Source organism: Dyadobacter sp. CY312 (assembly GCF_021390535.1).
In the GTDB taxonomy this organism is placed as follows: domain Bacteria; phylum Bacteroidota; class Bacteroidia; order Cytophagales; family Spirosomataceae; genus Dyadobacter.
The window spans coordinates 1-57,671 of the sequence record NZ_JAJUXG010000027.1 but is presented as its reverse complement, the minus strand read 5'-3'; the positions used below and the strand labels follow the sequence as shown (position 1 = coordinate 57,671).

The following is a 57,671-nucleotide window of genomic DNA, read 5'->3' as shown; positions in this document are numbered from 1 at the left end:
AGTGGGATCCAAAATGGGGGGACACTTTGACCGAATTCCACAACCAACCTTTACGAGAAAATCAAAAATACCCCACCAAACAGAATTTATTCCCTCCTGGTATTACCTAGCATGCCCTACTTTTGACTATGTATATTTTTATTATAATTTATAGTAAAATAGTTACAAAATATTGGCCGATGAGGTTGCGCCGGATGCTTAAAAAAATGTGTAATAGTCAAAACCCAATGCTTCGAGGATGGATGGAAGTATTTACTACACAACTGTATCATCATGGCTTTTGTAGACAACAATTTACATACATGAAGTGCTTACGCTAAAAAAACACTAAACCATTAAACAACATGATGAAAAAAATTTATTTATTTATAGCATGTATTTTCATGCTGTCACATGTCAATGCTCAGCTTGTCAGGAATTCAAGCTTCGAAGATAAACCAAATGGAAATGCATGGGATATATCCCCCTGGACTAAATGGACACCGGATGGTGCATGGATAGATGTGGTGGACCACGATGCTAAATCGGGCACCTATGCCATTCAATTGACCGGTAATGAATGTAGTATTGAACAACAAATTGCCGGTTTAAAACCAAATACGGCATACGTACTGGAAGGATGGGTTAAGCTCAAGGATTTTGGTCAATCGGTCAGGTTGGGACTAGATCTTAGTGGTGGCTCAGGAGGTGGCTTCGTCTTATCATCCTCAACTACCTACACCAAGCTCAGTTTTAAATTTACGACGGGTACCGGTACAACGGCAAAAGTTTATTTTTATAAGCCCAATATAGGCAGTTGGGCATATGGAGATGATTTTAGCATAAGGGAAGCCAATGCACCGGCTCCCAACAATTCGACCTTATCATTTAGTCCGGACCAGGTTTCTCTTATACGAAATCCAGGAATGGGCTGGACATTATACGACGATGCCGCTGACGATGTAGCTAATGCTACCACTTATTGGGCAAGACAAGGCGCAAACGCAGATAAGTATGCGTCTACCTTTTACATCCGCTGGAGGTGGGCGGAAATGGAGCCGGAGGAAGGCAAATACGCGTGGTTGTTTAATGATAATTTCAAGGCATTAGTTAAAGGGGCAAGGGATCGTAAGTTGAAGCTGGCATTTAGAATTTACACGGATTCGCAGGATAACTGGCACCAAAGCACACCGAAATATGTATTTGACGCTGGCGCCAAATCCTATAAAACCAGTGATGGTAGAAATAATGACAATCCTTACCTAGACGATCCTGTTTTTCAGGAGAAATTCACCAAGTTTATACAGGCCTTTGCAAAAGAATTTGACGATCCGGCTGTGGTAGACTATGTGGATGGATACAATTTTGGATGGTGGGGTGAAGGTCACAGTGAACGTTACCTGAATGATGCATGGGAGTCGAAAACGCAGGTATGGAGATGGGTATATGATTTATACGGATCTAGTTTTAAAAGGGTCATTCCTGTAGTTACCTCTAATATTCTTCATTCCACCAATTACGATATACTCCGGGATAATGCATTTATTAAAAATAACTACGTTCCCCGTCGCGACGGACTTGGAAGCAAGTACATTACCTGGGAAGAAGAACAATTGCATAACCGACTCTTTCCGGCTGCTATGTTTGTGGGGGAACAGTGCTACTGGGGAGGAAGTCAGGAAGCTAGCCCGACCTGGAAACCCTGGGAGGACCAAGGTGATCATACCTATCCTGCCGGTTCTACATGGAAAACAACCTATCAACACACTTACAATGATGCTATCAAATTTCATGCTAACTACCTGGATCTGCGCGAAGTTGCTGAAACAGAAGGTTGGGTAAAGGACGCACCCGAATTGGTTCAGAGCTTTATGGTGAAAGGCGGTTACAGACTTTATCCATCGAGTGTATCGTTGCCGACTACTATTAAATCGGGTCAACCATTCAGGATTGGACACATATGGAAGAATATCGCCATCGGTGTATGTCCTAATAACAATAAACATTGGAATAACAAGTATAAAGTGGCATTCGCCCTCCTTGAACCCGGTACCGGAGTTGTTAAAAAATTGATTATCGATCCCGCTGCGAACCCTGCCAATTGGATTGAAGGCAGTAGGAACGAATACGATCTGGATGTAACGGTTAGCGATATTTCCAGCGGACAATATGTTTTCGGTGCGGCGATCATTAATTCAGAAGATAACAACAATCCTGAAATTAAACTGGCACTACAAAATCCGACGTTGCTTAGCGGGTGGGCTAAAATAGCTGACGTAACAGTGACTGAACCTAGTGAAAAATTGAATGAATACCGCAGTACCGGAGATGTAGACCTTGGGAGCAATGTCAACTGGGAGGTATACAACGGAACAGCATGGGTACAGTCTGATGCTTCCAATCCACCAAGTAATAAGGCAACAAAAATTACGATCCTTCCAGGACACAGATGGTCAAACAATGTTGCGGCCACAGTTATACCAAAGGACGTTCAGTTGATCAATCAATCATCCTTATTCGGGACATTTGATCCTGCTCATCCCCTGACTAATAACGGTAGCGTTATATTTGCTGCTGCAGATAAACAAATCATACCTGGGGCATCCGCTCTTAACAATGGAACCTGGGGTAACTTAATCATCGATAACCCGGCAGGAGTCAAATCAATCCAAAGTGGGATAATTTGGTGCATGCTGGAAAACTGGATCTAAAAGTGGGAACGTTCACCATTGAGTCAGAGGGCAATGCTTCCCTTTATTTGGACGATTTGGTTTCGGCAGAAACTGGAAATCTGAATGTTACCGTTGCTCCTGACCAACTGGCTCAGGTACACCTGAACGGAACAACAGGTCAGACACTGCCAGTTGGGCTATTTGTAAACAACACGGTACCAGCTCTGACTGTAAACAACGATATGGGAATTACGATTCAGGGTCCATTGACGGTGACTAAGGATCTCACTTTTGCAAAAGGAAAATTGAAACTGAGTAGCGATAACCTGGTCGTAGGTGGAACCGTTATTGGTGCCGACGCTTCCAAATATGTCGTGACGGACGGTAGTGGCGGTCTAACAATTAATAATGTTGGGAACACCAACATTGTCTTTCCGGTAGGATCCTCTTCTTCATCTTATACCCCGCTCACCCTGTCAAACTCAGGAGATGTGGATCACTTTACGGTGAAAACTCAGAGTTCTTTGGATGGCATTACTATTGCTGATCCTTCAAGAGTAGTGCCTGTCTTTTGGGAGGTGTCAGAAGCGGTACCTGGTGGAAGCAAGGTATTGCTGACTCTGCAGTGGAACGCAGTCGATGCAGCAAAGTTCAGATGGCCAATTTGCCACGGAATCGAGTGATCAAAGGTTGGTTGTTCGCCACTTTTGGTAAAAGGTTTTAATGGATACGGAACAAGTTATAACTGAAAATCACAACTAATTTTTATAATTTCAATGGAATGAGTATCAAATGAAAGAAGTTTCGCAATTGTTTTAAGTCTCAGGAAACAAATACTCTAAAAAGGCGAATATAAATTTGCGTCGATCTGGTCAGCCCTAAAATGGTTAAAATTTCTCTTCAAGTTTCACCAAAATTGAAGAGTAACTCAAAGGTTCCGAAATTTCCAATTGGCGCGCAAGAAAAATATTCGTGATAATTCGTAAGATTTAGTTTTAGATAGTTCAACCGTGCAGTAAAAATCAAGTTTTGGCTAATTCAATTTAACCGTCAGACTAGTTTTACGAGCCGTATTTTCCAAACCTACCAGTAAAATCCTTTTTTTATAATGTTAAAGTGTCCACCCATGTAGAATTTGATCAGGTACAGAAAATCTCACCTTACTTTTCTATATTGGTTTTCAAAGTCAGCGAAACAGACTTTGTCTGGGTTTAATTGTGTGCAACGAAAACGAAGAGAGAGAGAGATGAACCTTAATTCAAATTTACAGTACCCATTCCTTAAATACTTGTCTGAAGAATTTGCAGGTGTTTTTTACCAGAATGAGTTGACCTGTCTAAACAGGATGCTGATCCTTTATCACAACCGGCACAGTTTCTCGGTTGACAATAACACCAGGACTTATCTGGATGATTATGAAAAATTTCTGCAAAAACCTGTCAACTATTGGTATCTGAATAGCTCCAAAAGACAGCGCATCAATTTGATCCGTAGAAGGATGTGGTACCTTCTTAAAAATAACCGCTTGGTTTTTCAGCAGCTTTTGGCAAGAGAAGATTACGGTTCTTTTAAAGCGGCAGAACAGACCGTTCAAAAAATCTACCAGTGGCTTACAACATTGCCTCAGGAAATAGAACTGAAACCTGAGATTGATCTGAATCACTGGTTGCTGGATCTTAAATTAGAATTCCACCATCTTCTTGAAGAGTCTGAGCAGCCAGAAACGGAAAAAGTTTCGAAGAAACAAGCGCATTTACATTTTCACCAGATTCTGACCGGAAGGGACGATTCAGAAAAACGAGCGAAGTTTCACAAACTCATTGATGTTCTACTCAAAGAGCAGTGGATTGCTGGTACTGAGAATGGGGATGTTTACCTTTTTAAGAACAATAACACTGGCAGTAGACTTCGGATTGCGGCATTGTATTATGCGTTGGACAAGCTTGGGCATATTGAAACGCGGTTGAATGCACCTCAAATTGCCAGGCTATTTAACAGCTGGCTTTCTCATAATATCACTCCGGATTCATTTGTAAAAGCCTTCCAAAGCGAACAACTTGATAGCTTTAACTGCGGGCCGAACCATAACCGCTACAAACATGTACAGGATTGCAAACTGCTAATCCGGGATCTTTAAGGCTGATCCTTGCCTGAAATTTCATTTAAATGTTCTTTTCGTACCTGTTAGGAATAGCAGGTACGTTTTTGGCTTAATCCGAGATCAATTTTGCAGCATGTTTAATTAAAACAGGATGCAAATGATCAATTCACAAATTAAAGTTTCAGAACAGACGGTAGCTGATCTGCGGAACATCTCACTTCGTGTCAAAACGCCGGACTGCATTTATGGCTACGAATCACTTCCGGACATCCGACAGGCCAGCGCTTTTCCTTTCGGAATGTCCCAGTTAGCAATCTGCCATCCGCGTACCCACTGCAAAATTCCGTATATCATACAGTGTACCCGCCATGTGGAAAGGATCTTCTCACTTCAAACCCAGCCGCAATGAAAGTAAGCAAAGATCAGCTTATCCGGCTTTTTGAAAGCAAGGATGTGAGAAGACGCAGGAAACTATACGAGTACTACGAGCACTATTTTGACCAGCAACACTCGGCCAGGTTTACCATCGAGCTAATGAATGCAGATTTAGGCAGTGCTCTGGTAAGCCGTCAGGATGTCAAATACATCCGTGCACATTGTCATCTGTGGAAACCAGCTCAACCCGAGGTCATTGAAGCCACGCAGCAGCCAGTGGAAAAGAAAAGTACAAAAAAGCAAATCTGGACAAACCAAGAAGAATTAAAAAATCCATCCTTCACAGGATCTAAACTTGATTCATTATGAAAAAGCTACATTTTATTGCCCAGTCCAAAGGAGGCGTTGGTAAATCCCTTCTGATGTATCTGATGGCCCTTAAAAATCATCACAAAGAAAATTGCCTTTTTGTAGACATGGATGCCTCTACGTTTACGAGCAGACGTCAGCTAAGTTTTGTCGATGAGGACAAGCTTGATACGGTGAGTCTTTTGAACGAGAGAGCTGCCATTCAACGTGACAATTTGTTTCTTTATCTGGACAAGCTGTCCCGGAGTCCTTACCAGGAAATCTACATTGACCTGGGTGCACCAGAAAGCGAGCAGCTCCCCGCATTGATAGAGTTTGATGAGGTGCAATTACCGCTAAGGGAATTTGCTGATGATATGGACATCGAATTTCACATTGTCATCGGAGGCGCAGGTGCGTACAATGCTTCGGTTGAATACATGCTAAAAATGGTAAAGGTCGCAAGAGAGGACTTTAAGATAACGGTATGGGCAAGTGTAACCGGATTTCGTAAGTTCCCTGAGCTGGCGACGGAACTCGCGGAAAACTGTGCAAGTATGGGTCTCACTTTCCGGAAATTCGGTGACTTTGAACCAGAGACATATGTTGGTGCTGAAATACTATCGGGCGTGAGTAAGGGATTTGCATTGGAGGATTATGAACGCGGTCCGGGAAAAAGGCTTACAAGAGAACTCAATATCAACTTCCGTTATGACTGATCAGGCTCCAATACAAGAAAAGCAGCTGCTGCTTATTAAGGCAGATTACCTGGCTCGTTACGGGATGGAAATGGATGACTGGACGGCAATTACGATGTTGGATAACAAAACTGAGTTCGAAAAAATGAACATCCAGCTGCTTGCCAATCAGAGAGAAAGCAAACGGCTTAGTGAAACTTTCAAAGGGTCAATCAAACAGATACACTTCACCTCAAAACCGGAAGCTTTTCGCTACGGTTTGGGGCGAAGCCTTCCGTACGCTATCTGCACTTTGATCCTGGGTATTCTCTGTTACGTTTACATGAGTACGTACAAAGACTACGAAAATTTGAAAGAGACTGTCCGGCGCTACCGCAATGTCTCCAGCTATGAGAATCTGATTAGTCAGGGGACATTAATAGAGGATGAGGGAGTTGTTTATCTGATCTTAAAGCCGGTCAAAAAGGGTAAACACATCTTCGGGCAGACCTACCAGTTTGACGAGAGGCGAAAAGTGGTCAAAGTGCCCCTTAAACGGCTGGAATGATCCAAAATCTTTCCATTAAATCCCAAATAGTCCAAAAATTAGGCAGAAGTCAGTCCGAGAAGGCAATAATATGCCAAAGTCAGCCCGAAAGGGTAATCATGAAAGCCAATTTAGAAACAAACCGGCCACAATAGAGCATAGGCGTTGGCTTCTCCAAATCAAGCTATCGCCGGTACGCCGTAAAAACGTCGACCGGCGGGAGCTTGCAAGGGGCTGTGCCCCCTTGACCCCCAAGCTATTCGCCTTTGGGCTCATAGCTCATTGTTTTAGATCACTTTAAATTTTTCAAGATTATGGAAAAGAAACCAAAAGGCAGGCCATCTAAAAATGAAAAGATTGTAAGAAGATCCCATTTTTCGATATGGGCCACCAAAGAAGAAAAGGAGTTGTTAAACCGGGATATTGAAAGAAGCGGGCTTTCCGCGAGCCAGTACTTTTTGACGCTTGCGCTGAACAGTCCTATTAAAAGACCACAGAAAAAAACGCTTCCGGCAAGAACGGCAGAAACGATTCTGATCCTTGAAAAGCTTGCCGGAATTCTTTCATTGGCAGTACTCAAAGCCAGGGATGCAGATATGCTTTCTCAGCGCTGGCAGGAGAGTAGTAAAAATGTGAGAATGCTTTCCGATCTGATTACCAAATGGGTCTTTGAAGATTTTGAGATCTGGACGATCAGAAAGAACTTGTCTAACGTTCGGGATTGGATGCAGCAGCTCGAAATGTATTTGCAAGCAGTACTTCCGGAAAATGAAAATAAGGCGAGCATAATCGAAAAGACCGCCAGCATTTTAAAAGTAAGTAAAAACCTTCTGGAAAAGTATGAAGGCTATTACCTGACGGAAGAAACGATACGGACTTTGAAAGCCTGGAAACATAATCGGCTCGATAATCCGAATATGGTGCATGATGCGGTGAATGACTCGGTGAAGGAGCTGTTAAAAAACAGAAAACCATGATCGGAAACGTAGAACTGGGTAATTACCCAAAAGAACTTCTTAATTACTGCTACTATGACAAACTTCTGACGCCGGAGCAGCGAAAGCATCTCGGACCGAAAGATGTACGTGGCGAAATCCTTTATATCCAGAACTTGTCACTAGAAAAACTTCCTGATGGGCGTTTCGATATGGATAGCCTTACAAGGCAGTTTCTTGGTAACCGGGATAAAAACAGAAAGCTCAACAAGTTCGTCTGGCACCAGTCATTCAGTTTTTCGCCTGGCGAAAAGCCAACTGTTGAACAGATCAGGGAAATCGCTACTGCATTTGCCAAAGACTTTGGTTTTGAGAACAACCAGCTCATCGTATTCCGGCATCTGGATAAGGCGCACGAGCACATCCATGTCGCCGCAAACAGGATCAATTACAATGGAAAAAACACGGCTGACCATTTTAACAATTACGCCAGGACGGGAAAGTTTTGTCGGAAGATGGAGCTGACTCTGGGCCTTGAACTCACCCCGGAAATGTATTTGACTGATCCCGAAAGACAAAAGCAGCACCAGACTAATCAAGCGATCCTGAACCTCAAAGCGCTGATCGACCAGCATTTGCCTGTGGTCCCTTCCTTACAGGAGCTGCAAGAGAGGCTTAAAGGGCATGGCTACAAAACCTATTTGGGACGCGGTATTGCGTTTGTCAATACTAACAACGGAACGAAGATCAAGGGCTCTGAGATTGGAAGGGAGTATTCTATGGCTAATCTGGAAAAACGGTTGGGTGCAGCCCCGCAGCTTGAACAATTAGAAAGAAAAGAAAAGAGTTTGCGGAAAAGGAAAAGACTCAATATAAGTTAATAATTAAAATGGGGGTTTGCTTCTAAATGATAGAAACCACTCATAACCAGATGCTCCAACATTCAATACAAAGCAATTAATGGAAAGAATCTTTAATGCGCTATTTTCGTAGAAGTAATCACTAAGAATAAATCAATCGTTATGAAAATCAAACCAATAAAATTCTTCTCTCCGCAGGATAATACTTCCGGTCAGAAAGCCGAAAAGTCAAAAAAGTTACCTACCGGATATGTGTCTGCAACTGGTAAACTCGTGTTTCCAAAAGCCACACTAGAAGAATTGGGAATCGAAGCCACGTTACCCTATTTTAAAATCGGAACGCTGGAAGGCAAAAGGAAAATCAAATCTTTGTACCTGATTCCATCGGATGACGAGCAGGGAAGTTTTTCTCTTGAAAAAAGTGGAAGAGGTGGTGTGATTCCGTTAAGTTTTATCTTGAAAAAAGGCGGTATTGATTTTGAAAGTGCCAAGTATACTTTCACTGTTAGCCTTTTTAATTATCAGGAAGGCGTTGTTGGTTTTGAATTGGGGCTTATTAGTTCAGAGCCCACCATATACCGGTAAGCCCCGTGGTCGCAAACGCAGAGAAGAAATCGCAGAGTAAATAATTTTAGCCCAGGAGTGCTTTCTAATTCAGTGCTCCTGGTTAAGCTAGCTTAACCACAATGCGTATTACTAATACACCCAAGCCAATACCTGGGTTATCTTTTATAAAAATGGGATAGTCTGAAAGGCTTTTTCGTTGAAATGTACCTGGTCACAAACTCATCTTCCTGACTAATAGATTTTTCTGTTTCAGAAATCTTGGTTTTAAGCTCAGCAAGATGTCGTATTGCATCAGGCTCCTGTGTCTTGATGGTTTCCAGTAGCGCTGCACACGCCCGAACATTGGTCTTTAATAAATCCATCGTGCTGCTTAGCTGCGGATCAGACCACTGTGGTTTTCTAAACTGTATGTTTTTTGCAGTGATGTAAATGTTATACTGAAAGATTACCGAGCTGAGCGAACCGTTAACTAATTTCAGGTTTTCAGATAGGGTGTTGTAGGATAATCTCGCTCTAAGATTTTGGCGTACTGCTCAATCAGCTTGTTTGTAATCCCAACACTTTGTATACGTGCAAGTCTTGCTGTTAGGGCCAGCTTCTCAGGTTTTGAGATGTCGGCCGTAATTGAATCCTGAAAATTGTAGTTATTGGACTTCACAAAGTCAAAGTGGTTGGCTTTGATCCGGTGATTGGAAAGTGGCGGGTTCAACAGCTGCCAGATAGGATCAAAAGGTATATGGGACAGAATAAACTCCTGCGGTGGAACTTGATACCATGTGTCGTTAAGATGCTTGACGAACTGAAAATTTCCATCAACGGTGCCAGAAGACCATGTAGGATCATACAGATACCAGCCTTTAGAAGTTCTCACAGCATTCCATGCGTGGGCTACCTTATCATTTATTTTCGTTGGCTCCTTCACATAACCGGAAACTGTGTATGACTCATAGCCAGCACGTCTGAGAAGCGCATTTAAAAGCTCCGCATAGTGTTCACAAACGCCCTTACGCCTTCTAATTGTTTCCAGTACAATTGACTTTGATGACCAGTTAAGTTGATAACTGGGGCGAAGCATCTGTGTTCTATCTGTATCATACTGTCTCTCATCTGCACATAGTCAAAGATCGACCTTATTGTGTCTGATTTGTATTTGATAATGCCTAGTACAGAATCAAGCTCTGCTGTCTGGGCTGTGGACAGTAATGGGCACAGCCCAGACAGCAGAAATGCGTAAATAAATCTGTTGATATGCCTTAAAGGGATCAATGCAACCTGATTTTATAAGTTATGCTTTGTCTTTACCGAGAAGCGTTTGTAGTAATTCGACTTTTTCTTTTTCCGATTGAAGCAGACGTTCGTATAACTTCTTGTTTTCGTCAAGCGCTTCCATCAATTTCTCGATAGGATTGAAGGTGCAGTTAACTGCATACGCTGGGCTTGAATTAACAGAAGATCCCTGATAATTATTCTGAATATTTACAATCGCCGCCTCTTCATCAAAATTTTTGATTGCTTCGGCAGGCACTTTAAGAATTTGAGCCACCTGTTCAAGAATGTCCTGCTCAATTTCTTCTTTCTGTTCTAAAAGAGACACCCTCTTCTGGCTCCAATCTTCTCCCATTTCAAAGGCCAAACCTTCCTGTTTAATTCCAAGCATCTCGCGGAAACGTTTGATGTTTCTGCCGTGATGGATTTTTCCTGTTTTGTCACCTGTCATATTCATAATAGCAAGTTAACCGGTTTTAGCCGAATCTGCAAAACATTCTCTTCTGTGCCTATTCGGTATATTTTATTCTTCCGCAGGTCTAAAATAGAAAAGTCGGGAATGGATTATACGCTGTCAGCAGATTTACTTCATGTTATCATTTCTGTTAACGGGTAAAAAAGAGCACATTATGGAACTGAATGGGCATATATTAAGCGAAGATCAGCAGCACGACCTCTCCGGTATTGTCGAGGCGATCTGCCACAAGTTTGAAATCGAACACATCTTCCTGTTTGGCTTTCGGCAAGCGGCATCTGCTGATTGCAGCTGTTTTGCCACAAACCACTATGCAGAGTTTAAGGCCTACTGCATTTTGGTTGTTACACACACCCGCCAAGGTCAGCAGCACACGATTCAGGACTTTTTGAATCATCAATTCCCCGACCTTCAAATAACGGTCCTTTCCCATTGGAGCGGGCAGGTCGGCAAACTCCTGGCTGATGGCAACCGCTTTTTGGGCGAGGTATTCAAAACCGGACTCCTATTAAAAACATCGGACGGTTACAACACCCTGTCTTACGATCACTCTGGTACCCCTGCGCAATACCATGAAGATGCCCGGCAGTATTTTATCCATCACAGCGCAGTGTCCAAGGGGTTTCTTGCTTCGGCCCGTCAGCGCTTTATCGATCAGGATTTCAAGCTTTGCCTGTTTTTGCTGCATCAAGCCATGGAGCAGTCAGCCATTGGTCTGATCAGGGTATGGATGGGATACCGGTACAATATCCATCATCTTTCAAGGTTGCTTGCACTCTGCTGCTACTTCTCACCAAAGATTCCGCAGATCTTCACCAATAGTAAACAAGATCAGATCCTGCTCCAAAAGCTTAACCGCGCCTATCTGGATACCCGCTATCAAAACGATTTTCATGTCACCGCTCATCAGGCTGAGGCATTACTAAAAAAAGTGGAAGTGTTCAAAGACGTCAGTGATGCGCTTTGCAGCTGCAAACTCGCTTCACTCCAGGAGCAAACAAATATGGTTGCCACACTTTAAACTCCTGTTACTATGAAGAATCCTGTTCTCACAGTTGTGCCGCCCGTGCAACGCACTGCAAATGTGGATTACCAGATCCCGTTTGAGGATCAAAATTTCACGCTCACAGAGCAGACCATTGATGCGCATCATGTGCTTAGTAACACTGTCCGCAACAATAAACTCTCTTACTTCGACATCACCTTTGTCGGATACAAAGATCAGGTTCTTGATCTTCAAGTACCTTTCGGCAAACTGTTGACAAGACTACGGATAACCATCCTGCCCGCGCATCTGCTGGTTTGCTGCAGCTGTAAAGAGCACACAGAAAAACTGTGCGCACATAGCCACAAAGTGCTCGTGACATTGGTGAGTCGCAGGGGCCAGGAATACTTTTCGAGATTCTACAAGCCTGACCTATTCAAACTGGCAGAAGAATATCCGGATCTGTTTGAGGCGAAAACCAGCTTGGAAGGTATCCGGTTCGAAGCAGCCGAAACGCTTGGCAATGTTTACATACCGAGCCAGAAGATTTCTGCACCACAGTCCGAACCAATGGCGGATCAGCAGCAGTCAACCATCACTCATGACCAGGTCGGTTACAGTCTGTATACTATTTTCCGGCAAGATCACTTTCCTTTTCTGGCAGGGTTCACCGGGCAGCTGCTAAATGATGGTAGTGCTATTAAATCCTTCAGTACCATTTTCCAGACCAGTTCAGCGCCCGAACACATTGTTTTCACGGACCAGCAGTTGATGTTAAATGCAATCGGCTCACGGATTCAAACTACCACAGATCAGTTGTTGCAGATCCAGACGTCAAATACTGGCCAGAGCCTGGAGGAAGTGGTATCGAAATACACTACTCCCGAAGTTTCACAAATTCAAATATACCGGCAGCGTTTGCTTGATCTTTGGTCGAGGGCGCATGCGCTGCTGGCTGGTGAGCGTTTTGTAAACCGGTATAGTGACGGGCGCAAGATCAAATTTGATCACAAACCCAAGAAGGGGTATACAAAACCTTTCCAGGCGGCAAATTCAGAAGTTGGCATAAGTTTTACTTTGACCAAACAAGAAGCCTATTACCGGTTACAGCTACACGTGTTGAAAGACCCAAACCCAATGGACTGCTACGAGCTTTTTCCTGCGAGGTCTCCACTTTTTGTTTTCGATAAAGTCAGTGATGCATATCTTTTAGTATCTACGCTCAGAGATATTGATCTGATCACATCGCTTACAAGAACCGGGCAGGTACTTACAGTGATGGACATTCATTTTGAGCATTTTAATAAATCTGTACTGCAATTCCTGACGCGGCATTACCCATTTCAATATGATTCTGTTGGCGTAGATCATAGAATTTTGCAGGTACTGCAAATGCAGCTGCGGATCTTCGAGCAGGCTGGTTCTTTTTGCTTTCAGCCGCAGGTGGACTACGGACAAGAATTGCTGGTGCCAACTTTAAGTAGCGGAACCAGCTGGATTGAGATTCACGCGCATCCGGTCATTTTCATCCGTAACAAAGCCAAAGAAGCTGCTCTATCAGAGCTTGTAAGATTACTACATACTGATTTTGCAAGCCAGACTTGCAAAAATGGAGACTACTTTTCCTTGCATAAGACAACCATTCTAAACACAGGTTGTTTGCCCGATATGCTATCAAAGCTGAAAGAAAATCAGATAACTGTAACGGGCATCGAGGACATTGAAGCACTGGCAGGCTACATGAATCTGGTAGATATCCGAATGGGCATTCATGCAGATAAAGACTGGTTTGAGATTACTTTGAAAGCAACATGTTCTCAGATTTCAATAAGTAGTGAAGTGCTCAGACACGCGATTTTGGAAAATGACGGGCAGCTCACACTTAAAGACGGAACACGTGCCACCATCCCAGCCAGTTGGCAAAAGAAGCTGAAAACTGTTATGTCCTTTTCGCAACCCTCAAAATCAGGGATGCGTCTGTCGGGCTTTCATGCTCAGTTACTGGATCAGCTCAACGGTCAGTCAGGCCAGCAGGGCCTGCAAGGATTTGCCGAAAGCCTGAAAAGTCATGCACCGAAGGTCAAAGTTATTACAGACAGACAAGTACCTGATAACGTGCGGGCGACACTTCGTGCGTACCAGAAGGAAGGGTTTGACTGGCTGATGTTTTTAAAAGACAATGGTTGGGGAGGAATTTTGGCTGACGATATGGGGCTGGGAAAGACCTTGCAAGTGTTAACACTTTTGCAAAAGGTGTATCAAAATGGTCTGCATACCAGGCCAAGTCTTTTGATTGTACCGACCTCGCTCTTATTTAACTGGCAGCAGGAAGCGGAAAAGTTTACACCGGATCTTCGCGTAGTCCGCTATCATGGTGCATTCAGACAACAGCAGGCCTCACGGCTTGATTCAGGTGATGTTATTTTGACCACCTATAAAACGGTGCTGCATGATATCGATATACTCAGGCATGCCCAGTTCGAATATCTGATCCTTGATGAGGCGCAGGCCATTAAAAACCAGGCCTCACAGCGCTACAAAGCAGTCAGCATCCTGGATGCACGTATCAGACTGGCAATGACGGGGACCCCCGTTGAAAACAGTGGTAATGATCTTTATGCCCTGATGAACTTTGTCAATCCCGGCATATTGGGAAGTTTGCGTGGGTTCAATAAACTGCTCGCAAACAAAATGGAAACGGATGGGATAGCTTACCTGCAAAAGGTAATTAACACTTTTATTCTCAGGCGAACCAAACAGCAGGTAGCCAAAGACCTGCCAGAAAAAACGGAAATGGTCATTTACTGCGAGATGGAAACCCAACAGCGCGCTGTCTACGATGCCTACCGCATCCGTTATCAAAAGGCAATTAAAGAAAAAATCAACGAAGCGGGTGCCGTCAACTCCAAATTGTATGCACTGGCAGGCCTTTTGAAACTCCGTCAAATTTGCAATGCGCCTGTGTTGGTTGAAGCTCAGGTTGAGCAGGAAGCTGAGCCTGCGAAAATCAAGGAACTCATGCGCCGGTTGAAAGAAATAACGCCCTTCCACAAAGTACTGGTGTTTTCAAGTTTTACCGGGTTTCTCGGGCTGATCAGACAGGAGCTCGAAAAATCCCAGCTCGGATATGCTTATCTGGATGGCAAGACGAAAGAAGATCAAAGAAGAAAAATGGTGGACCTCTTTCAAAACGATGATCACACACGTGTATTTCTGATCAGTCTGAAAGCAGGTGGTACCGGCCTGAATCTCACCGCTGCCGAGTATGTTTTTCTTGTAGACCCGTGGTGGAACCCTGCGGCCGAGTCACAAGCCATTGACCGCTGCTACCGAATCGGGCAAACAAATAACGTGATGGCTTACAGGATGATCTGCAAGGATACTCTGGAAGAAAAAATCCTGACAATGCAGGCGCAAAAACGTCAGCTGGCTGACGAGCTTGTCTCGTCAGCAGATGGAGTACTTAAATCTATGAGCGCGGAGGATATTCTTGAATTGTTTAGCTAGATAAATTGCATGGAAGCGGTTACCATAAAAATATCAATGTCACAGGATCAGGTCTAGCTTATGGAAGATCTCAAAGAAACCTTCCGAAATTCTCAACCTACTTTGACAAAGTCTGGTTAACTGAAAAGCAGGCTCTTTAAAGGTTGAAAGTTTCCATGATCACTTTTTGCAAGTGACGTAACGACGGATGGCTACGCTACTTTGCGGAACGGAGAATGTATTTACTCCTGTTGGGGCTGGAAAGATGGTAGAAATTAATAATGTCTAAACCTTCCAATTTTTCATGGCTACACGTTCTAGGAGATGTTGTAGTTAATTCTTTATCAAATAACTGATTGGGTAAATCGACCTCATAAATACTAGAATCAAATTCTCAATTCTTTCCGAAGCCGCGGTTGTTTTCTCTACTGGAAAATATCTAGGTGCATTTTTCATTAAAGGTAAAATCTGACGGAAGCAGGTTTATTGGGTTCTAAGTTAGATTTACAGCTTAAATAAGTTTTCGAAAATCCATTCGATACTCCTTACTACTCTGAAATGCTTTAAATAGTCCAATATGACCATATCTGGATTCAGACAAAACGCCCTTGATCCGTTCTTCAATGGCACTACCTATCTTCATCCCCATGTAAATGTTCGATATCTCCGCGGCATCGAAGTGATATAGAAAAATGCCAAGACTTTCGTTGACACAGGAACACTCTTGCAACCCTTTTACAACCCTAAGTTCCTGTTCATATTCCCAGGATAGTCCTTTTGTTGAAAACACATCTGCGGCTAATGCTTCAATCCATTCTTGATTTGGAGTAAGCGTTTTAAATAAATATAATTCCGGTCTTTCCTCTCTGTACCGTACCTCGCTAATTTCGTTTAAACATGCAATAGATGATTTCCTATTTTTCAAAAGGTCTCCTGAGTGATTGAACTCAATTACAAAGCCAGTATCGCCTTGTGTGTAATGTGCCCACATCAGCAAATTGTCATTTCTCTGTGTTAGGCTAAGGATTCCAAGTTTATTCTGAAACCCTTCCCGGAACTTCTCAACCAAATCGTCGTTCGCTGGCTGCAAATTCATGGATTTCAGAAATGGCTTGACTAATGTACTCAGTAATTTATCCGGTTCAACTGTCTTAATAATATCAATAATTGCATTTGGATCAATATCAGGGTTTGCTTTGACAACTTCCTGAAGTTGTATACTAAAATTGTTAAGTATGTCTTGCCCATTAATAATCTTCGGAATTTCTTTGTCAAACAAATCGTCAATTTTTTCCGCTGTGTCTATTCCAGAAAGGTACGGTATCGCTTCGAAAGTATCGTTTAGGTAATGTGGTTGTGTGAAACGAATGTTCTGGTTTAAGATTAAGATGACATCGATTCTATCGGGCGGCAGATATTTGAAGATTCTCATTTCGTGGATGTATTTCACATAATACTAGGTTACAGTTACATTTTCTTCAATTCACCCCATCAGGTGTCAGCAGTTGACAGACGCTGAGGCGTTTAGTTAGCAGCTCGATATTGGTTTATAGAATTTCGTTTTCCTATATTTTCAACCGGTAGAATCGCAAAGTAGGAATTTCGCGAACTTCTTTACCTTAGCTATATCTTCTCATTCGTCAGGAAATTCTGTTCTTAGAGTTTTGTCCAAATCCCAGTCCGGAATTTTTCTTTCAGGATCTCCTTCTGTTTTGTAATAAATCTCCTCATATGGCATTTCTTGGATATCAAATTTGCAGAACAAATGCGGCTCAGAAAAGTATTCATCTCCTTCCCGGAGAATCTCTACGATGTTATGATAAGGAATTCTTCCAATCTTAATAGCATAAAATGTTTTGTATTTGGGGCTATTTCTCCTCTTATCAAAATGGTCTAACGGCTCCCAAAATCCATGCTCATCCATAATAATAGGGGTGCTCATCGCCACATTGAGCCAGAATTCTATTCCGTTATGGTAAGTATCATAAAAAAAGTCCGGAACCAGGGGCTAATCTTTCCATCTGGTGTTTCATCCGAGTCGGGATACGATGTGTCATCGACTGATCGTATGTAGACTTTATGAGTGATAAATTTTGCATAGGGTTTAAACAAAAGCAGATCCGGAGTCCTGTTTTTCTTTAAATATTCATGATCTATTAGTTCCTTTTCTACACGCTTCTTCATTCTGAGCGAGTACCTGATTCTGGTGGCGTTATCCTGGGTTTTCTTCTCTACCCGTACACCAAAATATACAAAAAGCAAATCCTTGTAATCTTTGTATAACTTTGCTTCAAGAACGCTCGCCGTCCAGATTTCCACCTCGGCGATTCCTTTTTCATTAGAATAATCTTTCAAATATTGATGAAGGTTCCGGCTCACATCGCAGGCTACAATCACCAGCAGTTTGTCAGGTAATGCCGCATTCATCGCGACTTTATTGACGATGTCGGTGATATCTACTTTACCGATCCGAATGAACCGTTTGCATTGTATGAACCAAATTTTTTCCTTGCCTTCAAGGTTTTGGACCGCAAATATATCTACACCTAGATCTGCTCCCTTACGGCCAAAATGATTGATTTCTTTAAAAGTGTCAGCTCTGGAAACAATACTCAGGCAGAGGTCTTCAAATCTTAGCGGGTCAAGGTCCGAAAAATGCAGTCGGTTGATAGTTCTTGTTGGTTGTTTCATTCTCAGTCTTAAACAAAGTTTCCTGAAATCAGGTAAAAATTCCCTATCTACCTAAGTCAAGTGGACTATTTGAACTGGTAGCTATAATGATGTTGAAATTCTATGATGGGTAAAAAAACAGCGACCGTTCAGGGATATACGGCCGCTATTTTTACACCGTTCCTCCTACTTCTCTTTTGTTACGCCTTTGAACGGAGTACCATCTTGTTTTCCATCCATGAACCTGCCGGTTTCCCGATCGCGCTTCGTCCATGTTTCGGTTGTAGGGTTGTAAACCTGTGTTCTTCCGGTAACAGCACCATTCCGATGTCCATCACCTGTTTTTCCATTTCTAGCCATAAGAAAAAATTTGTTTAAGATTTTAAATCTGTTAGTTGTAATTGTACTGTTTCCAGGGAATTCGGGAGACGTGAATCTTACTAAGGAAGTTCACGATATCCTTTCGACCCTGATACGTTGGAGTGCCACGCGAATCCTGCGCCATCAAAATAATAGGCACTCCGGGGAATGCGCCTCTGAAGGCTGCACGGGCCTCGTCACACTGGTTGGGGCTGTTCAATACATGCGATTTTACCACTACAATCGCGAAGGTCACACCCTGCTCTTTTAGAACAGCTCCTTCAAATTTCATTTTATAAAAATTTATATGTCCACCCCGAACTTGCAGCGCCGGAGATTATCTGGATGGTGTTTTCCTTTATTGTAGTGCACAGATGAATAATTTAAACAAATTGATATCTTTGCAGCGTTCAAGCACAATAAAGTAGAATGCCAAAGGGGTACCAACCCGGATAAGCCACCAACAGCTTTATACATTCTAAATTGAATGCCTTTGAAGTTAGCGCTTCAGGGCATTTTTTTGTTTCTGTAGTATTTTTGTTAGTTAACCATTGTTTAAACGTAATCTGACTTCCTCTTTTATTTTCACATTGCTATGTATAAAGCTGAAATTATCCAATAACTGGGTGACTTCATTGTATATATTACCTCTTCTTTTGGTATCCTTTATGCTAATGATCAGACAAAAGTCCTGTGCAAGCGTCACTTTATTGATTTCTGCCTTGGATTCTGAAAAATCACGGTAAAGCCCTTTGATTTTCAAATACCAGTTTTTAGGCGCTTTCAAAAATTTCTCCTTGTTGGATTCTGTGAATTCTTGAAAATTCACACACCATTTTTTTACAGGCTGATACTTATCTCCGTATGAAATCAGCATTCTTTCTGCGGCAAACGGGACATCCATATTCTTTCCGGCTCTTTTACTATAGACTGAGCTACTAAGGATATTCTGCCGTCCATCAGCACCGATTGGATTTTTGATTTGTGGTTTTGAGGTGTCCCGCTCCGTTTTTTCGTCATAAGTCCCAAGCATCACATCGATGTTGGACTGACAGTATTCCGCTCCCTGTGAAACTTCCAAAATAGGAGCAGTTACAAGTGTGACCGTAATCTCTCCATAAAAATAGCCATCCTCATCTACCATGCTTTGTGGAAACGGAAAATCAAGAATGTCAATAAAATTCCCCTTTTCAAGCGTATCCTGCAGTATCAGCGTGATTTCATTTGGTTCGTTAAAAAGGATATCGGATATATTAGATGGCATTCCGAAGCCAACCGCGTTAATTTTGTCCGAAATCGCCATTTTCATTTCCGGCGGATATTTAGCAGAATGAATGATCAAAGCCTTTATCAGGGTGGGGTTAAACCTTTCATTAAGCATAGAATTTAACCCTGCCGCAATGGCTGAAATTCTTGGCGTGGAAAAGCTTGTACCAATAATTTTTGCCAACCTGCCATCCGATGAAAAAGATTTGACAGGACTTATAGTCACATTATTTCGTGCGTCCGTTCCTGCATTTCCACCCATGTGAACAATGTCCGGCTTGATCAAATGCGCTGGCCCTGGTCCCGTTCTTGAAAACGGTGACGGGTGATGCTTACCGGCGTGATCCGTCTGACTTTGATCATGCGTCAAAGAGCCAACAACAAGCCCTCTGACTGTATCAGCAGACTTGGTTATCCTGCGCTTCGGTGCATGTATTTTAAAATTATCACAGTTCCCGGCAGATTTACAGATCAATACATCATGCTGCTCCTGTATTTCATCGAGTGCCTTGGCAAAATCGGAAAATTCACTTAAGTCGACTTCCTGATCTGTTCCCAAAGAGAGATTCCATATCTTAATATGGTCATATCTGCTTATCGCATCCCTGATCTGCTCTATCAATTCACTTTCGTATATTTTTTGCCTGGCAAGGTCGGGCGTCACAACCGCTTCAAATAATTTACATCCTTCAAACCCGGTATAATCCACTCCTTCAAGAATATCTCCGTAAATCAGGATTCCGGCGACACCCGTTCCATGCTTTTTGTTGGTGTCCTCGTCAGTATAATATGTAATGTTATCCTGATGAAGCCAAGGCGAAAGATGTGGTATGTTGGCAATTCCAGTATCCAGAACGCCAATTATAGGATAGTCTACACCAGCCTTTGGTATTTTGATCTCTACTGCAGTGTCCTCTATCACTTCGTCAAGCGTAAGATTGTATGAAGGCATTTCAGTAATTAGCTGAATACCATCGAAATCTTTTAAAAATTCCAGCGCATCTGTTGTTACGGCATCGACCCGGTAAATATTTAACTCGCCGGAGTAGACAGTGCGTTTGAAAGAGATTTTTCTGGAATTGCAAAACTGTTCAAACATTCTCGCCAGTATGCCATCCAGCTCAATATTGCCATAATTGAAAAGTTTTATTTTTAAGATGTGATCGTCTTCAGTGTTAGAATCGATGGCTATTTCGGGCTTGAATTCTTCAATATCACTTATGGCAGATATCCCGACCACAGTAGAGTAGCTTGGAAATGCGTTGTTTGCTTTCTCAAAATTCCTGATCATTCCCAGAAGATCCTGAACATCATCCACTTTGACCAACACCTCGTCTACTCCGTTGACACCGATAATATTCAATTCTGTGGTATTGAATAGGTTTCCGATTTCTTTACGGTACGATTTCGCCAGTGCGTCTTCATTTACTTTCAGCTTTAGCACTGAAGGGATGTAATTATTTTGTTTGACTTTATTCGTCAATTTGACAGAAACATCTTGGAGTACTTCTCTGATATAAACCGATTTCTGAGACGCTATGGCAGGACTTGCCCAAGTTGGCATCTTCCGCTCTCCACCGCCTTCGGTGTCCATCTCATCTTTCTGCCTTTTTTGAAAGAATTTTACAGGGAGGTTCTTTTCTGCCATGACCTAGATATTTTTGTTTAAAAAATTTCTTACCTGTCTGATGGAGATCTTCATCCGCTCAGCAATTGCCACCTGTGGAATGCCATTGTCATTTAAAAACTCAACCAGCTTTTCGATAGATAAGTCTCCATGGTTGGAAAATTCAAAAAGCTCTACCAATAAATCTTCGTAAGCAAGTGTATCTCGTCCATTAATGATCGTGTGGGCTTTTGCGTTGTTGATGATCCCCTTTATATCCGATGGAGATTTGCCCGTCAGAAGTTTCACAAGCTTATCGTGACGTCTTTCATCCTCTATAAAGTCTGTTTTGAATCTGGCTGTGAAAACTTTGATCAGCTGAGATACCTCAGCTTCCTGCGGAGCGCTAATTTCGATAACCGTATTGAATCTACGCCATATCGCTTTATCTAAGAGCTCGGGGTGATTGGTAGCGGCGATTAATATATTATGACTTGCAAAAGCGTCAATATTTTGCAATAGGCTGTTAATCACTCTTTTAAGTTCGCCAAGTTCATATTGGTCGTCCCTAGCTTTTGCAATAGCATCGAATTCGTCAAGAAATAGTATACATGGTTTATTATCTGCAAAATCAAATATCTTCCTAATATTTTTTGCTGTATTGCCCAGTAAGGATGAGACAATAGCATCAAATCTTGCTACTACCAGAGGTAGGCCTGTTCTGTCAGAGATGTATTGCGCTACAGTAGTCTTTCCGCAACCCGGTTTGCCATACAATAAAAGCGTGTTTGTTGTTTCTATGCCATTTTTAATCAAGTCACTTTGATGTTTTACAACGTTTATAAAATCATTAATTTTATTTTCAATTAACTGAGGTAGTATAACCGGAGTTCTGCCACTAATCGGTCTTGAAATATCGACAATGCTAAGTCTGCTTTCCTGATCGACGGGAGTGGTCATTAGTTCATCCATCACAACTGTTGTAGCAGGTCCGTTTTCGATGGCGCGCAAAATCAGCTTTGCCATCTTTTCATCCCCATCCTTCGCTAGTTTGTCTGCTAAGAGTTTCGAGTAATTGTGTACTTTTTTAAAGTCCTTAGACAATCCTCCTTCGATAATTTTCAATATTTCGGTATACATAAGGCAATATTTTGATTCAAATATACATTATGTGTAATTAAAATACAAAATACCGTACAGAAAAAATATTATTCGTAATTTAATTTCTTTTAAATGTAATATTTGAACGATATGGATATTCTTGATAAACCTTAGATATCAGTTGTTAACCCGAGTGTAATTTTTTGCGCCACTTTGAAGCGTATCCAGCCGCACAGGGTTGTCAGTCATAGCAACGAAAGTTACAAAGTAAAAAATGACGGTTGCAAGCGTATCTGGCTATTTACCGCGGCCTGTGCCGCTCCTTAAACCGCCTGATGCACTTGCAGCCGAGGGGTAAACCCCGTCATTTTCTCTTTGAGTGGAGCTAGCGATTGCTCTGAGCACAACGCCGGAGCCAAGCTTCTTTTAAAGACTTTCAATCATGGAATTCATTGAAAACACTCCAAAAATTTATGTAGGTACGTACGGCAAATACAATGACGGCTCACTCTTCGGGAAATGGTTTGGCCTTTCAGGCTACACCGATACCAAAGATTTTTACAAGGACTGTTATGAATACCACGGAAACGAGGTTCTCAGCAGCGGCTGCCGTCCTGAGTTAATGTTCCAGGATTGGGAAAGCATTCCAGATTTTCTGATCTCAGAATCCTGGCTCCATGAAAACACTTTCAGATATTTTGAAATTACCGATGAAATGAGAGAAGAACGTGCACAAGCATTTGAGATTTACTGTTCGAGCATTGTGTCCTGGCCTTCGAATGGAAATGATTTGGATGAAACCGTACAAGAATTCGAAGAAAGTTATCAGGGATATTTCGGCGGATCGATGAAAGATGCTGAAATAGAGTTCGCTTACCAGTATATCGAAGATACAGGAATGCTATCGGATGTCCCGGAGTCACTGGAAAGATATTTTGATTATAAAGCCTTCGCAAGAGATCTGTTCTTAGAAGGATACTCTCAGTATGACGGACATGTATTTGCGGATCATTAAAACCTGTCCGGGGCTTATTGTCACTACAAAGACAGTAGGCTCCGGTTTGATTTTTTTTAGATCCTCCTGACTTAGGAGGGGAATTTTTTAATTTTTTGTTCTTTTCATTTCTAAAAGAATGGCAGGAACGTCTTGCCGACCACCAAAGACTATTTTCCCGGATGTTGGGCTAAATAAAGGTGAGTAAGATGGAGGCGTTGGAAACAGAAAGGGTGTCCGCACGAAAAGCGATGGAAATTTTAAAGGGGGAAGGATTGGAAGTGACAGAGAGTCAGGCAAGTCAAATCTTGCAATTCTTGGAAAAATTGGCTAATATAGTAGTAGGTCAATGTCTTAAAGGTTTGAAAGATGATGTTTTGTGACATATCTAATTGATCTAAATATTCATGATGTAACGGAATTGAGATGAAAACGGCGGACTTATATGTTCGGGTGAGTACGGACGAACAGGCAGACAAGGGATATTCTCAAAGAGGGCAGGAGGAGATGCTCAGGAAGTATTGTGGTATTAATAATATTAGTGTCAGAAATGTCATCTATGAAGATCATTCTGCGAAAACCTTCAATCGTCCTCAGTGGTCCAAATTGCTTTTGGATCTTAAAAAATCGAAAGGTAAGGTAGAGTTGACTCTCTTTACCAAATGGGACCGGTTTAGTCGTAATGCAGGTGATGCATATCAGATGATCAGTATACTCAGGAGATTAGGTGTGGAACCGCAAGCCATTGAGCAACCATTGGATCTTTCTATTCCCGAAAATAAAATGATGCTGGCGTTTTACCTGGCAGCGCCCGAGGTGGAAAACGACCGACGAGCACTCAACACATTTCATGGCATGCGTAGGGCCAGGAAAGAAGGCCGGTATATGGGTGTAGCTCCGGTGGGATATGTAAATAAGATAACAGAAGGTGGTAATAAATACATTGCCCTGAGAGAGCCTCAGGCATCACTTCTAAAATGGGCTTTCGAAGAGTTGGCTCAGGGAATATATTCGGTAGAGGAGGTTAGAAGACAGGCTGTTCGAAAGGGGTTAAGGTGTAGCAAAACTTGTTTTTGGCGTGCGATTGAAAACCCGCTTTACTTCGGGAAGATATTCATACCTGGTTACAAGGATGAAGAGAGTCGGTTGGCGCAAGGTCAGCATGAAGCATTAATATCTGAAAACCTGTTCTATGAAATGCAGGATGCTATTGATGGCAAGAAGAAAAGGCAACGTCTTAATGTGAAAGAAATATCTAATGACATGTTTCCGCTTCGTGGTTTTCTGAATTGCCCTAAGTGTCACAGACTTCTAACGGCTAGTGCTTCCAAAGGCAGAAATGGTCGATATCATTATTATCATTGTGTTGCGTCTTGTGGCCCCCGTTATGCTGCCGGTATGGTTAATGATCTTTTTGTTAGAGAACTTCAAAAGTTTAAGCCGCACAAAGGAGTGACGGAGCTTTTTAAGCTGGTTGTAAACAAAGCATTCAAAGGGCAGACTAAAAACTCACAAAGTGAGAAGAAGCATGTTTTAGAGCAGATAGATAGTTTAAATAACAAGCTGAGCAAGGCAAGAGAACTTTTACTGGCCTCGGATATTGATGCAAAGGACTACCGAACTATTAAAACCGAAATTGAAGAGAAGCTTGTGCGGCAGGAAGCCAGGCTGACCGAGATGACAACCAGTGTGGGCAGTCCTGTAAACCTTGAAAAGATGCTGGACAAGGCGGTGAGTACACTCTCGAATATTGATGTAATCTATTCAAAATCAGACATCAATCAGAAGCGTGAAATCATTGGTTCGATATATCCCGAAAAACTAACATTTTCAGAAAGCGGTTATCGAACCACAAGGACTAATGAAATTGTGTCCCTTATCTTTCAGATAAACAGCGACTTAGTGAAAGATAAAAGCCGAACTTTTAGTGATTTCTCACAAAAGTCCGGCTTTGTACCCCTTCCGCAACAGTTGTCGAACCAATTTTTTAGATGATTTAGAAAAAATAGTTAAGCTGATAGCATAAACAATTGATACTAGTTATGATTGTATCTGGCATCTTTTAAATGGTAAATAAGATTTTTCCTTGTTCGAAAAGATATTTAATCTAGTGTAGTTTCTTCAATTTACAGATATTGACGTTTTGGAAGGTTGGCGAATGTCAAATAATTTATTCATAATGTTGTTTATAATCAACAATAATAATTTAATTGTTGATTATAAACAACATTATGAATAATAGAAAATAGATTCTACTACCCAGATTTGCAAAAATTTTTGAGCAGCTGGGTGAAAATATAAAACTTGCGCGTAAAAGACGTAAGCTAACCACAATACAAGTCTCAGAAAGAGCTGGTATTGACAGGACCACATTATATCATATCGAAAAGGGCAACCCAAGTGTATCATTGGGCGCGTATTTCAATGTGCTCAGGGTTCTTGGATTACAGGATGATTTTTTGAAACTAGCCGCTGGCGATACTTTTGGAAGAAAATTGCAAGATTTGGAATTGATCGGCAAATCATAATAATATGGCAGATAAGACAGACATTTGGGTTTGTGCCGACTGGATGGGAATGTCTGGAAAATGGTGCAGCCCATGCTGAGAAAGTAACTTTTTTAGCATTTACAAGCAATTGTAGAGGTGTTTAAATAATACTATTTGGCTTGAACACTTAACGAAGTCATGTTGAGAATGTAAAATAAACTTCGTAAAAGCTAAATCGCTTTATTTAAGATTATTTCATGATTGAATGTGGTTTAACATATTTAAAAATAGGTTAGATGTACAGTATTTATTGATTAAATGGCGCCCTCCCTAGCCAGCATTTCAATAAGATCACTATCTTCTTCACGCAGCCAGGCCCGGTCTCCAATGAGTTTGAAAACCACTTTTTTATGATCCTCACATAAGGTTTCGTGGGGGATCTCTCTGAATTTTTCTTCGTCAAGTTCTTTCCAATAGGAATGGTGATTTGGAGTGTCGCTTAGTTTTATCGGTTGAGAGATTGGAGTCAGTAATTTGATCATAGGAAGTAACTCCTTCACTCTTAGAAATATATTCAAGCCGTCATGATTCCAATCGCAAGAATAGAATATTGGTACATCTATCAAGTCGACCTCATAAATTAACTTGGGTGTATTAGTGCCTCCTGCATACCATAGTTCCACATTGTTCTTTCTTGGTCGTGTAGGGCGACGTAAAAAGTCTAAATTCTCACACAGTACAATTAATTTTCGTTTTGGTGCCGTTAATTTGTAAATCCACTGCTGCCCTTTGTCATTTGCCAGCTTATCAATGTTCAAAATTCCTGGAACAAAGGCACTTAGCGGATTTACAGAACTGTATCGGCCGATAAAAAGCTTGCAGTAGTTTTATTATGGCTTATAGATCAACGGAGATGAGTTCTTCCGCCAAGTTGTGAAACCCTATCCTCGAAAGAGCTCAAATTAAATGGGAGTTATAATACCTATTTCATAGCAATTTCAAGAATTGTAAGAATTTATTCTCTATTTCGGAATTTTATTGCCGCTTTTGTTGTATAGCTATTAATGTAAAGTGAATTTTACCTAAAAAAGGCAGTTTAATTCCCATTATTTATGGATATAGAAGCGCAGCAAAAAGAGACTATTGGAAGGATTATTCAAAACAGACGTAAGTCCAGGCATATCATCCAGGGAGACTTGGCGGATATTGCCGGAATTTCGCCCAGAACCCTGCGAAACATAGAAAAAGGTCTGGCCAATCCTGAACTTGAAACCCTCATGCGCATTTGCAATGTTCTTGGAATGGTCATTAAATTAGAAATAGTTAAGTGATGGGAAGAAAGGCCGAAATCTACAATAACGGAATACTGGCTGGCACTCTTGAGAGAACAGATTTTCAGCAATATGTTTTTACATATGACAACGCCTACTTCGAGGATTCCAACCAATTCGGTATAAGTCTATCGCTACCAAAAACACATCAACAATATTATTCTGATGTTCTTTTTCCTTTCTTCTACGGATTGCTTTCCGAAGGGGTCAACAAACAGACTCAATGCCGCTTACTACGTATCGATGAAAATGACCATTTCGGTCTTTTATTAGCAACGGCAAAATCAGATACAATAGGATCAATAACAGTTAACGAAATTTTATCATGAATTGCTCTGGATGTTTTAGAAGGGTAGTAGCCGATGGGTATTGTAAAAAGTGCCTTCAAGAATTATTTGACGGCGAGAAGGTGAGTCACATCCTGCCATTTCACTCTCCTTATACGGAAGATTCAGACCTTTTCAACGATTTGACAAAAAAAATGTCGATATCAGGAGTTCAGGTAAAATACTCACTGAAACTGGCAGATAGAGTGCTGGTTCTTACAGACTCAGGTGGGCAATTTTTACTGAAGCCTATTCCAATAGGTCAGTTTAAACATCTGGATCAAGCCCCTGCCAACGAGCATTTGACGATGCAACTAGCAAGGCAACTTTTCAGGATCGCAGTCCCGCCCAATGCGATGATTTATTTCAAGGATCGAACACCAGCTTACCTGGTAAAAAGATTTGACGTTAAGCAGGACGGCAGCAAGTTCCAACAAGAAGACTTCGCACAAATTGCCCAAGTCACAGAGATTACACATGGAAGAAATTTCAAATATGATCTTTCCTATGAAGAAATAGGCGCATTAATGAAAATCCACGTTTCATTATACCCGGTAGAAATTGAAAAATTCTTCAGATTGATACTGTTCAACTATATCTTTTCTAACGGTGATGCACACGTCAAAAATTTTTCTGTTATTCAAATTGAAACAGGTGACTACGTTTTAACACCGGCCTACGATTTGCTTTGCACCCGCATACATTCGCCCAGTGAGTCAGACATGGCGCTCATGCTTTTGAAAGATCGTTTTACCGATTCCTATGATGCCCAAGGCTTTTATACTTACGATGACTTTCTAGAGTTCGGAAAGGTCTTAGGAATCAAAGAAAGCCGGATTTTTAAAATTATTGCAGAGTTTAACGGAAAAGAAGAAAAAATTGATTTGCTAATTGATAGTTCTTATCTACACGAGCCAATAAAGGCCGAATACAAAGCATACTATAAAGACAAGATCAAAAGAATTAACATGGAATGGCCGCGAAAATCATGATATGGTAAAAACCCGCGTGCGGGAAGATGGGATCGGAAGCGACGCGCAAATATATCCTGACACTGTTCATCGTACACTCCCCAATCCTTCTACCAGGGACAATTAAAAGTTAGGCTTAAAAGGCGGATCCCATAAATCATAGTACAATTAAACGTGTGTCACAACGAAGCAGACCGTACCATAAAGTGTAATAGGCAACACTATATCTGACTGTTGAGCTTTTTAGGAATTACTCAGAAAGTAAATTTGACAAGGGGCGGGGAGATTCTCGGCCCCTTGTCATTTTGCGTCGTTTACGAGTTTTTGTCTTACTGTTTATATTATCTAACCAATGGGTAACTAAATCCGAAGCATCGAGCTTAATGATTCCTATTTAGCACACTAATAATCAACTTCTTAACCGTCTCCATTTCCTCAGGTTTACCTGCAGCTGCAAAAAGAGTCAGACTTGCAAGCGCTTCATTGCTTATGACCAGGGCTCCGGATTTTTTTTTCAAAATATCATTATTTTCTAAAAAAAGTAGAAAACAAGCCGCAGCGATTCGCTTATTCCCGTCAACGAATGAGTGGTTCTTAATGTGGAGAATACGGAGCCGTTGACGTACTTTGCAGCGGAATATCCACACCTCAATTCGGAAACTAAGAGATAAGGGCAAGATCGATATCTCCAAGGTGGCCATAATAACCTTTTATTTTGGCCAGACTTTTATTTGCGTAGGGTAATACGACATAGGGCAACGCAATACGAAGTGCTATGATAAAAATTATTAGACCTAAAATTATCAGGGTAATTTTCCTTTTTTCCGGGCGCGGTTTAGTGTCCATAAATATTGGATATTGTCTACCGTAGCATACAAAAAAGAATGCCAGCGGCATAACTTCCTAACTCTGTGTTTTGACGGAATTTAGAATCAACCTTAACTGGCCTGGCAAACCTGGGACTGATTCAATTTTTGAAGAAAATCCAGTTGAACCGTAGATTTTGGACAACGGGAATGTCATGGTGTAAATCAATATAACAGAAAAGGTAAACCTTTTTACAAAAAAGACCTTGAAAACCAAGGTTCTAAACTTACCCTCCTATCTGATTGAAGATGACCAGATATCTAAAACTAGTTAGAAATATTTAACAAATTGTGATCCTACGCCTTGGAATAATACTCACATTAACGGAGTGCGCACTTTATTGGCTCCTTGGCCAGAGTAGTCTCTCCGACATCTTAAATAATGGACATATCACATAGTTTTCAGCCTCATAAGTATGCGTAGCGATGGAGAATTCGGAGCCACAGATCACCACAATTCGGAAATTGAGGACATGTCATTTCGGGTGAAATTGACCATGCTAAATAATTGAGTTATATTTCTTTCACTGCTGATGGACAACAGTTTGTTGGTGGTCCATCTGCCACGGAACCGCGTGGTCAAGCCATCCGAATTCTCCAGCCACAGATCACCACAATCAGGAAATTGAGGATATGTCTTTTTAGCTAAAATTTACCTTGTTAAATAATTGATTTATATGCCTTTAACTACTAAAGAATGATCGTCTGTTGCAGGAAATCCGGCAAGTTTTTCACCAGTTTACCCAGGTCACAATCCGCGACCTCTTTTTTTTCTTACCAATTTGCGGGCGGGACGCTGAATTGTAAAGAATTTTTTCTGCGGAAGGGCTACACCTTCTTTAAGCCTATCTTCAATTTTCGACCAGTTAAATTCCCTGTCAAGAAATTGTACCGGAGTATCAAAATCTATTTCAGTATGGTAAAGGATTCCCCTTTGTGCAACTTGACGAGTAGCGTTGGGGTGGTATTTTTCTTCGTATGCCGAGTAGAATTGTTCCATCGACCTATGCTCTAGCATTACATAAATATCCGCGTAGTCTTTTATCCGCTTACCATTTTGGACGATGGCATGCAATTTCATTGGGGCAATATCGTCTATTGATACAAGCCTGATTCCTTCAAGAACTTCAACCGGATTCAGCAGTGGGTATTGGTGAGCGATAATATCAACCTTAATATCGTCTATAAAACAAAAAATCCCATTTTTCAGGATTTGCATGTCCTGCGCTTCATATTTCTCAGAAAGAAATTTTCCGGTTTTCTCTGTATCGAAACTTTTGATTGAAAATAAATCGATGTCAATCGAAGCGGTGTCCGATGTGTAGAGCCAGGGCTGTACCGCCTACAAGTGTAAAATCACGTTTAATCAGAGCCAAGGTATCGGCTGAGACTGTTTCCGTATGGAACATTTCAAATCCTGTTTTTTGAGAGTAAAGTATTTAGAGGCATCTTCAATAATTTCATCTGGCAGGAAATTAATTTCGTTCTTTATTGTATCTACAACCTTATCCTTGCCGTAAAACCTTACCAGTTCCTGCCAACGCTCTTTACCTCCCCGTTCAATAATTCTTTGGATAATGGTGACGTAGCCTTTTTGCCAATCGATATTATCATAGTCAAACTCCCAGAAGAACCGTCTTGGGAAATTCGGTTTAGGCGCGGCTATTACAGGTTTACGTTCAATTCGTACCACCTCATTCTCAAAAGGCTTAGTCCCTTTTGCCAGGTGAGTGTTCAGTGTATGGTAGTTATATTCCGTGTAACTCGTACAGAAATTTTTAAGATTTGAGAACACCTCGACACTCCCTTGTTTGTCCTTCCAATGTACCAACACAATTCTTCGTTTTGATACTTTATCTTTCACCTTTTCCATGTAACAAAGATACGCTATGATTAAATATTGTACAATATTTAATCATAGCGTCATTAATCTTGAAACGACTGCGCTACATATAATCATGCTCTCTAACTTGCTTTTACTATAGGAGTTCCCACAAACTCAGTGCACATATTTTTTCTAGTTCATTCTGGGAATTACTTCAGATAAGTTGAAAGCCTCGCCTTCAGCAAATTCATATCCTCACTAATCTTCTTATCCACAATCTTCGCATAGATCTGAGTCGTCTTGATGCTGCTATGACCCAGCATTTTGGAGACGCTTTCGATAGGAACTCCATTGGCCAATGCTACCGTGGTAGCAAACGTGTGACGAGCCAGATGAAAAGTGAGCGTTTTGTTAATTCGGCATACGTCTGCGATTTCTTTTAGATATGTGTTCAGCTTTTGATTAGACAATACTGGAAGCAGGCGGCCATCTGCCGCACATGGCAGATGATCCTCATATTTTTCAAGAATTTGAAGGGCAACGGGAAGTAGCGGAATTCTGGATTCAGAATCCGTTTTCTCTCTATTGACGACAGGCCACTTCTCACCATTAATTCCTTCGATGATTTGTTGGCTGCTAAGATTATACACGTCTATATATGATAAGCCAGTGAAACAGCTAAACACGAAAATGTCACGGACTTGATTTAATCTTTCATTTTCAAAATCCTTCCCGGCGACCTTGCCCAATTCAACTTCAGTCAAGGCAGTACGGTTTACTACTTGCCTGCTCATCCGGTAGGTTGCAAACGGATCTTGGCTTAACCATCCATTTTTTACGCAGATCATTACGATCTTTTTAAAGTTGGTCAGATATTTCATCACTGTATTGTGCCCGCAGGATTTTTGGCTTTTCAACCAGAATTCGAATTCTGAGATAAACTCGTAGTCCAACTTCTGAATGTTCAGGTCGCTTTTGCCATACTTGCAGCGGAGGAATTCTGATGTATGGTCGTAACAGGTCTTATACTTTGTAAGCGTACTCTTAGCAAAACCTTTACCTCTGAGCTGAAACAACTTTTGATTAGGATCCTGAAAGATCTCAAGAATCATCTTTGGACGACCATTTACTCCCGTGAGCACATTTCGTACATTTTCTGCACTTAGTTCTGCGCCAGTTTCCAGTAAGGAGCGGTATACCTGGTAAACCTTGGACTGAACTGTATCCAGATAGGCATTGAATTCCTTAGTATCGGATTTCGTGCCGGTTTTTCTGCCAGACACAGTATTCCATTTTTCAGGATCGCAATCCCGACCCATCGACATTTCGCTTCTGGAACCATTGACTGAGATCCGCATGTAAACAGGAAGATTACCTGACACATAGTTGCTGCGCTTTTTAAGATAAAAAAGCAGTGTGAAATTTTTAGCTAATATAACAACACGTTTTTTAAGTGAATAAAAATACGATTGCAGCTCTCTGAAAATCAAGATGTTTATTTCACAAACAAGCTGTAAAACAGATCGTTACACGAATTCTGGTGAGCACTTTTCACACTCTCTTTCTGCTCACCAAATGCTCACCTTTTATTTGCGAATATTTGAATAATTTGGTGTATTGCAGGTAAAGAAAAAGTCTGTAAATATATGATTTACAGGCTTTTAATATATTTTGATATTGTATCTGGCGGACTGAGCGGGGCTACAATCGCACCTTTGTTTTGTTTGTTAGTGCTTTTAGATAGCCAAATTATACCTTGAAACAACAATAATTCACTCCTTAGTACTTTTCTGACAGCTGAACTGCCGTCATTGTAATATGCCTTCACGATACAACTACCTGTTGTTAGGCTCACGACATTGACACATTCAAGGAGGAAAATACAATCGGCTAAATACTACTGTTCCAAAACTATTGAGAACCACTATCCGCATGATAGGCGATTAACTTTGTGGGAACCCTTTACTGGAAAGCGTCTCAGCATATGCTACTGATCGCGCCATTTGTATTTCTCATTCGGCTCATGTTGGTGAACAAAAGCTCTAAGATGGTCTATACCCTGAATTTTCTTTAATAAGACTAGGCGAAGGGTCAATGCGTTGCAAGATGATGGCCTCAAATATGTATAGTGGAAAGACTATCATTAATGTTAGCAATGCCGCAAATACAAATATGGAACCGAAAGCTAACCTAAGGGATGCGGCAAGTATGGATATCATGATGAGAAGCTGTGGTATCCTGTTTTAAAGGCCAGGTATGTTTGAGGTAGGGCAATATTACAATTTAGGTAAAACCTTGCTAAGTTCCACGGCACTTTCAACATTCAGCTTCCGGAAAATTTTTTGTTTAGTAGCACTTATTGTTGATGGTTTCCGCTGTAATGAGGTAGCAATCCAGCTTGTCTTTTTTCCTTGGGCTATTAGTTGGGCAACCTCTGCTTCCCTGATTGTCAATTTTCCGTTATTTTCTGACCCAACGAATGAATCAAGGACGGTTCTGGATAAGCCAGAGCAGAGATAGTGTTTTCCACTTAAAACAGCTTTGATGCATGGAACAATTTCACTTCCTACATGTTGATTAAGCAAGTGACCAGCTACACCAATCTTAAAATACAGGTCCGTCATTTTGTAGTCCATGCGCTTGTCATAGACGATTAGCGGGACGCCTGGATACTCTTGAATAACTGCCGCAATTGTATTCAGCGCTTCTTTTTTTGACCTATAATAATTCCCCAATACAAGCACGTCCAAGCCAAGAGATGTTGGTAATTTCAACAGTTGTGTCAGGCTATCTGACTCAGTGATTTGGGGATTTTCGAAACAACTGTCGAGGACCATGGTCAAAGCTAAGCGCGTCAAAACATTTTCATCAATCAGTGCAATCGTAAGCATGTACCGGATTTGGTTGAGTATGAAGTTCAAATGTGCAGTTCACAGGCAGGCTTTACAGCATCCATTTTTAGAGAATACGTCCGGACCAGTTTTTCAGTCCGGACATACTCCATTTCTTTATTTAATTACAATGATTTTGCTTGTAGCAGACGCGTTATCAAATTGTGTGATCTTAACTGTATGAATGCCTGGATTAAGCCTGGTTAAGTCGATGCCCTGAGCAGACACTTGCTCAACAGAAAGAACTTTCCGCCCCGAACTGTCATATATTTCGACTTGTTTGACTTGACCGTAATTGTTGATATTTAGTTTCTCACTAACTGGGTTTGGATAAACCAGTGCAGAAGACTTTCCAAAGATTACCTGCCTGATGCTGCTGTATGCAAAGGTTCCGTCAAGATCGACCATTTTCAAACGGTAAAGATTTTCTCCTTGTAAAGGGAACTTGTCGATAAATGAATAGTTTTTTAGTTCACTACTCTCCTTATATGACTCTAGGGTTCCAATTTTCACAAAAGACTTTCCGTTCCCACTTCTTTCAATTTCGAAACGATCACTGTTTGTTTCGGAAGTTGTGACCCAGTTCAAAGAAGCCGTATTTCCCTCTGGTCTGGAAGTAAAGCTGAGCAGCTTAACAGGCAGTGGGTTCACAAGTGATGCCAGTGTATAAGCCGTGTAGGTATCAGGTGTAATTGCAGCATTTGACGTTAATGAGCCGGCGGTGAGGTCGCTGGCCCCGCCAAGAATGGAAGTTGCATCCACCACAGACGGGATCGCTACCCATTGGCTGCCGTCCCATCCTGCAATCGTCAGTTTGTTTAGTTGACTGCCGGTTAGTGTTGCCACAGCACTTCCGGCATCCCAGGTCAGTGTAATGGGTGTTGCAGAGCTTCCGTCAATATCCCAATACTCAATGGAACTAACTATATCCAATACAGGATCCAACGTCGTGGTAGCGAAAGGGCCGCCTGCTGGCAATACCGGATAATTCCCACTTGGCAGCATACTGGTAATAGCCGTTGAAGCATCTACGAAGAAGTAAGCGCCTGTGGTTCCATCTCCTGAGGCCGCAAACGGGCCGTAATGACTGTTGTCTCCAACTGGGAAAACGAAGGGTGTAGTACCCAGTTTTCGAACATACCCATCGACGTAGTTTGCATCATCTGCACCGGTTACCACGTTCGCTGATGGTCCAAAGTTAAGCACACCCATCGGACTGGTACGAATGGTATTGATCACACCAGGTTGTGTGCCCCCACCACCGGTGGAGAAGTTATGATCGCCGAAGAAGGTCATCTGTGCACCACCGAATATGGTAGTGTTGCCAGAGCTGCCTTGTTGGGCTCTGGCAACCGAAGCCAGCCCGACCAATGCCAACGCATAGCCGCACCTCTTGATGGCTGATAGATAATTGTATAAGTTGTTCATTACTGCTTCTAGTTTAGATATGGACGATCCTTTTTGTCCATTTAAGGCCAATTACCCCAATGGAAGAGGTGTGTTATTTTCCTGTAGAAGAAACGCCCTGACCAACTGATGATACCTGTAATTTTGCTTCCATAAGCTCCAACCTTGCAGCTAAAGTTTCCATTGTATTGACCTGCTTGCCTAGAGTGTCATTCACTGCAATAATTTCAGCGACCTGTTTTTTGAACTGGTCATTTTCTGCCTTAAGCATATTGATCAGCGCTTGCTGTTCTTGTACCGCTTTTACCAGCAATGGTGTCAATTTGCCATAATCAACCGTCCAGGGGTCTGTTTTTGCATTTTCACCGCCCACAGTAACTGCTTCTGGGAAAATTTTGTAGAGTTCCTGAGCTAGAAATCCTGTGGTGGGTTTTTTTGCCTTATCGGTCCTGTAATTATAATCAGCTACTTTTATTTGCATCAAATCTGACAAACCATAGTGAGTGGCTTTTATATTTTCCTTTAATCGAACATCAGAGGTTGTATTGTAAGATGTAGTTGTGCCATTGGTAGAAATGGTCCCTACATTTATGCCGCTGACAGAATAGGCTGTTAGCAGGCCGGGTCCGGATCCAAGAGCAGCATTACGGGAAAGATACAAGGGACTATAATTTGCGGCACCGCTTCGTTGCACATAGATGGCCCCATCACTGGCTGCCCCGTTTTGAGCTCCTAAGCCTATCCCATCCTTTGCAGACGTTCCAATGACGATACCGGTAAAATTAGGCGCCGGATCTATTCCAAAGTAGGAGACTCCCCCAAAGACAGAGAATTTACTAGTGGGAGCCGGTGTTCCAACCCCAACAAATCCATTCTCCATAATTTTTAGGCCAGTTCCAGCCGGATTCAGGCTCCATGGAGCAATTACAAGTCCGTTATTAGGTTCCGCTGCAATAGCTGGATCACCATCCGTAGAGAAAATCATATGGGAATCACCATCTTTTACAAGGGGGTTATAACCACCATTTGTTGCTGTTGTTTCAAACAAAAAGAATTTATTCCCTGGTCTGGTAAAGGCGGCAATGGTTGATCCAAAAACAGGGGGAATGGATTCATGAACGTGTAGCCTGGAGATTGGGGTACTGGTGCCAATGCCTACAAAACCTTTGTCCTTCGTAATTACGGTTTTGGTTCCGCTGGCGTCTTCGACTTCTAAATTTTCGTTGGTACCAATCGTAGTGGGGTTGCTACCGATTTTCACCTGCGCAAAAACCGCAGAAGAAGTTACTAACCCAGCAGCAAATAGTGAAGATGCAACTGTTGTCCTGAGTAGTTGTTTTGCTTTCATATCTAAATAAATTACGGATAAAAATGAATTGAAATGGGGAGTGTGCGTATAGTACTGATGAATCAGAGGCTGAAAATTTCACAGCCTCTGATTCATTATTTATCGGGCAATAACTATTTTCTGTACGCTTTGCGTGCCGTCAGATAAGGTTATTTTCAGGTGATACAGGCCCGCAGACAACCTGCTGACATCAATCCCCTGTGCGAAGACCGGCATACCGCTGTAGACGACCAGCCCCGATATGTTATAGAGCGTTACTTCTTTAATGATGTCATAATTCTTGATCAGCAGCTTTTCACGGACAGGATTCGGGTAAGCTGTTAATTCAAGAGCCTGTTCAAATTTCACGCTTCGGATCCGGCTGTAAGCAAAGGATCCATCCTTGTCGATCATTTTCAGGCGGTAAAGATTCTCGCCATTAGATGGGGTTGCGTGTATAAATGAATAATTTTTCTTTTCCCGGCTTTCTCTGTTTGACGCCACAACACCGACCTTATCCCAATTTCTGCCATACATTCTGTATTCTATCTCAAACCGGTCGCTGTTTGTCTCCTCTGTAGTGCTCCAAGAAATCTGAGTGGTTTGTCCTTCTGCTTTTACTGCGAAACTGACGAGATTAACTGGAAGAGCTGTTTGAATTACATAATCTTCTGTTTCTCCATTATTTAGGACAATAATGCTTCGCTCATCCTCGGGGGTACCAGGTAGGTCGTTCAAGACATCTCTTGAATCGAAATTAGAAATACGTAGACGAATATATGTGGTTCCGTCAATTATTGTTCCGGGCAAAATGGTTGGCCATGATAGCGTTGCATTTGTAATTGTATTGGCTGCTACCTGCGCTGACGCAAATTCAGAAGGATCAAAAAAGCCATTTCTGTTAAAATCAACCCATCCGGTAATAAATGCAGGCAGAGTTCCGGTAGTAAACGGAACAGATAGACTATAACTGGTAGTTGTTGTATTTATAGCCGGAATGGAACTCAAAGCATCTTCATCGTTAGCAGAAAGGCCAGCGTTGTTATCTCCATCAGCACCTATACTATGCTGCATAACAGGATCTGAATCTGTTAGGTTTGTTCCCATCCTTGGCGTAGAAGGAACACTAAGAGTTCCTGCATTTATAACTATTGCACCTCCCGGGGCACTGCCTCCAGCGCTGAGATATTCATTGTGCGAGGTTGTACCCGAAGGATTTCCACCGATTGCATCAGCGAAGTAAATATTTGAAGGATTGCCATACGTCGCGGGAGCATCACCCAAATCATTGTCTATTACAATACCAAGAGCAATGGCCGCTCTTCCGGCTCCATAGGCTCCCACAATTGATTCTAATGGATTTGCTGCGGTAGTCTGGAGTTTCTTTGTATACATCACAGCAACATTGCCGCCAGTAGGATCTACTGATCCTGTATATATGGCCTGGCTTCCTGCGGAAATTCTGGCAAAAGTATTGGCACCAAAAAAAGTTATTTTCTTGTTTGCCGGAACACCCGCATTATTTTTACTCTCTAATAATTGCCAGGTAGATCCATTTGTAGACGCTTGTTCAAACTCATCAAGTGGAGTTCCCTGATAAGAAATTGTCGCATCGTCTTCCGCATTTGCAAACACGAGACCTAAATCCATTGGCTGACCGTTAATGTCAGCGTATGCTCTGATCCTGAAATTAATAATAACTACCTGACCATTATCGCTATAAGTACCGGTTAACTTGCCAGACAAGCCTGCTGCTAATGTGTTTGTGGCATCTGCACCACCAATATTGTACATATTGTCAAAGCCATCACCAACCCACCCTCCCGGAGTATATGCAATAAGCCTCTGAGCTGCCGGAGTTAACCCTCCAAATGAAATGTTGTCCAGAAGTACTGTAATCGCTACTCCGTTTACAGTAAAATTCCTGGTGAACGATCCGCCTGCGGGGATTTCTCCCATACCAGCAAAATTAAGCCACCAAATGCTATTTCTGTAAGCGCCAGATCCTCCCGTTGCTTTTACGGCCTGTCCACTAACATTAATATGGATACAAAAAAAGTAAAGGAAAGTATGAAGAAAAACCACCTTCTTCGCAGACATGAGATCAAACCTTCCAATTTTGAGTAGATGTTTTCTTTTCATAATTTACATATTAAGTTGATTAATGACGACTCATTTTTTGGCCCGGTTAAACGCATTGAATATCAATTAGTATCGACTACAACTCATCGGAATAGATGCACTTAATTATAAAGCGTCTGCCGAAACCAACAGTAACTATGGATAACCGCTTTAAACACGAACCCAGAAGCATATACGCTCGAGTATGCACCTATCTGGGATATCCTGAAAGTCCTCGCGGCTGTAAAGAATAAATAGTCGATAGAATAAGTACTAATCCCCGCCAACTAACACGTGAATTTTATGGAAATTAATTCGTGTCTCTCCGGTTATCAAAAGTAAATCTAGCGTTTCAATTGACTTGTAGAGAAAGTGTAGTATTTTTTGTAGATATATGTCGTAGTCAAATTTACAACAGGCTTCAAATTACAGAAACATAGAAGGTTGAAAAATTTCTAACAAACTACGTGGCAAAATTGACATTGAAGAAGAAATATTTTTTGGTAATTAGTCTATTAAAATAGTTGAGTTACGCATTCAGTTATTAAATTGGCACACTTTCACAAGTGATCTGAAATTAATGACCGGAGCTACAAAAAATTTGATGAATCGTTTTTTTCTTATTACATGTTCATTTTTGTGGTTAGGGAGCAACTATGTATGTGCCCAAACAGCACTTCTAGAAAAGTATAGCATCGTTAGATACACAGACGTAAACGGCCTTCCGCAAAACAGTGTCAAGAGTATTGCTGCCGGAGCGGCAGGTTTCGTTTGGCTTGTGACCGAGGGTGGATTGGTAAGATTTGATGGGCGACAATTCGAAACATACAACAAATTTAACCTGGGGATTGGCGATAACCGATTTTACGCCATCTTCCCTTCCTGGCAAATGGAAGGGGAAACTAATACTGGTTCGAGGCTATATGCTGCAACTGACCAAGGCGACTTTATAAAGGTCGAAAACGGGAAAGCCGTATATGACCCAAAATATTCCCGGGAAAAGGGTACTTCATCACTCTTGTTCCGGCAAAAACATATAGTTGGGTCCTTTATTACAGGAGGCCTGCCAATTATCCAGGATCAAAACCTACCCAGCATTAAGCGTTATATGATCCCAGTTGGAGGCAGAGAAGGAAACTTTTATGTATGCGATAGTACTAAAATAACCCTTTTCAAAGGATGGAAGAAGCATCACACCACATACCTTAAATCCACTGCAATTTGGCATTACTTCTTAATGAATGGCAAGTTGTACCACTATAATCCTACCGGCAGCATCACAGGTATAGACCCTGGAGGTGCTAACCAGTATGAATTTACGGGTGACATTACTCTTGACAAAGATCATTCTAATGGTGGCAAAAGAATGAAGTTATTCTGGAATAATGCAAATGACCAGGCATTCCTGTACCTGAATAAAAACCTGTACATCTTAGATGCAAGTAAGAAAAAACAAATAAGTACGAAACTACTGCTTAGAGATTTTGACCTGGATTCCCGGAATATAAAAACTTTGTATTACAATAACCAGGATAAGTCGCTTTTTATGGGGAGTGTAACACAAGGCTTGTTTTTACTTAAAAAACAGCCTTTTGCCGCCGTCACCACAACAGGCAGTGAGGCTGAAAACGTTTTCTATGCGCAAACAACTTATGGCAAAGATGGTATTTTGGTTCCTCAAGGTATTGCTTTCAAGAGTGCACTGGACGGGGGAATGCGAACACAAAAGCGACTGCCCAGCCCGTTTAAAGAAAATAGTGCCGACAACCGCGGTATACTTACTGATAGATCCGGAGCAAAATGGGTAAAGAATTATCACTATTTAAGCCGGTATGACCCGACAGGTCATAAGCAGCTAAACAAATGGGATCTGAAGGATGAAATAAAAACCATTTACACAGCCGGTGACAATGTGGTTTGGATCGGTCTAAAAAAAAAGGGCCTGTTCATGGCCGTAGCGGCTGCCGAAGCCGCTACTCCTGAACCGTTCCTGGCCGGCCTTCCCGATGTATCGTTCATAGAAACCAAAACTAGCCAGATTTTATTGGTTGGCACCGAGCATGGCCTTTATGAAGTAGATTTGTCGAAAAAAAAAGCCAGGCTTGTCAGCGGAACAAACAACATGTTTATTAAAAGCATTTATGTCGCTAGCCCTGACCAGGTTTGGATAACCGCTCAAGACCTGGGAATCTTGCTCCTTAAAAATGGTACGCTTGTTACCTTTCCGCTGGATGATAAAAAATACTTGGCCGCATCTCATTGCATTATTGAGGATGAAAATGGCTTTTTTTGGGTTACTACCAATAAAGGGCTCTTCAGGATTAACAAAAATGATCTGCTTGCCTTTGCTGAACAGCAACTCCGAGGCAAGGAAAGTAATAAGGAAATAGCAGATTTATATTATGAATATCATGATCAGAACGAGGGATTTCTGATAAACGAGTTTAACGGTGGCTGCCAGCCCTGTGCTTTGAAGCTTGAAGACGGACTTATCTCGCTGCCATCGCTGAAAGGCCTCATCTGGTTTAAACCCAAAGACATTCCAACTTATAGCCTCCGGGGCGGTATATTCCTGGACCGGACCGTTGTCGACGGAAAACTGTTGTCAATAACAGATACCTTGGCGTTGACGGAATCCTCCCGACGTATCAAGCTGTCTTTTTCAACACCATACTATGGCAACAGTGAAAACCTTCATTTGTCCTACGCACTTATCGAAAAAGGAACCAGGCTCAACAATTCAGACTGGGTCGCCATTGATGGCAGGGATTTCAGCGTTTATTTTTCAAGTTTAAATGCGGGAAATTACACGTTACTTATTAAAAAACTGAATGGCTTCGGGGCAAAAAATCACAGTATCAAATCCATCACGATTACTGTTCCACCATTGTGGCACCAAACTTGGTGGTCCAGGGCCGCTTTTCTGCTGGCTTTTGTTGTTTGTACACTGCTGTTATTTAAGGTGCGGGAAAACCGTATCAAACACGAGAAGCGTCTATTGGAAAGCAAGGTTGCGCTGCGGACCAGTGAGCTGGAAACTTCTATGGATGAACAGGCCAGGCAACTCTTGATTATGTCACGTCTGTTGACATCTATTTCTCATGATATCCACTCGCCTTTGAATTTTATTAATCGGGCATCAAAATATGTCCCTAAACTTATTAGCAAAGGCGAATTTCAGGATGCCAGCGAGCTGGCAGATTCAATTAATGAATCGACTCAAAGCATGGGGGCTTTGCTGACAGGCCTACTGGATTATTTAAAAGCCTATTTATATGGTAAGTCAATGACTTTCGAGCAGGTCAACCTCGACAGGCTTATTGACGAGAAGCTTTTAGTTTTTAGGAGTTTCATAGACTCAAAGAAAAATACGGTAAACAGACATATACCGGTTTCAATTAGCGTGTTTAGCGATTATCAGATGCTATCCATCATTGTCCATAACCTGATTGACAATGCCTCAAAATTTACCGAAAAAGGAGAAATAAATATTAAAGCTTACCATTTAGCTGGAAAGGTGCACCTTGTTATCGCAAACAATGGACAGCCACTATCAAATGACTTAATAGAAGTGTTCAATAATGGAAAGCATCTTGAAAATAATCAGGGCATCGGTCTGGGTTTTTTTTTAATAAAACAGATTGCGGACCTTATCAATGTGGAAGTTCTGGTCAAGCAAAACGAAAGGACCGAATTTCATCTGTTTTTTGAAACTCAGTTATGATAGAGCGCCATGATTTTGGGGATTTCATGCTCATCCTGAATACCCAGTTTTTCAAAAAGCCGTTTTTTGTAAGTACTGACTGTATTTGGCTTTAGATTCATGATCAAGGCAATCTCCTTATTCCATTTACCTTCACTTAACAATTTCATTACCAATAATTCCCGGGGAGAGAGACTTAATACCGGGTTTCTCACATGTTTTACGTGTCCCGAACCTAATGTATCAACTAGAATCTTTTGAACACTTGGGGAAATATATTTACAATTGGTTACAAGTGTTTGTATTGCATTGGCGAAATCTTCGCTGGAGGCTTTTTTAGAAAGGAATCCATTGGCGCCGGCTTGCAGGAATGGAAGTGCATATTCTTTTTCGTCATACCCAGAGTGTACAAGAATGAGGATGGCTCTGTTTTTCGCACGGATTAAATCGATCATCTGCACCCCTTTCCCTCCTGGTATATCTATGTCCAGTATAACGATATCAATCTGCTCTGATCCCAGTACAGAAATCCCCTCTTCAAATGTCTCGGCTAAATACACCTTCGCATCCTCGTCTATATCGAGGATATCTGCCTTTAATCCCCTTCGGATCAGGCTATGGTCATCAATAATTAATACTTTCAATGTTAATATATATTGCTAAATCAGTCAAAGAGTCGACCTGGACTGCCTAAAATTCATGGTCTTGAAAGGCCGAAGAATAACACTTTCGTCTGTCAGATTTTAATAATATCATTTGCAGACATGCCTAGTTATTTAAATTATACCAGCGTACAGATCTCTTTTACCAAATGTTACTCAATATATATAACATAAGCCAGTAATGATACTATCAGTAAAAGAAAATATTTCAACTAATCCGGATCATTTTTTTCTTTTTAGTCGTCTGTATGGAGAATTCAGATAGCGTGACCACCAGATTCCGTGGCAGATTGATCATCAACAGATTACTATTCAGTACGGGTTAAACAACTATCAATCATTTCTTTATACTGGTCAATTCAATCCGAAATGACATGATCTTGATTTACGGACTAAGGTGGTCAATGGCTCCGAATTCTCCAATTAAAGGGAGGTAGTTCTTAAGGAAAGGGGGAATATCCTTAATATTTATCAGCCAACATCAATTTGACCCTTATGATATAGCTTCGCCTGCCCGCTGATGTGAACCCGGCCCTCAACAATTTTGCAAACCAGATAACCACCACGTGTGGAGAGTTGTCTGGCGGTGAGTGTATTTTTAAGTAATTTCTCAGCCCAGTACGGAGCGAGGAGTGCATGCGTGGAGCCGGTAACGGGGTCTTCATCTATTCCGGATTGGGGTGCAAAAAAGCGGGATACGAAATCGACGTCGCTACCCGGCGCGGTAACGATGATCCCCCGGCCAGGGATATTGGAAAGTGCAATGATGTCCAGGTCCAGGTTGATAAGATCATCTTCACTTTCAAGCACCACCATATAATCCGAGCCACCTTTGTAGACCTCAAGAATTTTGTTGCCGCGAAAACCCTCAAGAAGTGCAGGTGGTGGGACGGCCTTGCTGAACTGGCTTGCAATAAAATCCAGTGTAAACCAGTCATCATTGACCGTCACGGTAAGGTTGCCACTTTTAGATTCAAATTGGATTTTATTCTCCTGATCTCTGGCAAACCGGTAAATAACATAGGCAGCGGCAAGCGTGCCGTGCCCGCAAAGGGTTGATTCCGAAGTGGGAGTAAACCATCGGATGGCAAATCCGGTTTCTGTCTGGATGTAAAATACCGTAATGGGCTGGTTGCTCTGCTGTGCGATGGAAAGCAGCGTGTCGTCTGCCAGCCAATGATTCAGAGGAATTACGACAGCAGGATTTCCCGTAAACAGGCGGTTGGTAAAAGCGTCAATCTGGTAAAAAGGTAGTTTCACTGGGGGGGTATTGGACGGTAAGGATGTTGAAGGTATCAAAAAAATGACCCATTCACAAAGTGAACAGGCTGTTTGTTTCTCTACCCTTTTTATGAAATTTCTTTGCGTGGCCAGTTATTACTGCCAAAAGCGGGTGTTCATGCGATCACTTTTCTAAGCTCAATCATCTTACTATTCACTTCCCGTTTTTTTGTAAATGGCGCGGCCTTCACAGTGCTTATTGTTGAGGTGTGTAGTCCCGTTTGTTTTGCGATGTTGAAAATTTTCGATCTCCGGAATATTAATTCTGCTATTACCAGCTGGCGAGGAGACGGCAGCCCTTGGCCTGGTTGTGGTTTAAACTTGGGGCTATTTGGTTTTTATGGTTTACAATAGTGGGTATATTTTAGCAAGGGTTTGTCGCATTGAGCAGGTTTGTCAGGTGAGTTTGATTTCAGGAGTTTACCACCCCAGCAGCTTCATTACAGTAATCATTACTACCAGTACCGCAGAAAGTCCATCAGCAATATTTGTATCTACATGCTTGTAAGACGTTTTGATCAGCAATGAAAAAACAAAGATTATTGAATAGAGAAAGAGAAAAACCGGAACAGAAATCACCCAAAAACCAATGTACATAAGCAGTATTGTGAATACAGCCCAGAAGAACTGAATAGACCATAATCCATTAATACCAAGAGTATAACCGAACTTTTCAAATATGATATTGGAAAAACCTGTTTTAAATACCAGATCAAAGATATAGACCATGCCGGGAGCAAGCAAAAGAAGAATTAGCGCGACATCTTTATATGAATTTTTGATAGTTGCTCTGTGATTCTGGTTCCATTGTATTGCCAGATACAAGGTCATGCAGGTTACAAAAATTGCAGAAAAAAAAGAGCTCAACGTAGCATGAGCTTCGTTAGGTAGTGTAACCATGCATATTCCGGCAAGCACAAGTGAATACACTGCAATTTTTTGTAAAAACCTACCCAGAGCCATCGTCATTAAGGATGGTCTGTTGTCTTTGAATAGCGCAAGGTAACCGTTAAGATTGTCTGCCATATTCTCAATTCGATTTTTCATCGGTTCATTTTTTACTGCTTTTCTTGCAAAGAGAAACAGAGCTGAAAAAACACCAAGTATTCCTGATACCATAAGATTTAGTTTTAAAGGTGAAAGAGCACCATGAATGACACTTGTTGTCGGGCTGAAAGCTGACAAACAGCTTCAATCTATTACTTTTTTAAGTTCATTCGTATTGTTCACTCCCGGTTTTTTGTAAATGGTGGCTTTCACGGTGCTTACCGTGGAGTTGTGTAATCCGAGCTGTTTTGCGATACGGCCGGTTTTTACTCCCTTGCTAAATAGTTCTGCTATTTCCTGTTGGCGAGGGGATAGCAACCCTTGCTTTGGTCTTGGTTTGTCGTTGTTGATTATCAATTCAAGGAAATCGTCCCAGTTGTCGGGGTGCAGATAGCGATTTCCCTTTCGTACAGTGCTGATGCACCGGGTTAGCTCTTCCAAAGTGCTATCCTTGGAAATGTAGGCGCTTGGCCCCGTTTTGAGGTAGGGGATGTCATGGCGGGTTTGAAATGATGGCCCAAAATAATGACTGGTGTTTCTGGAAAACTTTTTAAAAAAACACAAGTGCATCAAATCCGCTTTCCTGTATAGTTTGTCGTTCCCCCTAAAATGATCAGATCCGGCTTTACTGCCGGTTCACTTCGAAGGTATTCAGTTATATTTTTCCTTCCTTTAATTTGAATAGGAGCGAAACTTTCAGTCAGAAAGGGAATCAGCCCCTTAAGGATGATTGGGTGGCTGTCAATAATTATGAATGTTGATGTGTTGTGCATAGTTTGAATAGGACAGTGGGCAAAGGGGAGGAAGGGTAGAGGCCAGACAGGACCCAACACCCATGCCCACTGCCCCTTTCCTCTGGTGCATTTACCTGGTAACTATTATTTTTTGTGTACTTGCCTGTCCGTTACTGTGGGTGATCTGTTCCAGGTACATGCCGGCAGGGAGCTCTTTTACACTTACCTGCGGTGGTAGGTTGTTGCCAACAGCATGCACCATACATCCGGTGGTATTGAACATTTTGAGCGAGGTCAGGTTCTCCGCGTCTATTTTGAGCACATCCGGTGTTGGGTTTGGATATGACTTCACGCTGGCAGCATTTTCAAACTTCACACTGCGGATCGTGCTGAAACGCGAATCCGGCATCACCACAATCTGCCATTTAGGGGTGGTAATAGTTTGTTGCGCCCGCTGTTGTATTATGCGAGTAGAAATAGCTAAACGGCTTGATGCTTTCAGCATGGGCTGCCACTTTACCGAGTGCAGTCCAGGTCCTGGCATCGGTGCTGTGCTGCACTTGACAACCGGTTTAAACAGTCCTGTGAACCCTGAAAAATACTGGATAAGGCAGTAGACGTACTTTCAAACATTGATATAGTCTACAATGGATCAGATACAAATCAGAAACGTGAGATCATTGGTTGGATATATCCCGAAAAACTAACATTTTCAGAAAGTGGTTAGCCAACCACAAGAACAAATGAAATTGTGTCCCTTATCTTTCAGATAAACAGAGACTTAGTAAAAGAAAAAAGCCGAGCTTTAAGTGATTTCTTACAGAAGTTCGGTTTGGTACCCGATATGAAATATATATCGGATTAAATGATCGCAGATTTAAGAAAATCAGCCAGCATCTGAACCCTGACTGCCGCAGCGAACAGGGCAAAGTGTTGTAACAAAGCACTTTAACTGGATAAAAATTCAGAGTAGCAGACACGACTACCATTCACCCCTGGTGCAAACAGCAAAAGTACCATTCAAACCAGCATCAGTATCCTTAAAACCGGGAATCAGGCCCGTGATCACATAAATTTTAACGCTAAATCCGGCAACACTTCTTTTGGGCTTTTCTCATTTTTTCACAAAACCAAAAGACAATCATGAAAAAGCACCGGAAGCTCGTTTTGAAGCAGGTCCCTTTAATTCATTTTAAAGACCGGATCTGGCAGAAAGGATCGTCGAAATCCGAGCCGGACCCGATCACAACCAGCGGCATGATCTGTACGCTGATTGGCAGAAAATAAAGCCTGCCTGACTATGCAAAGTCCGGAAGGCTGCCTTTCAAAGCGCTGTTTATCCGGACTTTGCCTGTTTACACCACCGAGCCTGCGCCCCGGACCTATCCCTTCTCTTGTGGACTTGAAAATTTTTGGTTTCAAACTCAATGTTCTCATGATAGAAAAGCAACATACCCTTCAATGGCTGGATTTTGTGATAACGATTGCCCTTGATTTCAGTGAATCTGAGGTTAGTACGCTCAGTGCGGCGCAGTACGGACATATGACCGAAAGAATAGAGCAAAAGAAACTGGCTTACATTGCGTACTTGAACAATCAGCGTTTTGGAAGCCGAAAAGCCGCTCACCTTGTCAAAGAGCACCATGGCAGGCTTTTGACTCTGCTCGATCAGGCCTGCCATGCCACCCACGGGGTCAATCCGCTCAACACACTGGCAGCCCGGGCGCTGGGGCAGCTGCTGGCCAGCATATATGAACTGCTCCATTTTATCCAAAGCCGCTTTGGAGAATTTCTGGATCTGGATCAGCGCGCAACCGCCGGTTATGTTGATGCATTCAGCCGGCAGCATCACAGCCGTGTCGGCGAGCTGCAAAAGCAGCTGACATCAAAAAATGCAGATCCGGATCTTGCAGCGATACTGTTTGAAGCGCTAAGTATAGACTCAGCCGGTAGGACGGCGCCCAGTTATCGGACCATTTTATACCAACAGGAACTGATGCTTGGGCTTGAACAGATACTGTGCTCACAGGGACATGCCGGAATTGACGATGCACTTGTGGAGCTTTTGATCTATCTGAATTTTAACAGCCGCCGGTTCATGGACTATTACACCCGGCATGTGGCGCAGCGAATTGAGAAGGTTGAAGCTGCAAAAGAGAAAATACACCAGCTTCGTATGGATTACAAGCATTTCAGGCAAATGCACCGAAGACCTGGCATCAGACTCAGCGCCACAGAATCGGATATCAAAAAGTTTATCTCCAACTGGTTTGTCCAGGAGATTGGTTATCTGAAAGAATCTGTTCAGACCAGCGTCAATGAATATGCTCTGATGCACAAATCCGCTCCAAATGAGCCGCTCAAGCTGATGGTGCTTCTTTCGGTGGATCAGATCGGGCTCTTTCTAAGAGCACTTGATTCGCTTAGAATCGTCAAGGCCCGCTCAATGAATACAGTTTTTGAGTGTATTGTACCCTTTCTTTCCACGCCGCGCAGAACAGAAATTTCCTGGGACAGCATGCGCTCAAAGTCATACAGTTTTGAAGAGAAGGACAAGCAGGCTCTGATCAAAGTGCTCGAATCTGTCATTGTCTGGATCAAAGAATACCGGCGGTGACAGCCGACAACCAGAACCATTAAAATAAACAAATCGGGCGTATGAACAACTTTGAAATTACCAATCACTTCGCTTCTTTTTATCCGCTGGGTCAGCCATTTATGACTGCGCTCAGTAAAGCGTTGATCCACAAACAGTTCAAAAAGGGTGATGTTCTGCGCCGCAATGGTCACACGCCTATGATCTGGTATGTTCAGGATGGCCTTGCCAAAGGCTATTATCAGGATCAGGAAGGAAAAGAACATGTTACCCGGTTCTGGAAACAGGATCAGGTTATGCTTCTGGCCAGCGGGCCGGGACACCAGACGGCGGCAGACCGGATTATGCTACTGGAGGACAGCAGGCTGAGTACCTTTTCTGATAGCAGCATACTGTATCTGTACCATACTTTCGCGGAGGCTCCCAAGCTTTCAAGCAAGATCATTCTCAATGACAGAAACTACTCAGAGCAGCGGTCTTTTCTTTGCTCGCTACCCACCGCCCAGGGCTACGCGGAGTTTCAGGAGAATTTTCCCGCCGAACGCCTGCTGCTCAAAGACATTGCCAGTTATCTGGAAACAACCCCGGGCAGAATCAGCGAAATCCGCAGAAATATTGACTGAAACCAGCATAAAAAGCAACAAAACAGCAGGTCTTCATATCAGAATAAATTTACAGCTGCTTACAAAACAGGAAGTTGGCTAATCTTTTTTCATTCTAGTTTTATCGGGTTATCGGGCGGTGGCCATGGCTAAACAGGCTTTCAAGGCAAGCCCTTTCCACTCTGTAAACACGAGCTAGTATGAAGACCAATTTACTCAGACTGATTTGCGCAGCGCTGGTTCTGTTGCTGTTCTACACCGCGGCCGCCAAGCTCCTCGACCTGAAAAGGTTTGAAAGCGAACTGGGCAATCAGGTGCTGCCATCCTGGTCAGTACCGGTGCTTTTGTGGGTGATCCCAGCAGCCGAGCTTGCAGTTGTCTTACTGATCACGAGCGCTAAATTCCGCCTTGCAGGCCTTTTTGGTGCCGCGGTACTGATGGCGGTCTTCACCGGGTACATGGGTCTTGTGCTCCTGAATGTTTTTGACAGGGTGCCCTGCAGCTGCGGGGGGGTGCTCAAATCCATGGATTTTGAGGTGCATTTTGTATTTAACCTGTTTTTTCTTCTGCTCTCAATCACCGGAATCTGGCTGCTGCGCTCAAAAGCCCCGAGCAGTACGGACTGAAACGAATTAACAGTCGCACAAGGCTCAGCCGGGACGGCTGCCCTTGCTGCGCCAGGCGGTGCCGAAAACCTGAAAACCGAGTAAGCAATCAAATACACTTTCATTTTTTAACCGTTTAAATTTTAAAAATTATGAAAAAGTTAAGAATTGATTTCCTTTTTGCTGCCGCATTAATGCTGGGCGGCGGTTTGGCAGTGGCTGGCAATGCACTGACCACTGATCCGAATGTTTTTAACGCTGCACCAGAAGGAGAGCCTGCCGACTGGCAGCCGATCGGTGATCGGCAAATCAGCTGTGATAACAACCCAAACAGGGAATGTACCGGCTTGCAGGTCGGTAGCACAGTATCGGTCATCGATTACGGAAAATCTACTGCGCAGTAGGGATATGAAGGCCGCCCGACCAGGGCGGCCTCTTTCTTACCATGTTTCTGAGCATTATGGATTCTGCTCAATTCCGCTGCCGACGATCTGGTCCAACGGGATTTTGAATAAGTACCTTCTGCCGTTCGCAGCAAGTCTGTAGGTGACACCGCCTACAATGCGGACCAGTTCCTGTGCATAAGCGGGCTGCTGGTTAAGCCGTCTGAGATCCTGCCAGCGCACAGCCCTTCCCACCATTTCCTTTCTTCGTTCTGATAAAATCACAGACAGGGCTTGATCAGCCGAAGAAGCGGTCAGCTGCTTGAATTCACTTTTTATCCATCTGTTTTCAAGAAGTTTGTTCAGTGTGCTCATTGCGGCAGCCGTCTGGCCAGTTCTCGCCTGACACTCGGCGCTGATCAGGTACACTTCACTGGTGCTCAGCCCTGAGAAGGGATAGATGGTTCCTGTATATGATCCCTTGTAATTGGCAGCACTGTTGAAATAAAGCAGCTTTCTAAGATCGTTGTCCTGATAGGATTTAAGCAGCGAGCTGTCTGCTGTAGCCCCGGTATTATCGAAAACTAATGTGTTTACTCTCGAATAAAAAAGCACTTCCGGGTTGCCACTGACCAGTGGGAGCGGAAACGGGCTGGCGGATGCCGGTTTGAGTGTACTGTAATCCAGCAGATCATTTTTCAGCGCCAGGCAGGCCTGCGCAAAAGCTCCTGCCTTTGCATAATCGCCCATTGACAGATAAACCCTGGCTAGCAGCGCCTGCACGGCGGGCCGGGACGGTCGCGTCAGATACAGCGGTGTGGTTTCCAGCAGCGGCTCGGCTTTCAGCAAATCTTCAATAATACGGTCATAGGTCTGAGCCAGGCTGCTTCGTGGCAGGATCTGGTTGATATCCGCTTTTAGTCCTAGCGGAATACCAGGCAGCTGGCTGGCTGTGGCCGGATCATACTGTGCACAGAACTGCTGGGCAAGGTTGTAAAAGGCCAGTGCCCGAAAGAACAGTGCGCCTGCTTTTACGCTGTTATACTCAGTGCCTGCGTCAGGCTGCATGTTTGCCAGCCCGTCGAGAACAATGTTACAATAGAAAACCTGCTTGTAGGGAATGTCCCAGTCGGCCAGCTCATTTTGTACCTGGTCAGACCAGACATAACTGCTTTGGGTCATTTGCGACTGACTTTGAAGCACAGGCTCTGACATGATAAAATCACCATCAGAGACCATCGGCAGGGAGGGCGTCACGTTCATCAGATTGATGCTGTTGTCCAGCAGCGCCTGCAGGTCTGTCAGACCCTGGGGCACCAGCAGGGATTTCTGTGGTTTTTTGTCTAAAAAATCACCTGTGCATCCTGTTAACAGATTAATTAACAGCATCAGGCGCAGCATGTTTACCATTTGTGTTTTCATGATGGTGTTTGATTAAAAATCCAGTTTAATACCCAAGCTCATACTTGCGGGCGGAATGAAATCGGAATATGCGTAGTCCGGGTCCAGATGCCCCTCAGAGGATTTCCATATAATGCCAAGGTTACTGGCATACAGATAGAGATGGACTGAATGAAAGGGCAGTCCCGGCAGTGATGATTTGCTGAGCCGGTAGCTCAGATTGATGTCCTGAAGGCGGATGTGGTCTGCTTTTTTGACAAGTGCAGAAGACCGGCTGTAAAAACTTTCACGGTTCACATTCGGACTGGCAGGCATGGAAGGCACACTGGTCAGCTGCTCATCTCCCGGCTTTTGCCAGCGTCTGCTGAAATCGCCATGCGTGAGCAGACCCGCATTCATTTCTGCGTAGGAGACTGACCTTGTTCTATAATAATAGCCCATTCTGTAATTTGTGTTCACAGAAAGTGAGAGAGATTTCCAGCTGATCGTGTTGCGCAATGCCCCGTAAAGTACCGGTCTGGCAGGGCCGTGGTAAAGCATGTCGTCTGCACCCATGTTGAGCATCGCTGCGTAGTCCTTGCTGACCTCGCCGTTCAAATAGCCCTGCGGATCTCCGTTGGCAGGATCCAGGCCTGCCCATGGCATGCTGTACACCGCGTAGAGCGGCTTTCCCTGCAAAGGGTATATGCTTATGCCGTCACCGCTGTTGATGTAGAAGGCAGCCAGGGATTTGATGTCATAACGCGTTACTTTTTCGGCAACGTGGCTTAGCATAAAATTGGCTGACCACTGAAGTCCGGAATTGATCATGCGCGCGTCAAGTATCAGGTCCACACCGCGAGAGGAGGTGGCCGCATAGTTGCCGGTGAAAAGCTTGACCCCTGAGCTGCCCGGATAAGGCATGCTGCCGATCAGGTCCATGCCCTTTTTGTGATAGTATTCCACAGAACCCGAGATAGTCCGGTTTGTGGTCTGGAAGTCTACCCCGACATTGATGGTCCGCACCTTTTCCCACCGCAGGCCGGGATTGGGGGGATTCTGGATGGTTGCATAGGTTGCACCCGTATTGAGATCACCCCGGCTGCCAAAGGATGCAGTGGTCAGGGCAGATACATTTTTGTTGCTGTTACCGCTGTATCCGAACGTGCCACGCAGTTTGAGAACCGGCAGCCACAGCAGCCGGTAGAAATCTTCCTTGCTGATATTGTAGCTGGCGCCCGCTGAATAAAGCGGTACACCTTTGTCATTGGCATCCACGCCAAACAGATTGCTTTGGTCCAGACGTGCGCTCGCCGAGAGCGTGTAGCGGTTTTTAAGCGTATAACCGGCATTGGCATAGTAGGACAGATACCTGTCGGTTTCCTCAGACTGCATATCCGAATAGGGAATACGGATGGTGGACGCCGGATTGACAAAGTTGACAAACGGGGTGATGTAGTTGACCGCTTTACCAGTAGCGAAATTGTCATCATATCCGTAGGTTCTGTAACTGGCACTGCTCTTGCCGAGGTCGCGCAGCTCAACTCCGGCAATTGCAGTCAGCTGATGGGCATCTGTGAACGATTTGCTAAAATCCAGCTGCCCGCGGACGTTGTGAGAGCTGTAACCGGCCTGTGTTCTGTCAAGAACGCCGCCCAGTGGCACATTGCGGCTCATCACGCCGTTTTCATCGATTGATGTGAAGCGGTTGATCAGGTTTCTGGCCATGTAAGTCTGCTGGCTGTAGTGATTTCTCACACTACTGGCACCGTTTCCATACTGATAAAGCGTACTGAAAGAAAGGCCCGGAGCAATTTGATAGTTTAGCGTCGCGTTGATCCGGTAGTCAGCCAGCCTTGACTTGTTGTCTGCCAGCTGCAGTTCCTGCAGTGGCCGGTAGTCCCAGTCCAGTACGCCCGTCTGCCGGGCCTGCTGCAAATAGGATAACCGGTACTGGTTGATCAGCGGCAGGGGAGCCCCGGTCTGATCTGCCAGCTGTGCATAAGGGTAAATGGCGGCCCCTGTAAACCCTGACAGCGGATTGGTATAGGTCACAGGTCCCTGACTGTTTGAATTGTTTGTAGCCTGTGCGTAATAGAGACCAGCGGACAATTCCAGTTTGCTGCTTAGCGAAAAGGTGTTATTGATGTTGAGAGTAAACCGCTGGTTGTCGTTTCCAGTACTAAAAGCCCGGCCTTTGTCATATCCAGTGGAGATAAAGTACCGGTTTTTCCCGCTTCCCCCTTTGATTGAGAGTGCGTACTGCTGGCTGATGGCAGGACGGTAGAGGTAGCGATCATAGTCGCTTCGGACATCAAGGCCCCTGAGCTTGTCGATCTCTGCCCGGGCCTGCTCAGTGGTGATGGATTTGTCGCGCGCTGCCATCAGCAGCTCCAGTACCGGCGTGAAGGGCAGTTTGGACGCGCTTCTTTCTGCTGAGGCGTAGCGGCCGCTTTCGAAAAGTCTCTGCTCATTGTCGATGTAATCCGATGAGCTGATGCGGGGCTGGTAGTAAATATCGGGCTTTTGAGAAACAGTCACATTGGAATTAAATGAAATCTGCGGGCCAAGGTCGGCCACTCCCTTTTTGGTTGTGATTACAATCACACCGTTGCCCGCCCGCGATCCCCAGATCGAAGCAGCGGCTGCGTCTTTGAGAACCGTGACGCTTTCGACATCATTGGGGTTGAGCGTTGAAATATCGCCTTCATAGGGGAAATTATCAATGATGATCAAAGGACTGCTTGCCGAATTGATCGTGCTTTGCCCCCGGATCAGAAGCCCCTGGGCGCCGCCTCTTCCCTTGTTGGTGATCAGTCCCGGCATGGTATCATCCAGACGGCTCAGAACGTCGGGGCTGACCCTACGGCTCAGCAGCGCATTGTCTACCGTGGAAAACGAGCCGGTTGAGCGCTCTCTTGGGATATGCTGGTAACCGGTCGAGATGACCACTTCACCCAGCTGGTTTGCATCCGGATCAAGCGTAATGGTCAGCGCCCGGCCGGGTATTACGATCATTTCCGTGGAAACAAACCCGATGTAGGACACCTGGATGTGGGCAGACGGCCCATCGAATTCAAGTCTGAAATTTCCTTTTTCGTCTGCCGTTACACCCGTGCCAGACCCTTTTACCTTGATTACCGCACCGGGCAGCGCAGTGCTGTCTGTAACCACCCTGCCTGTAACCACAGACTGCGCATGGAGCGTCCCCAGAAAGCAGGCGAAAAATAGGATAAATGCTGTTTTCATAACAAATATAGTATAGAAGTGAAAGAGCGCTTACTGTGCAACGGCCGAAGTATCACAGATAACCAGTACATCAATGTCGGCGGTCCGCTCGACGAGTTTGAGATCATACCGGGCCAGGCCCTTGTTTACATCATCGGTCCGGGCAAAATTTACATCCAGGTCCAGGTCAATAAAACCCTTGTAGCCGGTCATATCGACAATGACAAGTTTACTGCCGTTCATGTAGATGCCGTTGAGGCCCGTAACAAAATCGGTCATGGACTTGCGGCGTACCTGATAGGTGAACTTGTCAAAGCTTTCACTGAATTGCGCTGTTTTCGATCCGATCCTGTCCTGGTCAGAAGTCCTGATTAAAGCCAGCACCTGTCTTTGTCGTTTTTCTGTTCTGGCCGAATACCTGGGCAACAGACGCGACAGATCATCACGCATCATACCAAATGCTTTGGGTGCCATCGCAGCCGGGACAACCATTTCATAACAGTAGGTACCGGACGGAATCCATTCACGCAGCTTTGCGCCACTGAAATTGTTGTAAAAATCAAGACTGTCCTTGGTTTGCAGCTCGATGGTGTTCATCGAGAAAAAACGCCTTCCCTCACCATAAGCATATTTGTACAGGGACAAAGGCGTGACATTGGTAAGGGTCATCCGCCAGTGATCCTGGCCGGAGGATATTTCTTTAAGAATGGCCTGGCTTCTGAGCCCTTTGATATACGGCGAGAAAAAAGTGCGGTAACCGTCGGGCCTGAGCTTTGTCTGAGCCAGAAAGCCACTCAAAGGCCCGTCCATGGCAGAGTAGCCCAGTCTGAGCTCATCGGTTTTGGTCGACAGGGTAGTGGACTTGCCTGATACATAGGCCGCCAGTTTAGGCCGGGTAATTTCCTCCAGACCTGTAATTGCCACCACTTTGCGGTCGGCATTGATCCATACATAATGGGGGACAGCGTTGTGAACAAAAAGTTTGCTTAAAACCGAGTCGGAGACAACTTCCGGTCCCTGTATACGATGGCCGGTTCGTTTGGCCAGTTTATCCCGGAACACGGCCACCTCTTGTCTGCTCTGGTAGGTCACAGGCAGAAATTGAAGCTGCCCGTCAAAGTGCTTTTCCAAAGAATCCATGCGCGGAACCATCATCACACAGGGTTTGCACCAGGTTGCCCAGAAATCCAGGATCAGCAGTTTGCCTTTAAAATCAGAGATGCGGGCAACCGGGCTATGATAATTCAACACATTACGGATGAGCACATCCGGCACGGTGTCACCAACCGAAAGGGCAACGCTCTTTTGCGCACTGGCAGGCCGCCAGCACATCATCAGTGAAAAAGCCAGTAAAAGATAAAACATATAATGCAATAGCTTGCCCGGTGAGCAAAAACGTGAGTTCATTGCAAAAAGATTGGAGTGAAACATATAAAGAATGCTCACGGCCTAAAAAAAGCGGGAGCAAAAAGCGCATACCGGTCCCGCGATCCCGGAAAGAATCCAGAACCAACAAAAAACCGGAAACACAAAGAAAACCAGCCCTACTGAGGCTTACGGATGATCAGCTTGTAAAGAAGACGATTACTCATACGCGTAACAATGATTGAGCTCTGGTGGAAGAGCGTGAAACATTTAGTAATTGTTACTTGTGAGTCTTTGGTAGAGTGGAGCCCGTAATATTAAAGGCGTGGAACTCATACTACTGGTGCTGCGGCCCTGAGAAGCCTTGACTAACAATAGGAGAGTAAACCCACGCCTAGGTCGTGAGCTACCTTCACTTATTGTCTCATAGTCATGGAAATTTCTCAGGTTTCAGCATCGAGACTCTAAGCGAATAGCTTCAGTATCTTTTGAAGATTCGCAGTAAATCAACATAAATGTCGAGATCAAATATAAAACATTTCATCTAAAATATCAAATCAAACGTATTTATTTAAATGGATCTAATTAATGGTACTTATATAAAGGTAACCAATTTGAAGGTTTCTACTTTATTTTGAGCATGGTGCAAATAAAGAAACAGCGGGAATCAGATCCTGAATTTGATCTTTTTAAGGAAAATATTGGTAAAACCTTAAAAAGGCTTCGCGAAGAGCGAGGATACTCGAACTATGAGAATTTTGCCTTTGAAAATAGCATTGCAAGATCTCAGTATGGAAAATATGAGAAGGGGAGTGAGGATCTTCGTTTAAGCAGTTTATACAAAGTTCTCAATGCTATGGATATTTCTTTTGAGGATTTTTTTAAAGAAGTAGGTAAATGAAGGTGTGTTAAAACTTCTTTTATTGGGTATCAATCTTTATGCAACACAATTAAGAATGTGACACATTTTATTCCTGGCCTGGATTTGTGAGAAGGTAACATAGGAATTAAAAATGCTGAACATATGGCTGGGATCATTTCTGGTGCTTCAGGATATCGCCGAAAAATCCGGTTACATCAGTAAGCTAAAATCTGAGACTTTCACTCTAGTTATTTTCACCTTTCTTTTTACAGCTTGCCTTGTTCGAGGTATATCTGAGGTGGTCTAGAAAAGCGGCACACTTTTTTGCATAAATTTTGCAAAAATGGAGAGTCAAAAAGCGAACAAAGGACGTCGCAGTTACGAACCCGATTTTAAAGC

Annotated in this window: 52 protein-coding genes and 1 pseudogene; 26 read left to right on the top strand and 27 right to left on the bottom strand. The window is 43.1% G+C overall.

Annotated features, from left to right (window positions below; translation table 11 throughout):
• Positions 1-344: 344 nt before the first annotated feature.
• From LZG71_RS27935 to LZG71_RS27890, 10 genes are all read left to right on the top strand, one after another.
• Positions 345-2,690, top strand: a complete 2,346-nt coding sequence (locus LZG71_RS27935) for a carbohydrate binding domain-containing protein (protein WP_233826093.1) — start codon at positions 345-347, stop codon at positions 2,688-2,690.
• Positions 2,691-2,692: 2 nt separating this feature from the next.
• Positions 2,693-3,334: a hypothetical protein gene (locus LZG71_RS27930; protein ID WP_233826091.1), complete on the top strand. Its 642-nt coding sequence runs from the start codon at positions 2,693-2,695 to the stop codon at positions 3,332-3,334.
• Positions 3,335-3,996: 662 nt separating this feature from the next.
• Entirely contained in the window at positions 3,997-4,788 is a 792-nt protein-coding gene (locus tag LZG71_RS27925) for a hypothetical protein (protein WP_233826089.1), read from the top strand.
• Between the two features lie 121 nt (positions 4,789-4,909).
• Positions 4,910-5,161, top strand: a complete 252-nt coding sequence (locus LZG71_RS27920; RefSeq protein ID WP_233826085.1) for a hypothetical protein — start codon at positions 4,910-4,912, stop codon at positions 5,159-5,161.
• The gene (locus tag LZG71_RS27915) at positions 5,158-5,496 is read left to right on the top strand and encodes a hypothetical protein (protein ID WP_233826082.1); all 339 of its coding nucleotides are present in this window, start codon (positions 5,158-5,160) and stop codon (positions 5,494-5,496) included. The genes LZG71_RS27920 and LZG71_RS27915 overlap by 4 nt, the downstream gene beginning before the upstream one ends.
• Positions 5,493-6,194, top strand: a complete 702-nt coding sequence (locus tag LZG71_RS27910; RefSeq protein WP_233826081.1) for a hypothetical protein — start codon at positions 5,493-5,495, stop codon at positions 6,192-6,194. The genes LZG71_RS27915 and LZG71_RS27910 overlap by 4 nt, the downstream gene beginning before the upstream one ends.
• Positions 6,187-6,720 carry a hypothetical protein gene (locus tag LZG71_RS27905; RefSeq protein ID WP_233826079.1) on the top strand — a complete coding sequence of 178 codons (534 nt, stop codon included), beginning with the start codon at positions 6,187-6,189 and terminating at the stop codon, positions 6,718-6,720. The genes LZG71_RS27910 and LZG71_RS27905 overlap by 8 nt, the downstream gene beginning before the upstream one ends.
• A gap of 293 nt (positions 6,721-7,013) precedes the next feature.
• Positions 7,014-7,676, top strand: coding sequence for a plasmid mobilization protein (locus LZG71_RS27900; protein ID WP_233826077.1), 663 nt, complete (start codon positions 7,014-7,016; stop codon positions 7,674-7,676).
• Positions 7,673-8,515: a relaxase/mobilization nuclease domain-containing protein gene (locus LZG71_RS27895; RefSeq protein WP_233826075.1), complete on the top strand. Its 843-nt coding sequence runs from the start codon at positions 7,673-7,675 to the stop codon at positions 8,513-8,515. The genes LZG71_RS27900 and LZG71_RS27895 overlap by 4 nt, the downstream gene beginning before the upstream one ends.
• Positions 8,516-8,656: 141 nt before the next feature.
• Positions 8,657-9,079, top strand: a complete 423-nt coding sequence (locus tag LZG71_RS27890; RefSeq protein ID WP_310587795.1) for a hypothetical protein — start codon at positions 8,657-8,659, stop codon at positions 9,077-9,079.
• Positions 9,080-9,216: 137 nt separating this feature from the next.
• Here the strand turns inward: LZG71_RS27890 and LZG71_RS27885 are convergent, their stop codons facing one another.
• From LZG71_RS27885 to LZG71_RS27875, 3 genes and pseudogenes are all read right to left on the bottom strand, one after another.
• The gene (locus LZG71_RS27885; RefSeq protein WP_233826074.1) at positions 9,217-9,423 is read right to left on the bottom strand and encodes a hypothetical protein; all 207 of its coding nucleotides are present in this window, start codon (positions 9,421-9,423) and stop codon (positions 9,217-9,219) included.
• A gap of 113 nt (positions 9,424-9,536) precedes the next feature.
• Positions 9,537-10,148, bottom strand: a pseudogene (locus LZG71_RS27880) (transglutaminase domain-containing protein); the annotation flags it as partial.
• 198 nt (positions 10,149-10,346) lie between these two features.
• Positions 10,347-10,784, bottom strand: a complete 438-nt coding sequence (locus LZG71_RS27875) for a helix-turn-helix transcriptional regulator (RefSeq protein WP_233826070.1) — start codon at positions 10,782-10,784, stop codon at positions 10,347-10,349.
• 172 nt (positions 10,785-10,956) lie between these two features.
• Between LZG71_RS27875 and LZG71_RS27870 the strand changes: the two genes are divergently transcribed.
• Together LZG71_RS27870 and LZG71_RS27865 are read left to right on the top strand one after the other, a co-directional pair.
• Entirely contained in the window at positions 10,957-11,823 is an 867-nt protein-coding gene (locus tag LZG71_RS27870; protein ID WP_233826068.1) for a HEPN domain-containing protein, read from the top strand.
• 12 nt (positions 11,824-11,835) lie between these two features.
• On the top strand, positions 11,836-15,294 hold the full coding sequence (locus tag LZG71_RS27865; RefSeq protein ID WP_233826066.1) for a DEAD/DEAH box helicase: 3,459 nt from the start codon (positions 11,836-11,838) through the stop codon (positions 15,292-15,294).
• 490 nt (positions 15,295-15,784) lie between these two features.
• Here LZG71_RS27865 and LZG71_RS27860 read toward each other — a convergent pair whose 3' ends face one another.
• The 7 genes from LZG71_RS27860 to LZG71_RS27830 form a co-directional block, all read right to left on the bottom strand.
• Positions 15,785-16,705 carry a DUF2971 domain-containing protein gene (locus LZG71_RS27860; RefSeq protein ID WP_233826064.1) on the bottom strand — a complete coding sequence of 307 codons (921 nt, stop codon included), beginning with the start codon at positions 16,703-16,705 and terminating at the stop codon, positions 15,785-15,787.
• Between the two features lie 201 nt (positions 16,706-16,906).
• On the bottom strand, positions 16,907-17,215 hold the full coding sequence (locus tag LZG71_RS27855; RefSeq protein ID WP_233826063.1) for a hypothetical protein: 309 nt from the start codon (positions 17,213-17,215) through the stop codon (positions 16,907-16,909).
• Between the two features lie 20 nt (positions 17,216-17,235).
• A complete protein-coding gene (locus LZG71_RS27850; protein ID WP_233826061.1) occupies positions 17,236-17,964 on the bottom strand; it encodes a restriction endonuclease in 729 nt (242 codons plus the stop codon).
• A 165-nt stretch (positions 17,965-18,129) separates the two neighbouring features.
• Entirely contained in the window at positions 18,130-18,303 is a 174-nt protein-coding gene (locus LZG71_RS27845) for a hypothetical protein (RefSeq protein WP_233826059.1), read from the bottom strand.
• A 31-nt stretch (positions 18,304-18,334) separates the two neighbouring features.
• The gene (locus tag LZG71_RS27840; RefSeq protein ID WP_233826057.1) at positions 18,335-18,595 is read right to left on the bottom strand and encodes a hypothetical protein; all 261 of its coding nucleotides are present in this window, start codon (positions 18,593-18,595) and stop codon (positions 18,335-18,337) included.
• 252 nt (positions 18,596-18,847) lie between these two features.
• Positions 18,848-21,217 carry a S8 family peptidase gene (locus tag LZG71_RS27835; RefSeq protein ID WP_233826055.1) on the bottom strand — a complete coding sequence of 790 codons (2,370 nt, stop codon included), beginning with the start codon at positions 21,215-21,217 and terminating at the stop codon, positions 18,848-18,850.
• 3 nt (positions 21,218-21,220) lie between these two features.
• Positions 21,221-22,315: an AAA family ATPase gene (locus tag LZG71_RS27830; RefSeq protein ID WP_233826053.1), complete on the bottom strand. Its 1,095-nt coding sequence runs from the start codon at positions 22,313-22,315 to the stop codon at positions 21,221-21,223.
• Positions 22,316-22,718: 403 nt separating this feature from the next.
• On the opposite strand from LZG71_RS27830, the gene LZG71_RS27825 reads away from it, so the two are divergent.
• The 4 genes from LZG71_RS27825 (at position 22,719) to LZG71_RS27810 (ending at position 25,798) form a co-directional block, all read left to right on the top strand.
• Entirely contained in the window at positions 22,719-23,291 is a 573-nt protein-coding gene (locus LZG71_RS27825; protein WP_233826051.1) for an antirestriction protein ArdA, read from the top strand.
• Between the two features lie 188 nt (positions 23,292-23,479).
• Complete coding sequence (locus tag LZG71_RS27820) at positions 23,480-23,653, top strand: hypothetical protein (RefSeq protein ID WP_233826049.1); 174 nt, start codon at positions 23,480-23,482, stop codon at positions 23,651-23,653.
• A gap of 43 nt (positions 23,654-23,696) precedes the next feature.
• The gene (locus tag LZG71_RS27815; RefSeq protein WP_233826047.1) at positions 23,697-25,265 is read left to right on the top strand and encodes a recombinase family protein; all 1,569 of its coding nucleotides are present in this window, start codon (positions 23,697-23,699) and stop codon (positions 25,263-25,265) included.
• Between the two features lie 254 nt (positions 25,266-25,519).
• On the top strand, positions 25,520-25,798 hold the full coding sequence (locus LZG71_RS27810) for a helix-turn-helix transcriptional regulator (RefSeq protein WP_310587796.1): 279 nt from the start codon (positions 25,520-25,522) through the stop codon (positions 25,796-25,798).
• 275 nt (positions 25,799-26,073) lie between these two features.
• On the opposite strand, the gene LZG71_RS27805 is transcribed toward LZG71_RS27810, so the two are convergent.
• The gene (locus LZG71_RS27805; protein WP_233826045.1) at positions 26,074-26,319 is read right to left on the bottom strand and encodes a hypothetical protein; all 246 of its coding nucleotides are present in this window, start codon (positions 26,317-26,319) and stop codon (positions 26,074-26,076) included.
• Between the two features lie 552 nt (positions 26,320-26,871).
• Here LZG71_RS27805 and LZG71_RS27800 point away from each other — a divergent pair.
• The 3 genes from LZG71_RS27800 to LZG71_RS27790 all read left to right on the top strand — a co-directional run bounded on the left by LZG71_RS27800 (position 26,872) and on the right by LZG71_RS27790 (position 28,408).
• Positions 26,872-27,090 carry a helix-turn-helix domain-containing protein gene (locus tag LZG71_RS27800; protein ID WP_233826043.1) on the top strand — a complete coding sequence of 73 codons (219 nt, stop codon included), beginning with the start codon at positions 26,872-26,874 and terminating at the stop codon, positions 27,088-27,090.
• Positions 27,090-27,419 (top strand): HipA N-terminal domain-containing protein, encoded by a 330-nt coding sequence (locus LZG71_RS27795; RefSeq protein ID WP_233826041.1) that lies wholly within the window; start codon positions 27,090-27,092, stop codon positions 27,417-27,419. Before LZG71_RS27800 ends, LZG71_RS27795 begins: the two co-directional genes overlap by 1 nt.
• Before the next feature lie 140 nt (positions 27,420-27,559).
• A complete protein-coding gene (locus LZG71_RS27790) occupies positions 27,560-28,408 on the top strand; it encodes a type II toxin-antitoxin system HipA family toxin (RefSeq protein WP_233826039.1) in 849 nt (282 codons plus the stop codon).
• A gap of 359 nt (positions 28,409-28,767) precedes the next feature.
• Here the strand turns inward: LZG71_RS27790 and LZG71_RS30765 are convergent, their stop codons facing one another.
• The 8 genes from LZG71_RS30765 to LZG71_RS27755 all read right to left on the bottom strand — a co-directional run bounded on the left by LZG71_RS30765 (position 28,768) and on the right by LZG71_RS27755 (position 38,845).
• Positions 28,768-29,088: a Fic family protein gene (locus tag LZG71_RS30765; protein WP_409013688.1), complete on the bottom strand. Its 321-nt coding sequence runs from the start codon at positions 29,086-29,088 to the stop codon at positions 28,768-28,770.
• Positions 29,089-30,001: 913 nt separating this feature from the next.
• A complete protein-coding gene (locus tag LZG71_RS27785; protein ID WP_233826037.1) occupies positions 30,002-30,472 on the bottom strand; it encodes a hypothetical protein in 471 nt (156 codons plus the stop codon).
• A 147-nt stretch (positions 30,473-30,619) separates the two neighbouring features.
• Positions 30,620-31,126, bottom strand: a complete 507-nt coding sequence (locus tag LZG71_RS27780) for a DUF6922 domain-containing protein (protein ID WP_233826035.1) — start codon at positions 31,124-31,126, stop codon at positions 30,620-30,622.
• 161 nt (positions 31,127-31,287) lie between these two features.
• On the bottom strand, positions 31,288-32,568 hold the full coding sequence (locus LZG71_RS27775; RefSeq protein WP_255713260.1) for a site-specific integrase: 1,281 nt from the start codon (positions 32,566-32,568) through the stop codon (positions 31,288-31,290).
• A gap of 786 nt (positions 32,569-33,354) precedes the next feature.
• The gene (locus LZG71_RS27770; RefSeq protein ID WP_233826031.1) at positions 33,355-33,969 is read right to left on the bottom strand and encodes a LuxR C-terminal-related transcriptional regulator; all 615 of its coding nucleotides are present in this window, start codon (positions 33,967-33,969) and stop codon (positions 33,355-33,357) included.
• Between the two features lie 117 nt (positions 33,970-34,086).
• A complete protein-coding gene (locus LZG71_RS27765; protein ID WP_233826029.1) occupies positions 34,087-35,397 on the bottom strand; it encodes a T9SS type A sorting domain-containing protein in 1,311 nt (436 codons plus the stop codon).
• A gap of 73 nt (positions 35,398-35,470) precedes the next feature.
• The gene (locus LZG71_RS27760; protein ID WP_233826027.1) at positions 35,471-36,724 is read right to left on the bottom strand and encodes a tail fiber domain-containing protein; all 1,254 of its coding nucleotides are present in this window, start codon (positions 36,722-36,724) and stop codon (positions 35,471-35,473) included.
• A 99-nt stretch (positions 36,725-36,823) separates the two neighbouring features.
• Positions 36,824-38,845: a CshA/CshB family fibrillar adhesin-related protein gene (locus tag LZG71_RS27755; RefSeq protein WP_233826025.1), complete on the bottom strand. Its 2,022-nt coding sequence runs from the start codon at positions 38,843-38,845 to the stop codon at positions 36,824-36,826.
• A gap of 583 nt (positions 38,846-39,428) precedes the next feature.
• On the opposite strand from LZG71_RS27755, the gene LZG71_RS27750 reads away from it, so the two are divergent.
• Positions 39,429-42,548, top strand: coding sequence for an ATP-binding protein (locus LZG71_RS27750; protein WP_233826023.1), 3,120 nt, complete (start codon positions 39,429-39,431; stop codon positions 42,546-42,548).
• On the opposite strand, the gene LZG71_RS27745 is transcribed toward LZG71_RS27750, so the two are convergent.
• The 5 genes from LZG71_RS27745 to LZG71_RS27725 all read right to left on the bottom strand — a co-directional run bounded on the left by LZG71_RS27745 (position 42,539) and on the right by LZG71_RS27725 (position 46,756).
• Positions 42,539-43,171, bottom strand: a complete 633-nt coding sequence (locus LZG71_RS27745; protein WP_233826021.1) for a response regulator transcription factor — start codon at positions 43,169-43,171, stop codon at positions 42,539-42,541. The genes LZG71_RS27750 and LZG71_RS27745 overlap by 10 nt on opposite strands.
• 489 nt (positions 43,172-43,660) lie before the next feature.
• Positions 43,661-44,449, bottom strand: a complete 789-nt coding sequence (locus tag LZG71_RS27740) for a PhzF family phenazine biosynthesis protein (protein WP_233826019.1) — start codon at positions 44,447-44,449, stop codon at positions 43,661-43,663.
• A 441-nt stretch (positions 44,450-44,890) separates the two neighbouring features.
• The gene (locus LZG71_RS27735; protein ID WP_233826017.1) at positions 44,891-45,589 is read right to left on the bottom strand and encodes a hypothetical protein; all 699 of its coding nucleotides are present in this window, start codon (positions 45,587-45,589) and stop codon (positions 44,891-44,893) included.
• 72 nt (positions 45,590-45,661) lie between these two features.
• Positions 45,662-46,087, bottom strand: coding sequence for a response regulator transcription factor (locus LZG71_RS27730; protein WP_233826015.1), 426 nt, complete (start codon positions 46,085-46,087; stop codon positions 45,662-45,664).
• Between the two features lie 294 nt (positions 46,088-46,381).
• A complete protein-coding gene (locus LZG71_RS27725; RefSeq protein ID WP_233826013.1) occupies positions 46,382-46,756 on the bottom strand; it encodes a T9SS type A sorting domain-containing protein in 375 nt (124 codons plus the stop codon).
• 638 nt (positions 46,757-47,394) lie between these two features.
• Here LZG71_RS27725 and LZG71_RS27720 point away from each other — a divergent pair.
• From LZG71_RS27720 to LZG71_RS27700, 5 genes are all read left to right on the top strand, one after another.
• Complete coding sequence (locus LZG71_RS27720) at positions 47,395-47,538, top strand: hypothetical protein (protein WP_233826011.1); 144 nt, start codon at positions 47,395-47,397, stop codon at positions 47,536-47,538.
• Positions 47,539-47,686: 148 nt separating this feature from the next.
• On the top strand, positions 47,687-48,868 hold the full coding sequence (locus LZG71_RS27715; RefSeq protein WP_233826009.1) for a hypothetical protein: 1,182 nt from the start codon (positions 47,687-47,689) through the stop codon (positions 48,866-48,868).
• A 41-nt stretch (positions 48,869-48,909) separates the two neighbouring features.
• Positions 48,910-49,470, top strand: coding sequence for a Crp/Fnr family transcriptional regulator (locus LZG71_RS27710; protein ID WP_233826007.1), 561 nt, complete (start codon positions 48,910-48,912; stop codon positions 49,468-49,470).
• A gap of 179 nt (positions 49,471-49,649) precedes the next feature.
• Positions 49,650-50,075, top strand: coding sequence for a MauE/DoxX family redox-associated membrane protein (locus tag LZG71_RS27705; RefSeq protein ID WP_233826005.1), 426 nt, complete (start codon positions 49,650-49,652; stop codon positions 50,073-50,075).
• A 131-nt stretch (positions 50,076-50,206) separates the two neighbouring features.
• Positions 50,207-50,458 carry a hypothetical protein gene (locus tag LZG71_RS27700; protein WP_233826003.1) on the top strand — a complete coding sequence of 84 codons (252 nt, stop codon included), beginning with the start codon at positions 50,207-50,209 and terminating at the stop codon, positions 50,456-50,458.
• A gap of 54 nt (positions 50,459-50,512) precedes the next feature.
• Here LZG71_RS27700 and LZG71_RS27695 read toward each other — a convergent pair whose 3' ends face one another.
• Genes LZG71_RS27695 through LZG71_RS27685 form a run of 3 tightly spaced genes read right to left on the bottom strand, consistent with a single transcriptional unit; the run spans position 50,513 to position 56,452 of the window.
• Positions 50,513-51,859 (bottom strand): RagB/SusD family nutrient uptake outer membrane protein, encoded by a 1,347-nt coding sequence (locus tag LZG71_RS27695; protein WP_233826001.1) that lies wholly within the window; start codon positions 51,857-51,859, stop codon positions 50,513-50,515.
• Between the two features lie 12 nt (positions 51,860-51,871).
• Positions 51,872-55,066 carry a SusC/RagA family TonB-linked outer membrane protein gene (locus LZG71_RS27690; protein WP_233825999.1) on the bottom strand — a complete coding sequence of 1,065 codons (3,195 nt, stop codon included), beginning with the start codon at positions 55,064-55,066 and terminating at the stop codon, positions 51,872-51,874.
• Positions 55,067-55,096: 30 nt separating this feature from the next.
• Entirely contained in the window at positions 55,097-56,452 is a 1,356-nt protein-coding gene (locus tag LZG71_RS27685; protein WP_233825997.1) for a thioredoxin domain-containing protein, read from the bottom strand.
• Positions 56,453-57,050: 598 nt separating this feature from the next.
• On the opposite strand from LZG71_RS27685, the gene LZG71_RS27680 reads away from it, so the two are divergent.
• Entirely contained in the window at positions 57,051-57,311 is a 261-nt protein-coding gene (locus LZG71_RS27680) for a helix-turn-helix domain-containing protein (protein WP_233825995.1), read from the top strand.
• Positions 57,312-57,671: the final 360 nt, after the last annotated feature.

Coding starts and splice junctions, on each gene's coding strand:
- LZG71_RS27735 (WP_233826017.1), bottom strand. CDS start 45,589: ATGGTATCAGGAATACTTGGTGTTTTTTCAGCTCTGTTTCTCTTTGCA.
- LZG71_RS27870 (WP_233826068.1), top strand. CDS start 10,957: ATGGAACTGAATGGGCATATATTAAGCGAAGATCAGCAGCACGACCTC.
- LZG71_RS27725 (WP_233826013.1), bottom strand. CDS start 46,756: ATGCTGAAAGCATCAAGCCGTTTAGCTATTTCTACTCGCATAATACAA.
- LZG71_RS27825 (WP_233826051.1), top strand. CDS start 22,719: ATGGAATTCATTGAAAACACTCCAAAAATTTATGTAGGTACGTACGGC.
- LZG71_RS27850 (WP_233826061.1), bottom strand. CDS start 17,964: ATGAAACAACCAACAAGAACTATCAACCGACTGCATTTTTCGGACCTT.
- LZG71_RS27795 (WP_233826041.1), top strand. CDS start 27,090: ATGGGAAGAAAGGCCGAAATCTACAATAACGGAATACTGGCTGGCACT.
- LZG71_RS30765 (WP_409013688.1), bottom strand. CDS start 29,088: ATGGCCACCTTGGAGATATCGATCTTGCCCTTATCTCTTAGTTTCCGA.
- LZG71_RS27895 (WP_233826075.1), top strand. CDS start 7,673: ATGATCGGAAACGTAGAACTGGGTAATTACCCAAAAGAACTTCTTAAT.
- LZG71_RS27900 (WP_233826077.1), top strand. CDS start 7,014: ATGGAAAAGAAACCAAAAGGCAGGCCATCTAAAAATGAAAAGATTGTA.
- LZG71_RS27840 (WP_233826057.1), bottom strand. CDS start 18,595: ATGAAATTTGAAGGAGCTGTTCTAAAAGAGCAGGGTGTGACCTTCGCG.
- LZG71_RS27695 (WP_233826001.1), bottom strand. CDS start 51,859: ATGAAAACACAAATGGTAAACATGCTGCGCCTGATGCTGTTAATTAAT.
- LZG71_RS27780 (WP_233826035.1), bottom strand. CDS start 31,126: ATGGAAAAGGTGAAAGATAAAGTATCAAAACGAAGAATTGTGTTGGTA.
- LZG71_RS27925 (WP_233826089.1), top strand. CDS start 3,997: ATGCTGATCCTTTATCACAACCGGCACAGTTTCTCGGTTGACAATAAC.
- LZG71_RS27860 (WP_233826064.1), bottom strand. CDS start 16,705: ATGAGAATCTTCAAATATCTGCCGCCCGATAGAATCGATGTCATCTTA.
- LZG71_RS27800 (WP_233826043.1), top strand. CDS start 26,872: ATGGATATAGAAGCGCAGCAAAAAGAGACTATTGGAAGGATTATTCAA.
- LZG71_RS27905 (WP_233826079.1), top strand. CDS start 6,187: ATGACTGATCAGGCTCCAATACAAGAAAAGCAGCTGCTGCTTATTAAG.
- LZG71_RS27935 (WP_233826093.1), top strand. CDS start 345: ATGATGAAAAAAATTTATTTATTTATAGCATGTATTTTCATGCTGTCA.
- LZG71_RS27715 (WP_233826009.1), top strand. CDS start 47,687: ATGATAGAAAAGCAACATACCCTTCAATGGCTGGATTTTGTGATAACG.
- LZG71_RS27820 (WP_233826049.1), top strand. CDS start 23,480: ATGGAGGCGTTGGAAACAGAAAGGGTGTCCGCACGAAAAGCGATGGAA.
- LZG71_RS27830 (WP_233826053.1), bottom strand. CDS start 22,315: ATGTATACCGAAATATTGAAAATTATCGAAGGAGGATTGTCTAAGGAC.
- LZG71_RS27885 (WP_233826074.1), bottom strand. CDS start 9,423: ATGGATTTATTAAAGACCAATGTTCGGGCGTGTGCAGCGCTACTGGAA.
- LZG71_RS27765 (WP_233826029.1), bottom strand. CDS start 35,397: ATGAACAACTTATACAATTATCTATCAGCCATCAAGAGGTGCGGCTAT.
- LZG71_RS27700 (WP_233826003.1), top strand. CDS start 50,207: ATGAAAAAGTTAAGAATTGATTTCCTTTTTGCTGCCGCATTAATGCTG.
- LZG71_RS27845 (WP_233826059.1), bottom strand. CDS start 18,303: ATGGCTAGAAATGGAAAAACAGGTGATGGACATCGGAATGGTGCTGTT.
- LZG71_RS27750 (WP_233826023.1), top strand. CDS start 39,429: ATGAATCGTTTTTTTCTTATTACATGTTCATTTTTGTGGTTAGGGAGC.
- LZG71_RS27680 (WP_233825995.1), top strand. CDS start 57,051: ATGGTGCAAATAAAGAAACAGCGGGAATCAGATCCTGAATTTGATCTT.
- LZG71_RS27770 (WP_233826031.1), bottom strand. CDS start 33,969: ATGCTTACGATTGCACTGATTGATGAAAATGTTTTGACGCGCTTAGCT.
- LZG71_RS27705 (WP_233826005.1), top strand. CDS start 49,650: ATGAAGACCAATTTACTCAGACTGATTTGCGCAGCGCTGGTTCTGTTG.
- LZG71_RS27865 (WP_233826066.1), top strand. CDS start 11,836: ATGAAGAATCCTGTTCTCACAGTTGTGCCGCCCGTGCAACGCACTGCA.
- LZG71_RS27685 (WP_233825997.1), bottom strand. CDS start 56,452: ATGAACTCACGTTTTTGCTCACCGGGCAAGCTATTGCATTATATGTTT.
- LZG71_RS27835 (WP_233826055.1), bottom strand. CDS start 21,217: ATGGCAGAAAAGAACCTCCCTGTAAAATTCTTTCAAAAAAGGCAGAAA.
- LZG71_RS27915 (WP_233826082.1), top strand. CDS start 5,158: ATGAAAGTAAGCAAAGATCAGCTTATCCGGCTTTTTGAAAGCAAGGAT.
- LZG71_RS27920 (WP_233826085.1), top strand. CDS start 4,910: ATGATCAATTCACAAATTAAAGTTTCAGAACAGACGGTAGCTGATCTG.
- LZG71_RS27890 (WP_310587795.1), top strand. CDS start 8,657: ATGAAAATCAAACCAATAAAATTCTTCTCTCCGCAGGATAATACTTCC.
- LZG71_RS27710 (WP_233826007.1), top strand. CDS start 48,910: ATGAACAACTTTGAAATTACCAATCACTTCGCTTCTTTTTATCCGCTG.
- LZG71_RS27720 (WP_233826011.1), top strand. CDS start 47,395: ATGAAAAAGCACCGGAAGCTCGTTTTGAAGCAGGTCCCTTTAATTCAT.
- LZG71_RS27910 (WP_233826081.1), top strand. CDS start 5,493: ATGAAAAAGCTACATTTTATTGCCCAGTCCAAAGGAGGCGTTGGTAAA.
- LZG71_RS27730 (WP_233826015.1), bottom strand. CDS start 46,087: ATGCACTTGTGTTTTTTTAAAAAGTTTTCCAGAAACACCAGTCATTAT.
- LZG71_RS27755 (WP_233826025.1), bottom strand. CDS start 38,845: ATGAAAAGAAAACATCTACTCAAAATTGGAAGGTTTGATCTCATGTCT.
- LZG71_RS27815 (WP_233826047.1), top strand. CDS start 23,697: ATGAAAACGGCGGACTTATATGTTCGGGTGAGTACGGACGAACAGGCA.
- LZG71_RS27690 (WP_233825999.1), bottom strand. CDS start 55,066: ATGAAAACAGCATTTATCCTATTTTTCGCCTGCTTTCTGGGGACGCTC.
- LZG71_RS27855 (WP_233826063.1), bottom strand. CDS start 17,215: ATGAGCACCCCTATTATTATGGATGAGCATGGATTTTGGGAGCCGTTA.
- LZG71_RS27875 (WP_233826070.1), bottom strand. CDS start 10,784: ATGAATATGACAGGTGACAAAACAGGAAAAATCCATCACGGCAGAAAC.
- LZG71_RS27760 (WP_233826027.1), bottom strand. CDS start 36,724: ATGAAAGCAAAACAACTACTCAGGACAACAGTTGCATCTTCACTATTT.
- LZG71_RS27785 (WP_233826037.1), bottom strand. CDS start 30,472: ATGCAAATCCTGAAAAATGGGATTTTTTGTTTTATAGACGATATTAAG.